The following is a 57,671-nucleotide window of genomic DNA, read 5'->3' as shown; positions in this document are numbered from 1 at the left end:
CTCCTTGGCGACCGTGTAGCTGCGCCACTTGGAGACCGAGAGGGCGTTGAAGAACGTCGTGAAGTCATGGGTCCCCGGGCCCTCCAGGGCCCATGCCTCGGGGCCCTCCCCCTCCGCACGCCGCACGAGCGCGGTGGAACGGTGGAGGAGGGTGGGCTCCTGCAGGAACTGGACGCTCTCGTCCAGGAGTACGTTCGCTAGCTTCACGTTGGCCACTTCAGCCATGGGCGGCTCCTCGGATGGTGGGTCTCATGCACCTACTCTAGCCCCTCTCGTCACGTCCCTGCCACGCGCATGGCCCCGCCCATACAGTCATCAGACGTCGGTCCCCGGCCCATCCTTCGGCAGCTTCGCGGCGAGGTAGCCCGAGAGCCCCTCCTCGAACTGCTTCGCTCGGTCCTCGTCCAGCTCCGAGACGACCCCTCCCCTCGTGCTCAGGGTGGCGTCCACGTCATAGAAGGTCGTGTCGTAGAGGTTCCCATCCTTCTCGAACAGGCTCGTCCCGAGGAAGAAGTTGGGAGCGGAAAGCCCAAGGTAATCCATCAACGTGGGCGCGAGGTCGAGCGAGTTCCTGCCGCCGGCGTCTATGGCCCTCCTTACCACCCCCTTGTGATAGATGAAGAAGGGGATGTCAGAGATGGCCTCCGCCCGGTACGACGACTCGGGGAAGGCGGTGACGAACCCCCGCTCGGCGAACGATGCGTGGTCTGCGGTGAACACCACGATCGTGTCGTCTGCCATCCCGCTGGCGAGGAAGCGCTCCATGAAGCGCCCGAAGTGGTGGTCCGCGTCATGGAACTTGTTGAGCACGGCGTCGCCGCCGTCGCCGAAGCGCCTGTCGACCGAGTCGAGGGACGCATGGGTGCCAAAGGTGTATATGGCCGCGAAGAAGGGCTCGTCCCCGCCCTCGAGCTCCTCGGCAAGGTCAAAGAGGCGCTCGTACGCCTCGCCGTCCGACATGCTTGCCGCCATGCCCGAATACGTCCCAGGCTCGCCGACCACCTCGTCGAAGCCCAGAGTGCCGAGGTAGTCAGTGAACTGCTCGTTATTGGGCTCCGTGTTGATGAAGCGCGTGACGTAGTCCAGGCCCGAGAGCGCCTGAGGAAGCGACACCAGCGCGTTCGCGTCGTAGTTATCGTACTGGTATCCCGAGAAGAGCTGGCCGGAGAGGCCGCGATAGGTCGCGAAGCTGTGGTTGTAGTAGTTCTCGAACGAGACGGACTGGCCCTGGAAGCTCCGGACGTTGGACATCACGTCACGCTCGTCGTCGATGACCTCCTGAGAGAGACCCTCAGTGAAGATGAGGATGACGTTGGGCCTCTTGGGGAGGTCGTCTTCCCTGCTCACATGGCTGTCCAGCCCGGGGCGAAAGTACCTTGACGAGGTGTCGGACATCCTCGAGAGGCGCTCGACGTACGCCGCCCTCTCCCTTGCCTGCGAGACGAGGCTCGCGCAGCCGAGCAGCGGCGAGCCACCTGGCCCCATGGCCGTGACGGCAGCGGCCTCTGCGAGCAGGAGGGCGAGGAGGGAGAGTCCCAGGGGCCTGCGTGGGACGCGCGGGGCGATGGGAAGCAGGCAGATGGCTATCGCCGCGACGGCAGCCGCAAGGTATGGCCCCGCGTTGCCCGCGAGGTCCTCGATCGAGTCGACGTTGGCGAGCATGACCATCGTCACGTACGAGCCAGCGAAGTGCAGCGCCGCGAGCTGGACGACGACGAGCAGGATCATGGCGTCGTTGAGCAGCTGGGCGACCATCCGGAGGCGCCCCCGTCCCATGAGCGCGAGCGTGAGCGCAAATATGACGAGGACCTCCAGCATGCCGACCAGCCCCTGAGCCATGTGCCCGTCCACGAGGGCCAGGAGGCAGAGGGACGCGCAGCACGCGAGCTTGAGGAGCGTCGAGACAAGGAGGAGCCTCCCCTTTTCGGGGGAGGCTCCGTGTCCGCCCTCGCGCGCGAGGTGCCTACTCTCCGCCCGGGACGATCCTTCCCTCCGCCACGTCACGCAGGTGGCGGCCGTAGTCGCTCTTCCCGTAGCGCTCGGCGCACTCGAGCAGGCGCTCGCGGCTCACCCAGCCATTCTCAAAGGCGATCTCCTCGGGGACGGAGACGGGCAGGTCCTGGGCGGTCTCGACCGTACGCACGAACTGCGAGGCCTCGAAGAGCGAACCCATGGTTCCGGTGTCGAGCCAGGCGAAGCCACGACCCAGGGTGATGACGTCGAGCGACCCGTCCTCGAGGTACATGCGGTTGAGGTCCGTGATCTCGTACTCGCCGCGAGCGGAGGGCTTCACCTGGGCGGCCAGGTCGCTGACGCGCTCGTCGTAGAAGTAGAGGCCCGTGACGGCGTAGTTGCTCTTGGGCTCGGAGGGCTTCTCCTCGATGGAGACGGCGTTGTAGCCCTCGTCGAACTCGACGACGCCGAAGCGCTCGGGATCGTCCACGCGATAGCCGAACACGGTGGCGCGCCCCTCGGCCGCCGAGCGGGCCGCCTTGCGGAGGCGCTGGGTGAGGCCGTTGCCGTAGAAGATGTTGTCTCCCAGGACCAAGGCGCAGGGACCCCCGTCCACGAACTCCCGCCCGATGACGAAGGCCTGGGCGAGCCCGTTGGGCACCTCCTGCTCCGCATACGAGAGCGAGATGCCGAAGTCGGAGCCGTCCCCCAGGAGGTTCTTGAAGTTCGGCAGGTCGCGCGGGGTCGAGATGACGAGGATGTCCCTGATTCCCGCAAGCATCAGCGTGGACAGCGGGTAGTAGATCATGGGCTTGTCGTACACGGGCAGAAGTTGCTTGGACGTGACCGTCGTGAGCGGGTACAGGCGCGTCCCGCTCCCTCCCGCAAGGATGATGCCCTTCATGGCGGCTCCTCTCGAAACTTTGGCCAGTTGTTTGGAGACTATATTAGAAAGTTTAGCTTTCGGTACTTTCCGTCCTTGGCGATGTAGGGACTCAGCATGGGATCGCCCTCGACGAAGTAGCTCGGCCACCGCCTGAGGAGGTTCGCCCTCTCCGCGCAATGCCGAACCGCCTTCTCGCCGCCCAGGTCCGACCCCCTGGAGACCGACTCGTAGTGCGTCAGGACGGACTCCGCACAATAGACGACATGGTAGCCAAGCTCCCCGAGCCGCAGGCAGTAGTCGACGTCGTTGTACGCGACCGTGAAGTCGGTCTCGTCGAAGCCGCCCAGCCTGTCGAACAGCTCCCGCCTGGTGAGGAGGCACGCCCCCGTCACCGCAGTGACGTCCTGGGTGAAGTTCAGCAGGTTGAAGTAGTTTGGCGACATGTCCGGCATGAGCTGTCCGAGGTGATCCGGGAAGGTGAGGTGGAACGAGACCCCGGCATGCTGGATTGTGCCGTCAGGGTACAGGAGCTTGGCCCCGACGGCGCCGACGTCGTCACGGAGGCACCTCCCGACCATCTGCGTCAGCCATCCAAGGGAGACGACCTCGGTGTCGTTGTTCAGCAGGAGGATGAGGTCCCCCTTTGACCTCCTCGCGCCGAAGTTGACCAGCTTGGAGAAGTTGAACTCGTCGCCCTGCAGGGGGTAGGTGACCACGGAGACGCGCTCGTGCTCGCGCACCAGGGAGTCATACAGAGCAAACGTCTCGGGCTCGCGAGAGCCGTTCTCCACGATGACGACCTCGAAGTTTTTGTAGGACGAGCGGTAGAGGGAGTCGACGCAACGTCCCAGCATTCCGGACTCGTCGCGGCTGGGGATGACGATCGAGACCAGCGGCTCCTCCTCGAGCTCGAAGTCGAGCTGGAAGATGTTGTCGAACTTGGGCCGGATGACGGCCTTGGCGGGAATGTGGCAGCGGTCGAGATGCCCTTGGACGGACAGCTGGCCGGCATTGGAGGTGAAGCTCTTCGCGTCGGGGGAACCGGCGGTGGAGCCAGGGTGGATCCTCCAGTGATAGAGCACCTTCCGCACATGGTGGACGTGCCGCGCGAGCTCGCTTATGCGGAAGGTCATGTTGTGGTCCTGGGCGCCGTCGAACTCCCTGCCCGGCAGCTCGAGCTCGTCCAGGACGGACTTCCTCACCGCCAGGAGGTGGGTGACGTAGTTGCAGGAGCAGAGGAGGTCGGGGTTCCAGTCCGGCTTGAAGAAGGGACTGACAAGGGTCCCCTCCTGCAACTTGTCCTCGTCACAGTACAGCAGGTCGGTGTCCGGGCGCTGGTTCACCGCCTCGGCGTACGAGAAGAGCAGGTCCGGCTCGATGACGTCGTCATGGTCCAGGAAGCAGACGAAGTCCCCGCTGGCAGCGAGGATCCCCTGGTTCGTGTTGAGCGTGATTCCCAGATTCTCGTCGAGGGTCAGCTCCCTGACGCGCCGGTCCGCATTGACATAGCGGGCTATGCGGTCGGCGAGCTCCCGGTTGTCCGGACTGGCATTGACGAGCAGGAGCTCGAAGTCCTCATAGGACTGGCCGAGCACCGAGCCCACCATGTCGTCCAAGAAGGGGATCGGCGTGTTGAAGACGGGGACGACGATCGAGAAGCGCGGCTGGATGGCCAGCCTCGTGCGCCTCTGGATCTCGAGGAGGCTCCGGGATGCCTTGTGAGAGCGGAACCACTCGGGGTATGCCTCGTCGAAGTCTGCGCTCAGGGTGTCGAAATGCCACCTGTCACGCCAGGCCTGGAGCTCGAAGTCCTGGATTGTGACGAAGGAGTCCTCCCCATCCCACGGCCTGACCCAGACCACGAACGACCATAGGTCGCGGGCGATGCGTACGGAGTAGGTGACGTGACGCCTCGAGTAGTAGCCCCTCTCTTCGATGCGGTCGCTCAGGACGATGGGCTCGACGATGCCATCTTGGACCTCCCTGCCGTTGGAGTCGAGCAGGACGAACCCCGGGACCTCCCCCCAGTCATGGCGGGGCGGGGCGAGGCTGACGACGCTGATGTGCACGATGTCGTTGTTGTCCCAGGCGTTGAAGCAGACCCTGTCGATGGTGATCTCTGACTTGTTCAGCCGATTCTTGCTGTCGATGTTCCTGATCGACTCCGCCTCCTCGTTCTTGAGGGCGGTGTTGATCCTCGACCTGTTCTTCGCCCAGCCGGGGCTGACGTTATGCGAATCGAGGAGGCTGCGGCCACCGTCGGCGGAGACGGAGAACAGCTCGACGCATTGGGGCAGGTCGAGCACCGGAACGACGATGACGAACTCTTCCTCTCCCAGCCTGTGGATGGAGGAGGGGACGACGTTTCCCTCGCTCGTGGTCGAGCGGACCTCGAGAGACCCGAGGGCCGAGCCCTTCCCCTCCACGGTCAGCCTCTGGAAGATCTTCCCCTGGCCCCTGGTCACCTGGCGGTATCTCAGTCTCACTGACGTTCCCTTCCGTCACTCTCCCCTTGCCTTAAGGCGAGGCGCCTGGCAGATTGAGAGGGTTTGGCCACAGCGTTTTATCCCATCATATTATGGCCGCTCGTCTCCCTTGCGCCGGGCGACGCGACGGCATGCGGGCGAGAGGAACAAGCCATGGAGGCATGGGCTAGTAGACCACATCGCCCAGTCGGTCACGAAAGCTCCGCATCGAGGCTCGCGAACTCCTCGGGGACGGCGCCGGGCTCGCAGCCAAAGCTCTCCTCGACGGCGCGCGCCTGGGCGAGGCGCAGCTCGGCGAGCGCGGCCCTGCCCATGCCCGCATAGGCTCCCGAGAGCCTCCTCAGGGTGTAGGCGACGTAGCCGGCGAGCGAGTCCGCCACGCCGGAGAGCAGCATCATGGTCACCAGCGAGTCTGGCGAGAGCTGCAGGGCGACCTCGGGGTCGAGGTCGAGGAGTCCCGCAATGGCGTCTTCCGCCTGCCCCGCGGACTCCACGTCCCCGTCCATGACGGCGCCCCTCAGGGCCGCCGTCGCGACGTCGACGAACTGGCTGATTATCTCGAGCAGGTAGTCGTGCTGGAGCATGTCGGTCTCCCAACGTCGGGCTGCGGTCAACAGAGGACAGTCTATTACCTAGGCAGCCCGACTTGCAGACGGGACGTGGCGGGCACCGGCCCACCGAACGCGAGGGTGGGACGCAGGTGTCAGCGGGGACCTGCGGGCGGGACGACGCCGAGGTGCTCGAAGGCGAGCTCCGTCGCCTGCCTCCCCTGGGGCGTCCTAATGATGAGGCCACGTTGGAGCAGGTAGGGCTCGTAGACGTCCTCGAGGGTGGAGGGGTCCTCCCCCACGGCGGATGCGATGGTGGTCAGGCCCACGGGGCGACCCCTGAACGTGCGCGTGAGCGCGTCGAGGATCTTGATGTCCATCCAGTCGAGGCCCATCTCGTCTATCTCGAAGAAGGTGAGCGCCTCGGCGGCGACGTCCCAGCTTATGCTCCCCTCGGCCTTAACCTGCGCGTAGTCGCGCACGCGCTTGAGGAGGCGGTTCGCCAGGCGTGGGGTGCCGCGCGAGCGAGAGGCTATCTCGGCCGCGCCCTGCGCGTCTATCCGCACGCCCAGGATCTGCGCCGAGCGGACGACTATGCCCGCAAGCTCCTCGATGCTGTAGTAGTCGAGGCGGTAGCTGATGCCAAAGCGGTCGCGCAGGGGGCCGGTGAGGAGGCCCGTGCGCGTCGTCGCCCCGACCAGGGTGAAGTGCGGGACGTCCAGGCGGATGGAACGGGCTGCGGGGCCCTTCCCGATCACGATGTCAAGGAAGAAGTCCTCCATGGCGGGATAGAGGACCTCCTCGACCTGGTGGTTCAGGCGGTGAATCTCGTCCACGAAGAGGACGTCGCCCTCCTCGAGGTTGGTGAGGATGGCGGCGAGGTCGCCGGTGCGCGCGATGGCGGGACCGGAAGTGGTCTTGATCTTGGCGCCCATCTCATGGGCCACCACGTTTGCGAGCGTGGTCTTGCCAAGGCCCGGGGGGCCCGAGAAGAGCACGTGGTCGAGGGTCTCGTGACGGTCCTTCGCCGCCGCGATGAGCACACGCAGGTTCTGGCGCACGCGCTCCTGGCCGCAGTACTCGTCGAGCGTCACGGGGCGCAGGCTGCGCTCGACGTCCAGGTCGTCCTCGGTGAGCTCGCCGCTCACCGACCGGGGGCCGCCCGCCCTTCGCTCGAGGTCCGCCACGTCGTCGAAGAGGTCGTCTCGCCCGTTCTCCCACATCAGGCAGCACCCCCCAGCCTCTTGAGGGCGTAGGCGACGGCCTTCTCGATCGTGGTGACGCCAGCCTCGCCAAGCCCCTGGAGGGCGAGCTCCGCCTCCTGGGGGGTGAAGCCCATGGCCAGCAGGGCAGAGCCGGCCTCGTCCCTGACGGACTCGCTCGTCTGGGGCAGCGGGACGTCGGAGGCAGGCGCTTCGGACATACCCACGAGCCCTCTGAGCTCCGCATCCTTCGCGAATACGTCCTGCAGCTCCATGAGCAGGCGCTGTGCCTTCTTCTTGCCCACGCCGGGCACCTGCGCCATGCGCGTGGCGTCCTGGGTGGCGACGATGGTGGCGAGCGATGCGGCGGAATAGGTGGAGAGGACCGCCAGCGCGAGCTTGGGGCCGACGCCGGACACGGCGACGAGGCGGTCGAACACCGAGCGCTCCTCCCTCGTGGCGAAGCCGTAGAGCTCGAGGGCGCTCTCCTTCACCAGGAGGCGCGTGAGGAGCGTCACCCCCGCCTCGCCCACGGCGGGCAGAGACGCCGCCGTCGTGGCGGAGACGCCAAGCTCGTAGCCCACCCCGCCCACGTCCAGCACGACGCGCGTGGGAAGGGCCTCCAAGAGGCTGCCCGTAAGCTGAGAGATCACTGGGAGTTCCTCCTACTCTGACGGGAGCGGCCCATCCCCGACGCACCCCGAGCGCCCGCCACGTGGGCGGCCGTCGCGGCGGCGGTGACCTGGCGCGCCTCCTCGCGGTCGGCCTCGGCCTGCGCCTCGAGCTGCTCCAGCACCTGGACGCTCGCCCCGTCCTGCACGATGTGGCGCGTACGGGTCAGGTTGGCGTGGCAGACCGCCGCAGCGAGGGCGTCCGCGCAGTGGTCGGGCCTGGGGTCGTGGTCGAGCGCGAGGAGGGTGCGGACCATGTAGATGACCTGGTACTTGTCTGCCGAGCCGGTGCCCACCACGGCCTGCTTGATCTGCATGGGGGTGTACTCCCCCACCTCGAGCCCCGCCCGGGCGCAGGCGACAATCGCCGCCCCGCGTGCGTGGGCCGTGGCGATGGCGGAGCGGCTGTTCTCTCCGAAGAAGATCTTCTCTATGGCGAGCTGGGACGGCTGGTAGGCCTGTATGGCGTCGGATATCTCCGCATAGATCCTGCCCAGGCGACGGTCGAGCTGTTCCGATGCGGGGGTGCTTATGCAGCCGTACGCGCGGGCGCGGCACACCGGGCCCCGCGTCTCGACGATGCCCCAGCCGGTGTTCGCGAGCCCGGGGTCGATGCCCATTATCACCATCCGCACTCCAATCTAGAACGTGCGTTCTATGATAGCAGAGCGGGCGCGGCCTCCCGGCCCAGAGCTCAGTTGTCCGAGAAGGGGCCGGACCACTCGCGTCTCCCGTCGGCACGTCCCCCGCCCTGGCGCCCGCCGGAGAAGGGCGTCGCGTCGTCGACGATCCCGAAGCCGGCGTCCACGCCAAAGTCCCTCAGATACGAGATCGCCTCGTCGAAGGCGCGGGGGGCCTCCTGCGCGTGCGCCTCGTCGTCCCCCTCGGCCGCCGGCCCAGCCGGCTCGCCGTCGGCCGCGCGTGGTGACGCGGCGGCCGTCCGCCCGCCCCTCGGGTCGTCCCGCGGGGAGAAGAGCCTTTGCGCCAGCTCCAGGGGCGACTCGACGGGACCCGCCGCGTCGTGCCAGGCAAACGGAAGCGGGGCCGCGGCGTCCTCCACGGGGCAGGTGCTGGCGCCCAGGCAGGGGGCGAGGACGGCTCGTGACGCGGCGGTGGACTCGTATGCGGCGAGGACGGCGCGTGCGAACGAATCGTCCACCCCCGCCGCCTCGGCCAGCTCGAAGGGGCGCCGCATCCACTCGATGCGCTCGCAGAGCACCGCGTCGACGCGCGCCACCCAGTCCTCGCGCGCACGGGAGCCCCGGGGAGGCTCGACGCCCTCGACGCGGGGCAGCTCCCCCTCCGTGAGGGCAAGCTCGCCGAAGACGGGACTGATGGCGTTCCTCAGCCGCGCGAGCGCGACGACGTCAGAGAGGTAGACGTCTCCCAGGGGGTGCAGGAGGACACCGGGCTGGGACGTGCCCCCGCCCAGCGAGAGGCCCGTCTTGTCAAGGAAGCCCACGGGCAACAGCCCCCCTTCCTGGGCATATGCGGCAAGCTGCGCGAAGGGCAGCAGGCGAGGGAGGGCTCCTTCCCGGCCGCGGCCGGCCATGCCGGGCAGCTCGACGAGGTCGACCCCGAGCTCACGGGCGAGCCTCCTGCACGAGCGCTCGCGCGCCTCTCCCCCAAGGGAGGGCAGGAGGGCGTGGACGTTCTGGGGGCCGAGCGCGTCGCTCGAGAGGGTGGCGAGCAGCCTCGAGCCCAGGCTGCCGTCCAGGACGAGGGCGACCCCCGGAAGCCCCAGCTTGCGCACGTAGTCACGGAGTCCGAGGCAGAGGGCCTGCCACATGAAGAGGGTCTCGTCGAAGAGCTCGGGCTCGACCGGGCTCCGCAGGACCACCTCGTCCCCCCGCGCGGGCAGCTCCGCCACGAGGAGCTGCTCCTCGAAGGAGGGGGCGAGGGCGGCGAGCTCGCCCTCGGGGGTCATGACGAAGCTCCCGCCCGTGTAGACCTGCTCGCCGTAGCCCCCGAGCCCACCCACGGCGACGACCCAGGCGCCCGTGGCGGCGGCGTCGGCGGCGAAGCGCCCTCCCAGGACGTTTGCGCCAAGGGGGGAGCTGGGGTCGTCGGCCGCAAAGGGATAGGGCGAGAGGAACACCACCGCGTCCAGGTCGCGGTCATGGTCGTCGTAGTCGTCCAGGTCCTCGTAGCTCAGGGCGAGCCCCAGACGGAGGCCGGAGAGCTCGAGCGCCGGAGGCGCCGCCGACGTCGACGCCTCCTCCGACGCGCCACCTGGCACCCCAAGCGAGGCGTCGCCCGACCAGGCGGGCACCCCGAGCGGCACCACGCGGCCCCGCTCGAGGAGGAAGGCCTCGGCCTGGGAGACGTCGCCGAGGCTCATGACGGCGGGCACCACGCAGGGACAGGCGACCTCGCGGGAGAGGTCGGAGAGCGCCAGCAGAAGGCTTGAGGCGAAGGGCTCCTGGTCGGCGGGGGCGGTCGTGCCCTCCGGACCCGAGAGCAGGGGCAGGGGGAAGAGCAGGAGGTCGACGCCCCTTGCCGCGGCACGCTCGGAAAGGGCAGCCACCCTGCCCGGAGTGCCCAGCAGGTCGCCCGGCCTGCTTCCCATCTGGGCGATTCCCATCCTCATCCGACCTACCTCCGATCACGTTCCCGGCCGCCTGGGGCCGGGCGGCGAAAAGGAGGCGCGGCGACCCCGATGCGAGGCCGCCGCGCCGACGTTGCAGCTGCCAGAGCCTGGCCTACGCCTCGGCCTTCCAGAGGCCGTGGAGGTTGCAGTACTCGTAGGCGGTGAGGGCGCCGGCGGGCTTCGCGAAGGTCGCCTGGGGCTTCATGCCGGGCTTCAGGTACTTGACGGTGACGCCGTCCTCGGTGGCCAGCGCGATGAACTGGATGTAGTGCTCCTCGAGCATGGGGTGCTCGACGGAGCCGACGGTGACGACGACCTGGTCGCCCTCGACGCTGACCTGGGGGACGTGCTTCTCGGTGGCGGCGTCGGTGGAGCCGGCGACGAGCTCCTCCATGGGGGAGCCGCAGCAGCTGAGGGTGCCACCGCCCCTCCTGATGAGGGCGACGATGTTCCCACAGGTGTTGCAGCGATAGAACTTGGCCTCAGGCATGGCTCATCCTCTCTTCTCTGCCCACGCTCGTCGAGCAGGTGGCCCCTACCACCTCGGGCATCGCTTCCATTATGCCCCCGCGCGCACGCAGCTATGCGCAAGAAATGTCAGTAATCTCATAACATTATTGGCATGACCCCCTAGGCGACGCGCACTCCCCCGCCCGAGCCCACCAGGTCCTCGACCTCGGCCATGAGCACCATGTTGCGCGCGTCGACGCGGGCGGGAAGCTCCATGCGCATCAGGTCACCTCCCACCGCCTCGACCAGGAGCTCCACCCTATCCATCCCGGAATAGCGGGCGAGGATGGCCTGGAGCTGCTCCATGCGCGCCATCGAGAGCATCCGCGAGCTCATGCTGACCTCGATCACCTTGGGCCGGTTGGTCTTCTCGCTGAGCTCCATCGACACGATGGAGCTCGCGATGATCTGGTTGCCGCGGTCCCCACGCTCGAGCTTGCCCGTGACCTTGATGAAGACGTCGCCCATACGCTCGCCGGTCTCGGGGTCCACGTCCCCCTCCAGCGCCGCGGCGCACTCCTTGTAGGTCTTGGGGAAGACGACGAGGGATATCTCGCCCTCCATGTCCTCGAGCGTGACGATGGCCATCTGGTCGCCGTTCTTGGTGACCTTCTTGGCTACGCCGCCCGTGGGCACCATCCCCGCGAGCCGGATGGGCTTGCCCTCGGGGACTCGGAAGCGGGTGGAGCTGCCGCCCGTGAAGGGGTCGACCACCTCCTCCGACTCCTCTATCTCGGCGATGGTGTAGTCGCGCGCCTTCGAGAGCGCGTACTCGAAGGGCCTGAGCGGGTGGTCCGAGACGTAGATGCCCAGCACCTCGTGCTCCTGGGCGAGCTTGGTGTGGCGGTCCCACTCGTCACCGTTCGCGGGGGGCACCTCGTCCTCGAAGCCCGAGCCCTCGACGTCGGCGAACATGTCGAAGAGGGAGCTCTGTCCGCAGGCGCGGTCCTTCTGGCGCTTGGCGGCGGCGTCGATGATGTTGCTGGGGTCGTTCTTGTCCACGAAGCTCATCATCTGCTTGCGGGGATAGCCGGTCGAGTCGAAGGCGCCGCTCTTTATGAGCGCCTCGACCACGCGACGGTTGGCCTGGCTCGAGTCGACGCGGTCCACGAAGTCGTGGAGGCTCTTGAAGGGTCCCCCCTGGCTGCGCTCGGCCATGATCGCGTCGCCCACGCCCTCGCCCACGCCGCGGATGCCCGCGAACCCGAAGCGGATGCCCTCGGGCGTCGCCGTGAAGTCCTTGCCCGACTCGTTGATGTCGGGCGGCAGGACCTGGATGCCCTCGTGCCTGCAGGAGCTGACGTAGTGGACGATCTTCTCCGTCTTGCCCATGTAGCTGGTGAGGACCGACGCCATGTACTCGCGGGGGAAGTACGCCTTGAGCCAGGCGGTCTGCATGACCAGGATGGCATAGCCCGCCGAGTGCGACTTGTTGAAGGCGTAGGAGGCGAACTCGAGGACGTCGTCCCAGATGCGCTGGGCGGTCTCCCTCTCGTAGCCATTCTCCACGGCGCCGTTCATCCAGTGGTCGTAGGTCGTCTCGTCTTTGCCGTTGTCCCAGTGGAACACGGTGCTGGTGAGGAGCTTGATCTTCTTCTTCGCCACGGGCTTGCGGATGCGCGAGTCGGACTCGCCGGCGGAGAAGTTGGACATCTTCACCGAAATCTGCATGACCTGTTCCTGGTAGACGATGGTGCCATAGGTCTCGTCCAGGATGTCGGAGAGACGGTCGTCGTAGAAGACGACGGGCTCCTTGCCGTTCATGCGGTTGATGTAGCTCGTGACCATGCCAGCGCCGAGGGGGCCGGGACGGTAGAGGGCGATGAGTGCGACGATCTGCTTGTACTCCTTGGGCTGCATGTTCTTGATCGTCGCCGTCATGCCCGCGGACTCGACCTGGAAGACCCCGGCCGTGTGCCCCGAGCCCAGGAGCTCGTAGATCTTGGGGTCGGAGAAGTCGATCTTGTCCACGTCGATGTCCACGTGGGTCGCCCCGTCCCTCAGGCAGGCGCGGACGGCGTCGGGGATGTCCTCCTCGCTGGCGAGGCCGGGATGGCTGCGCCTGATGTTGGCCAGGGCCTTGTTGATGACGGTGAGGGTCCTCAGGCCGAGGAAGTCCATCTTGAGGAGGCCCATGTCCGCGACCGAGTGTCCCTCGTACTGCGTGATGGTGACGTTGCCCTTGGTGTCGAGCTTCGTGGGCACGTGGTCGGTGACGGGAGTCGGCGCGATGAGCGTCGCGCAGGCGTGCACGCCCTCGCCGCGGGTCATGCCCTCGATTGAGAGGGCTGCGTCGATGATGCGGTGGGCGTCCGCGTCCTTCTGGTAGGCCTCCTCGAAGTCCGGCGAGTACTGGTCGGGATGCTTCTCGGTCTTGTGGAGGGCGCAGGGCAGCGACAGCTTTGGGTCGTTGGAGAGCATCTTGGAGAGGCGCTGGCCCACGTAGACGGGAAACCCCAGCACACGCGCCGCGTCGTTGATGGCCTGCTTCGCCTTGATCGTGGAGTAGGTGATGACCTTGCAGACGCGGTCCTCGCCGTACACCTCGCGCACGTGGGCGAGGACGTCCTGGAGGTGCTCGTCGTCGAAGTCCATGTCGATGTCGGGCATCTCGGAGCGCTGGGGAGAGAGGAAGCGCTCGAACATGAGGCCGTTCTCGAGCGGGTCGAAGGAGGTGATGTTCATGGCGTAGGCGACGATGGCCCCGGCGGCGGAGCCGCGGCCCGGGCCCACGCCGATGCCGTTGTCCTTGGCCCACTGCACGTAGTCCTGGACGATGAGGAAGTAGTTGGCGAAGCCCTTGTCGCAGATGATCTTGTACTCGTACTCGAAGCGCTCACGCACGTTGATGCCGCCGATGACCACGTTCTCCCAGTCGTCGCCGTAGCGCTTAGCGAGGCCGCGCTCGCACTCCTCCCTGAAGCGCGCCTCGGCCGTCTCGCCCTCGCGAAGTCCGGGGTACTGGGGCAGGTACATGTTGGCCCAGTCGATCTCGAAGTCGCACTTGGCGGCGACCTCGAGGGTGTTGTCGCAGGCCTCGGGGATCCATGAGAAGAGCTCGCGCATCTCCTCCTCGCTCTTCATGTAGAACTCCGTGCCGTCCATGCGCATGCGGCCGACGTCGTCGAGCGTGGTGGCCTTGCCGATGCACGAGAGGATGTCCTGGGTGGGGGCGTCCTCGCGAGAGAGGTAGTGGAAGTCGTTGGTGGCGATGACCTTGACGTCCAGCTCGCGCGCCATCTTCACCAGGTACTCGTCGAGCCTGCGGTCGTCCCAGCCGTTGCGGAAGCTCAGGCCGTGGTCCTGGATCTCCATGTAGAAGTCGTCGCCGAAGATGTCCTTGAAGGTGCGCGCCCACTCGCGCGCGCCGTCGAAGTCGCCGTCCAGCACGCACTGCTGGATGATCCCCTGGACGCAGGCGCTCTGGCAGATGAGGCCCTCGTGGAACTCCCTCAGCATGGCCAGGGTGGTGCGCGGCTTGTAGTACATCATCTCGTGCCCCGCGGCCTTCGACATGCAGCGGATGAGGTTGACGTAGCCGGTCTCGTTCTTGGCCAGGAGTATGAGGTGGTAACGACGCTGCTTGGTGCCGCGCTCGATGCAGTCGTCCGTGATGAAGTACGCCTCGCAGCCGAAGATCGGCTTGACCTTCAGCTCGGGGCGGTTCGCCCTCACCGCCGCGATGTCATGGCCCGACTCCTCCCAGACCCTGCAGTCGGACTCCCACTGCGCATGGGGCAGGTCGCAGGCGGCGGCACCGAGCTCGTCCGCCTCGGGCTCCTCGAGCTCCCAACCCTTCTGGAAGCACTCGATGTCGTGCTTCCACTGCCTCATGCCCAGGGCGCCGTCGTTGTACTTGCGGCACTCGAGGTCGAGGTTGGGGATCCCGAAGAGGTAGCCGTGGTCCGTGAGGGCGACGGCGGGCATCCCGAAGTCGACGGCGCGCTTCACCATGTCTGGTATGCGGGTGGCGCCGTCGAGGATGGAGAAGTCGGAGTGATTGTGCAGGTGGACGAACGCCATGGTTGCTGCTCTCCAGACTGCCTCGTGACCAAGGGCGAACGGTGACGGACGCGCGAGGGTCGCGAGGCCTCGGGTAAGGTGCGCCTCTGCTCTGCTTGCCGCCGGAGGCGTCGGCGTGGCTTTTGGCCACCCATGATAGCCGATGGGCCAGGCCGGCCGGGCCTAGTTCAGGGGAGAGGGGCCTCCCCCGAACTCGTAGCGCAGGACGAGCGGCTGGCCGCCGCCAGCCTCGAGCTCCACGCAGACGAAGGCGCATTCCACCTCGTCGAAGCCCTCCCCCAGGAGCACGTTGGCATAGAGGCCCGCCTGCATCCTGTGGCGCTCGAGGAGCTCCTGGGAAGGGAGGCCCGCGTCTCCGGTCTTGTAGTCGACCACCAGCGCCCGGGGGCTGCCGGGGTCGAAGCAGAGGAGGTCGATGGCGCCCTCCACGTAGCTCCCGAACCTGGACTCGACCTTCCTGAAGAAGGGCTGCTCCGCCCTGAGGCAGGCGTGCGAGAGCGCCTCCCTCCGGATGTCCGAGCCCTCCCAGCGCGCCAGCGCACGCTCGAGCCGGTCGCACTGCCGGGGCGAGAGCCGCCAGTAACGCTCCGTCTGGGCGACGCGTTCGGGCGAGGGAGACGAGGCCGACTCTACCATGGCCTGAGCAAGCTGGTGGAAGGCGGAGCCCAGGCTCGTCGCCCGGTCGGCATCGGCCTCCGCGCCATCGGACGGGCCAGGCTCCTCGCAGTTCCCCTCGACGTCGCAGGAGAGGAGCACGGTGGCCTCGTCCCGCCCCCCTCCCCCCAGCGCGTCAAGCTGCCGCCGGGCGGAGGAATAGCTGAAGACGCCCTCCCGGGGACTCCAGCCACGCGCCGACTCGCCCCGCACGGCGAGACCGTCCTCGACGGCGACGTCGTAGCTGACGAAGGGGGACGGCTCCTCCCCTGCCTTCGGGCCGTCCCCCAGGGCACCCAGCTCGCGGGGGGACCCGGCCCCCCCGTCGTCGAGCAGGCAGCCCCCCTCGGGTCCCGGCACGAGGGAGGTCACCCTCAGCGCGGCGGGCTCGCTGCCGCCGTATTCGACGAGCCCGTCGTGCTCCCCGGGCTCCGGCAGCCCCTCCCCGAAGAGGGCGCGGCACACCCCGGAGGCGAGGAGCGGCCTCAGGCTCCCGTCCTTCGACATCTGGGCCGAGACCCCCAGGACCACCGCCTCCCTCGCGCGCGTGAGGGCGACGTAGAGCAGCCGGGCGCGCTCCGCCGCCTCGCCCTCCTCCGAGCTCGTGAAGAGCCTCCTCGCCCAGTCCACGCAGTCGGTGCAGGAGGCGTCGTCCTCGGGGGCGTCCCGGCGGAGCCACGACGAGTCCGCCTCGGGCGGGATCAGGGCGGCCAGCACGGAGCCGGAGCGGTTCTCGCAGCAGACGCCCTTGGAGGGGGGCGCGTCGTTGCCCCAGCACTCGCACGCCGCGACGACGGGGAACTCCAGGCCCTTGGAGGCATGCACGGTCATGACCTGCACCGGGCCGCCACCCCCGCCCACGAGCGAGGCGGGACCGAGCTTGCAGACCTCGAGCCAGCGGTCGAACTCGACGGACGCCTCGCAGACGCCGAGGCCGCCCTCGTCCACGAGCTCGCCCACGTGCCGCACGGCCGCGAGGGCGTTTGCCAGGCGGGCCTGGCCGTCGGGACCGCCGTCCTCGAGGCGGGCGACGAGGCCGGACTCGCGGAGCATCGCCGCGAGCACGTCGCGCACGGGCCAGCTCCCCAGCCTCCGGAAGGCGCGCACGACCAGCTCGCGGGCTGAGCGCAGCGCGGGAGAGGGCTCGAGGCCCGCGGGGAGGTCGAACGACACGAGGCCGGCGTCTATCCCCCGCTTCGTAAGGGCGTCCACCTCCTCCTGGTCGCGGGTCGCGAGGAGGAGGAGGTCGTCTGCCGAGAGGCAGAACATCTGGCTCGTGAGCACGGGGTAGAGCCCGTCCTGGGTGTCCCTGGGGTTGGCGAGGAGGTGCAGCAGCGCCGAGACGAGGCGCACCTCCTCGCTCTGCGAGAAGGTCGACCCGCCGCTCACCACGCACTCGATGCCGCGGGAGCGCAGGGCCTCGAGGTAGCTGCCGAGCCTGCTCATGCGCCCCAGGAGGAGGGCCACGTCGGAGGGCCTCTGGCCGGCGTCGATGTAGCTCGCCAGGCGCTCGGCCACCCTGTCCGCCATCACGCGGGCGCGGTCCTGGGACGAGACCTGCGCCCTCCCCTGCCGCCTCGAGCACACGAGCTCCACGCTGACGCGGGGAAGCCCCCGCGCCGCGAAGCCGCTCGCGCGCCCCTCCCAGGCGACGAGGTCCATGAAGCGCGGGAGGAGTCCCCCTCCTCCCTCCTGGCCGCGTCCGAGGACGTGTGCCACGAAGCGCAGGACGTCGTCGTGGCTGCGGAAGTTGTTCTTGAGCTCCACCACCGAGGAGGGGGGCAGCGACGCCTGACGGTCGCGGAACACCTGCACGTCGGCGGCACGGAAGCGGTAGATCGACTGCTGGGCGTCCCCCACCGTGCAGAGGTGGCAGGCACCGGGCCCGCTCAGGAGCTCGATCATGCGCACCTGCTGGGCGTTGGTGTCCTGGAACTCGTCCACCATGACCAGGCGGAAGCGCCGACCGTACTCTGCCGCGACCTCCGGATGCTCGCGGAAGGCGCGCAGGGTGAGCGAGAGCAGGTCGTCGTTGTCGAGGACCCCGAGCCCCGCCTTGAGTCCGGCGTAGCGACGGTCCACCTCGCGCGCGAGCTGGACGAGCTGGGTGCGGAAGCGCATCGCGCCAGCCATCTGCACGGCGAGCGCACAGTCGGCATAGGCGGCCTTGATCTGGGCGCCCAGCTCCCTCATCTTCTTCGACCTGTAGGCGTCGCCGGGCTTCCTTATGCGCCCGAAGGCCTCCGCGGCGTGCGCCGCGTCGCGCTGCGAGGGCGGGAGCGAGAGGAGCCTTCCCACCACCTCGAGGGAGTTCTGGAGGTTCGTGCGCTCCGCCTCGCCGGCCTTGGACGAGAAGGCCTTTGCCTCCTGCCCCAAGGCGAGCGCCCTCTGCACGCAGTCGAGGTAGAGCGAGAGCTCTCCGAAGACGTCGGGGGCGGTCCCCGGGAACTCGACCGAGTCGAAGCCCTCCAGGGCCGATCCCGCCGCGTCGCGAAGGGTCCTGAGCATGCCGAACACCGTAGCGGCGCCGTCGATTCCGGCCCGCCCCCTGAGCTCGAAGCTACGCCTGAGCTCCGCGTAGGCGGGGTCGTCCTGGACGATGCCGCACACCTCGTCGACCGCCCGTTCGACCAGGTCCGCCGAGACGCCCTCCCCCGCGACCTTGAAGCCGGGGTCCAGGCCGAGGGCGAGGGCGTGCCTCCTCAGGATGCGCGAGCACATGCCATGGATGGTGCTGATCCAGGCAGAGTCCACCTCGAGGGCGTGGCCTGCCATGCCCCCCTCGCGCAGCCGGGCGCGGATCTTCTCCTTTATCTCGTCCGCGGCCGCATGCGTGAAGGTGATCACCAGGACCTCGTCGAGGCTGTCGAGGTAGGGCGCCCCTCCCTCGCCCGAGCCGGGGGTGAGGGCCCACGCGACCCTCTCGGCCAGGGTGGACGACTTGCCCGACCCGGCCCCCGCAGCCACGAAGAGCGGCCTGTCGAGGGTCCGCGTGATGCGCTCTTGCTCTGGTGTCAGACGGCGTGCCACTAGGACAGCCTCCTCTCGCAGTTGGTGACGGGACACCACTGGCAGGCCTTGGCGTCGACGGGGTCGGCGCGGACGTCACCCGCGAGCATGCGCCCTATCGCCGCGGCGACCTGCTCCTCGGTGGCGTCCAGCAGCTCCTCGAAGCCCAGCTGTCCAGGCCCCCCGCAGCAGCAGGAGTCGAGGCGGGCCTGCCTCGCGGGCCCCAGCACCTGGTCGGCGAAGTTGGCGTCGACCACCCCCGCGAGCTCGTGCTGGTCCGCGCGCGACCCCCTGGTCGAGAGGTACATCGCCCCCACCACCTTGAGGTCGGGCATCATGCGGCGGATGACCTGCGCGTAGATGAGGGCCTGCACCCTGCGCGGGAGCCTGAGCCCCCCCGGCCCGGGACAGCCCTCCCTCCCGAACACGTCGTACTCGGCGGCGAAGCCCGCAGCGCCCTTGTGCTTGTAGTCGATCACCACGGCGCAGCCGTGCTCGTTCACGTCCACCCGGTCGACGCTGCCCACGAAGTCGGCGCCGGCATAGCTCACGTGCACGCTCTGGGGACGCCTCCCCCCAAAGCGGAGCTCGAAGTGGCGGGGCTCGAAGCCCTCGAGCACCCCCAGCTCGAACTCGACGGTGCTCAGGAGGTCGCGACGCAGGAAGTCGAGCTGCAGGCGCTCCCCGCTGTCATGCGGGACGAGCGATTGCGCGGCGACGGTGGTGGCCCGACGAAGCTGGTGGGCGAGGTGGTGGTCCACCTCGGTCAAGACGAGCTCGCGCATGTGCTCGAGGTTCTGCGGCGTGACCCGCGTTCCCGGGACGTACGACTGCCCCAGCAGCTCGAAGTCGGCCTCCCCGCCATCCCCGAGGAGCCCGGCGGCGCGGGCGGCCTCCGTCGCGAGCCTGCGGTGCGACACCTCCAGGACGCGGTGGGCGAAGCTTCCCATCTGGAGCGGGCCGAAGCCGGCGTCCACGCGGTCCAGGCCGAGCCTCCTGAGGGTGAACCACTTGTGGGGGCACTCCAGGTAGGACTCCATCTGGGAGGCGGAGAGGGACGGACGGCCCCCCGGCAGCTCGGCCTCGCCCGGACGGGGGACGACGATCATCCCGCGCAACCCCGGCGAGAGCATCGAGCCGGCCGCGACCGCGCGCGAGCCCTGCGGGGCGGGACGCGAGCCCTCCCCCGAGAGGCAGAGGCTCGCCTCGCCCTCCCCCATGCCGCGGACGCGGAGGGGACAAGGACCCTCGCCCTCGAAGCCGTAGCAGGCCAGCGCCTCGGTGAGCATGACTGCCGGATAGCCGACCGAGGCGTCCGCGGCATGGGTCGCGCGTTCGAGCAGAAGCGAGCTGCGCGCCGCGGCCACGGCGGAGGCGAACTGCGAGCGCGCGAGCTCGAGCGGGTCGTCGGAGCCGCCGAGGCCAAGCTTGGAGAGGAGCGCCTCGTACGCGTCGTCCCTGGGCGCGAGCGGGTACTCCGCCGCCGTGAGCCCCGAGACCAGGACGAGGTCATGGGAGGCGGGCTCGAGCCGGGCCGCCTCGGGGCGGGAGAGGAGCCTCACTCCCACCTGGGCCGCCTCGTCCCCCAGGACGAGGCGGCGGCGCAGCGCCTGCCTCCCCGCGAGCTCGGCGAAGAGGTCGCAGAGCTCGGAGAGCGACATGCCGGCCGGCGCCAGCCCCTTGCCCTTCCCGCGGCCCAGGCCGAGCTCGCTGACGCTACCGGAGACTGCCTGGAGGGAGCGCAGGCCGTCGATGCCGCGGAGCCGGGACTCGCCAGGCGTCCCCGGCCCCTCCCCCCGCGAGCGTGCGAGGTCGGCCTGGGCCTGGTCCGCCTCCTCCATGGCATGGGCGAGCAGCCCCGCGGCGTGACCGATCTGGCCGCGGAGTATCGCCGCCGTCGCCTGCTGGACCTCCGGACTGGTGCTGCGCTTGCGGCCGAGGGACTCGAGCAGCTGGCGCGGGGTGAGGGAGCGGTTCCCCCGCCAGCGGCGGTCGAGCTCCCACGCCTGCTGCCGTCCCATCCCGCTCGCGTCGCTCAGCAGGAAGTCCACGATGGGCCGGGGGGGCCACCAGGACATGTCGCCCAGCTGGGGCAGTGGCCTGCCGTCGGGACCCTGGACGGGCCCGGGCCAGCCGAGGTCGAGCTCGGAAAGGCGCGCGACCTCCCTTGCGAAGCCCAGGAACGCACGAACCTGGGGGATGCGGTCCAGGCGCACGGGGATGCTGGCCCGGACGCAGGCGCCGCGGGCGGCGAGCTTGGGCGCGAGCTCGGACCAGGCGCGGCCTACGTCGGGCACCACCACGGCAAGGCTCGCCGTCCCAGCATCGGCCGCCAGGGCACGTCCCCGCTCGAGGAGCTCGGCACACATGAGCTCCCCCTCGCTGAGGGGGCCCGACGCCTCGAGGAGCGCGACCCTGCCCGATGGCTCGAGCGCGCCCATGGAGGGCTCTCCCATGCGAAAGAGCCGCGCACGCAGTCCCAGGAGCTCGCCTGCCGCCGGCGCGCGATGCCCCTCGACCGACTCCTCCTCGGCAACCTCGACGCCGAGCTCGCGACAGAGCGCCACGACGGCGCGCGCGGACGATTCCGCGAGGGCCGTCGCGGGACCCTCGTCCGAACGCACCACCAGTACGAGCTCCCCCGCGCCCGCGAGGCGCGCGAGGAGGCGCAGGACCGAGGGGGGCGCCTGGTCGAACCCCGCCGCGACGACGCGCGGGTGGCTGCCATGAGCCTCGGCGAGTGCGTCGGGCAGGAGCCACATGGCCTCGCAGAGCTCCACGAGGCCACGGCGGCGGAGCGCCTCCCCGTACTCGCACACAAGCCCGCAGAGCTTGCGCTCCGCGCTCCCCAGGGCCCTCCATCGCGGGTCGCCCTGGTCCGGCGGCAGCTCGGGAAGGTGCTCGGAGCAGAGGCGGGCGAGGAGGTCCAGCGTGCCGCTGGTGCCGGCAAGGCCCTCGAGGGCGCCCTGGGACCGGGCGCGGTTGAGCAGGACGCGCAGAAGCGCGAGCCGTGCCGTGGCGTCGACGACGCGGCGTCCGTCACCCCACAGCCCCCAGCGCTCCTCCGCCCAGGCGACGGGGGTCGCCACCTGCAGGAGGTGGGGCGCGCGCGGGTCGTCCGCAAGCGCCCTTCTGCAGGCGAGCGCCTGATCGACCGAGGGCACGAAAAGGGTCGCCTCGGCGACGGCGGAAGTGGCGCCGAGCTCGCGCATGACGGGGGCGCCCAGGAGCCGGGGGTCGTCCGTGCGTATGAGCTTGAGTGGCATGTGCCCTCCCCTTCCTCGAACCGAACGGCCGCGCCTCGTCGCCCGTGCCGACGGGCACATGGTAGCGCGGGGGTGGGACGCCAAGCCATGGGCCCGCGGCAGGGAGCCGCGGGCCCATGGCGGTGCCGGATGGCGGTGCGCCCTACTCCCCGTCCATCCGGGCGAGCACGCGGCGGTACCCGCCCGCCTCGCCGTTCAGGCACTTCGAGACGCGGCTCACGGTGGTGGAGGACGCCCCGGTCTGGCGGGACACCTCGAGGTAGGACGCCCCGTCCCTCAGCATGGTGGCGACCCGCAGGCGGCGGGCCAGCTCCTCCACCTCCTTCGGGCTCAGGAGGTCCTGGAGGAAGGCACGGGCCTCGGAGGGGTCGGACACCAGGCCGACCGCCTGGTACAGCCGCTCCGCGTCCGCGCTTCCGATCCTCTCGCCCGCACTCCGAGCCATGCGCCCCGCCCTTCGCCATGGGTAGGACATCCGTGGCCTCCCCTGGCCGCCTACTTTACTCCATTAAAGCGAGAGGGGGCCTTGGCACGAGGCATGGCAGGAACCGGACCTGGGTATAACCAAGCCATCAGAAGGAGGAAACCATGTCATTTCTCGGAACCTGGTTCGTTACCGCAATTGCCACCATGGCAGCGATCGCGCTGGTCCCCGGCATCGAGGCCGTGGGCGGCAGCTGGATGGGCCCGGCCATGTGCGCCCTCATGCTCGCCCTCGTCAACGCGACCGTGAAGCCCGTGGCGACGTTCTTCTCGCTTCCCCTCAACTTCCTGACGCTCGGCCTCTTCTCGCTGGTGATCAACGCCCTGATGCTCGAGCTCGCGAGCTACCTCTCGCGCAACGTCTTCCACGCGGGGATCCTCATCTCGAGCTTCGGCGCGGCGTTCTTCGGGGCCATCGTGATCAGCGTCGTCGCCAGCCTGGTGGGCGGCGTGACCGGGCTGCGCTAGGCGTCGTCGTCCGGGCGCGCCCCCCTCGTCCTGGGCAGGAGCGGCTGCCTCCGCGGAGCCTCGGCCTCCCCCTCCTCGCCCGCGAGCGCCAGGTGGTCGGCGACGTCTCGGACCAGCTCGCGGGCCTGGCGGGCGGCAGCCTCCCGCGCCTCGGCGACGCGCTCCCCCGCCGACGCCCGGTAGGCGTCCACGGTCGCCCCCACCAGCCTGCGCACGAGCTCGCGGCTCTGGTCGCTGACGGACACCGCGGCCGCGAGCACCGCCTGGATGCTCGGCGGCTGGAGCACCTCGTCGAAGGTGGTGGCACCCCCTGCGCCGAGCACGCCGAAGAGTTCGGAGACGAACTCCGCGCGGTGGTCCAGGTCGATCTGCGAGACCCAGGCCGCGATCGCCTCGTCCACCCTCCTCGCGTCGTCGTCCAGGCCCTCCGCCCTCGCCAGCCCGTCGGGCAGGCACTCCCAGGTCATGGGGTCGTGCTGCAGCATGCCGCTCCCGTCGCTTCGCACGAACGCGTGGGGGTCCTCGGGACGCGAGAGGAGCATGCCTATGACGCTGTGCTCGGGACAGACGTGATGGAAGCGGTCACCGAGGAGCGAGGACGGGCTCTGGGGCATGATTTCGGGCGCCATGCCAGGGCCGTCGAAGCTGTACGCCTCGCGGATCCGCGGGCGCAGCCCCTCGGGGCAGGAGAGCGCGGCGAAGGCGACCAGGTTCCCGCCCTTCGAGTGCCCACCGAGGTAGGCGTACCTCCCCCGAGCCGCAAGCCCGCGCAGGGCCTCCGCGCAGTAGGCTGCCGCGCGCCTCTGGGCCTCGGTCACCGTGAAGCTCAGCATGAAGTCCTCGCGCCAGCCCACGAGGGTCGAGTCGGTCCCCCGCAGGGACACGAACTCGTCCCCGTCCGGAAGCGTCGCGCGGAGGGCGGCGAACTGCAGCGAGCTCCCCTCGTCAATCTGGTCCACGTAGTCGTGGAGCACGAGGTCGCCGAAGCGCCTCGACGAGGCGAGGCGGCGGAGGTACTCCGCGTCCAACGTGGCAAGCGAGCGCACGCGGCCGGACATGTCCTCGCCCGCCTCGTCGGCCAGCGCGAGGCAGGCGGCAGAGAGGCTCACGCCGCCAGCTCCCGGCCCGGGGACGAACCCCGTGAAGTCGAGGTAGCTCAGGCACGAGAGCACGAGCGCGTCGACCTCGTTGAGGGGGCGCTCGTCGAAGCGGAGGTCGCCCCTCCAGGCAAGATAGTCGTTCATGTGGAACATGCGCTGCCCCCTCTTGTGTCGCCTTCGCCCGCGTGGCCCCCAAGACGGAGGCGGCCCGTCTTGGCTCTTGCCCCTGGGGCGCCGTCGTGGCCGCGCGCCGGCCCCAGACGGGAGACGGCCGCGCCCAGGGGCGATCGGCGCCCTGGCACGTCTAGAATGCAAGGATACGGGAGAGGGCCAGACCATGGGCGCGAGGGGAGAGGGGCTTCCATGAGGCGCGGACGAGGGGGACGCCACAACTTCCTGAGCTTCCTGCTCTGGATGCTCATGCTGCCCCTCCTGGGGCTCCTGGTCCTGCGCATGCTGCCCCTGAGCCACGCGCAGGGACGCGCCGTCCCCGAGCTGACCTCCTTCGTGATCTGGACCCTTCCCGCCTTCGCCTTCGCCCTCGCGCTCTCCCTCCTCTGGCGGCGCAGGAACCTCGCCGCGCTCTCCCTCGCGGCTGCGGCCCTGGTGGTCGTCTGGCACCTGGGCTACTTCCTCCCCACGCAGACCGTGTCGGAGGCGGCGGTCGAGGCCACGAGCCCCTCTGACGTCGACGCCCCCGTCGCGGACGACGACTACCTCAGGCTCATGACCTTCAACACGAGGAACGGCAGGGCGGATGCGGCCGCGCTGGTCCGGGCCGTCAGGGAGAGGCGCGTCGAGGTGCTCGCCTTACAGGAGGTGAGCTGGACCTTCCTGGACGAGTTGGGCGAGGCGGGCATCCACGAGCTTCTCCCCCACTACGTCCTGGGCGAGGCCTCCGCCACGGACAACGGCGGCATCAACGCAATCTTCTCGCTGCAGCCCCTCTCGCGCACGAGTTCGAACCTCATGCCCACCGAGTCCTCTGCCCTCGCCGCGGGCACCGTGACCCTGGGCGAGCGTCGGCTCCGCTTCGTGAGCACGCACCCCAACTCGCCCCATCTGGGAGGGCAGGGCCTCTGGAGCGAGGGACTGGCGAGCGTGTCGGAGCTGGCAGGCTACGACAACGCCTACGTGATCATGGGGGACTTCAACGCGACCTGGGACCACGTCGGCTTCAGAAAGCTTCTGGGGGACAGCTTCCTGGACGCGGGAGAGGCCGCGGGCGAGGGACTCCACCTGAGCTTTCCCGCCAACTCGGTCATCCCTCCCCTAATCGAGATAGACCACATCGTCTACAGCAAGGGGGCGGGCATCGCGGTCGGCCAGCTCGAGACCCTGCAGATCGCGGGCAGCGATCACCTCGCCCTGCTCGCGACCCTCGAGGCCTCGTAGGCACGCCGTGGGGAGGGGGGCGGCCCCATGGACCGCCCCCCCTCGCAGGTGACGATGGTGGCGAGGCCTACGCCATGATCTTGCGGAAGAGCCCCTTGACCGCCTCGTGGTCGGCCTCGCGGGGGTTGCCCGGGTAGCAGGCGTCGGCGAGCGCGTCGTCGGCGAGCCGGTCCAGGTCACCCTCGACCAGGCCGTCGCAGGTCTTGGGGATGTTGACGTCGGCCGAGAGCTGCCTGACCGCCGCGATGGCGGCGTCCGCGGCCTCGTCCTCGCCCATGCCTGTGGTGTCGACGCCCATGGCGACGGCCACCTCGGCCAGGCGCTTCGTGACGGCGGGCTTGTTGAACTCCATCGCGATCGGCAGCAGCATCGCGCAGGCCACGCCGTGGGGGGTGTCGTAGTGGGCCGAGAGGGTGTGGGCCATGGCGTGGTCGATGCCCAGGCCGACGTTGGAGAAGCCCATGCCCGCGACGTACTGGCCGAGCGCCATGCCCTCGCGGCCGCTCGCGGGCTGGCCGCTCTTCGCCTCCGCGTACGCGTCGCGCAGGTTCTGGGAGATGAGCTGGATCGCCTTGTAGTGGAACATGTCCGAGAGCTCCCAGGCACCGCGGGTGGTGTAGCCCTCGATGGCGTGAGTGAGGGCGTCCATGCCGGTGGCGGCGGTGAGGCCGGCGGGCATCGAGGCCATCATGTCAGGATCGACGACGGCGACCTCGGGGATGTCGTTGACGTCGACGCAGACGAACTTGCGCACCTTCTCGGGGTCGGTGATCACGTAGTTGATCGTGACCTCGGCGGCCGTCCCGGCGGTGGTGGGGACGGCGATGGTGAAGGTGGCATGGGCCTTGGTGTCGGCGACGCCCTCGAGGGAGCGCACGTCGGCGAACTCGGGGTTCTCGGCGACGGTGCCGATGGCCTTGCAGGTGTCCATGGAGGAGCCGCCGCCGATGGCGACCATCATGTCGGCGCCGGACCCCTTGAAGGCGGCGACGCCGTCCTGGACGTTCTTGATGGTGGGGTTGGGCTTGATCTCGCTGTAGAGGGACCAGGGGATGCCCGCCTCGTCGAGGAGGTCGGTGACCTTCGCGGTCACGCCGAACTTGACGAGGTCGGGGTCGGAGCAGACGAAGGCCTTCTTGAAGCCCCGGCGCCTGATCTCGCCGGGGATCTCCTTGATCGCACCGGAGCCGTGGTACGAGACGGTGTTGAGGACGAAGCGGTTTGCCATGATTCCTCCCAGGGACGAAGCTGACCTATGAACGCCTCCTGCATTATCTACCTAACAAGAACTAAACATATAGATAAACATCCGGCAGCCATGTCCCATTCCCGCATAGGCGGGTGGGGCGCACGTCGCGCCGCCGGGACGGGAGACGGAAGCCCCGCCGGCAACAGCTACCGACGGGGCTTCGCGGTCGTTGCGCGCGGAGGGGACTCGCCCCGCCCGGACCTGGCTACTCTCCCCTGACCGAGGCGGCGAGGGCGTGCGCCAGGGCGTCCAGCTCCCCCACGGTCTCCTCCTTCACGGACGAGGCGAGGTGAACGACGGGCTCCAGGACCTCGACGTCCTTCGCGGCCTCCAGCTGCGCGAGCATCAGCTTGCCTGCGGCGGGCGCCCAGGAGCCGTTGTAGATGACGCCCACGGTGCGCTTCGAGAAGCCGTGGTTGCCCAGGTCGAGCAAGAGGTCGCGCATGCCGTCGAAGATCTCCATGTTGTAGGTCGACGAGGCGAATACCAGGTGGGAGTACTGGAAGGCACGCGAGATGAGCTCGGAGACGTCGGTCTTGGAGCTGTCATACACGCGCACGTCGCGCACGCCCAGCTCGGCGAGCTGGCGGCTCAGGATGTCGGCGGCGTTTGCCGTGTGCCCGTACACGGAGCCGTAGAAGATCGCGACCGAGCGGAGCTCCGGCTCGTAGGAGGCCCACTTGGCGTAGCGGCCCAGGATCTGGTCGAAGTCGCGCCTCCAGAGATGGGCGTGCAGGGGACAGATGAGCCTGACGTCGAGCTTCGACGCCTTTTTGAGCAGCGCGGTGGTCTGCATGCCGTACTTGCCCACGATGTTGGCGTAGTAGCGGCGCGCCTCGTCGGCCCAGTCGCGCTCCCACTCGACCTCGTCGGCGAAGATGCAGCCGCTCATGGCACCGAAGGCGCCGAAGGCGTCAGCCGAGAAGAGCGTACCCGTGAGCTGGTCGTAGGCGACCATGACCTCGGGCCAGTGGACCATCGGGGCGCAGACGAACTGGAGGGTGTGGCGCCCGAGGTCGAGGGTGTCCCCCTCCTTGACCTTGATGGCGCGCGACTCGGCGTCGAAGTCGAAGAACTGCCCCATGAGCTTGAAGGCCTGGGCGGTCCCCACCAGCCTCAGCTGGGGGTAGCGCCTCACAAGGTCGGGGATGACGGCGCAGTGGTCGGGCTCCATGTGGTCGACGACCATGTAGTCGAGGTCGCGCCCGCCCAGGGCGAAGTCGAGGTTCTCCCAGAACTGCGTGGTCACCGCTTCGTCCACGCCGTCCAGGAGGCAGGTCTTCTCGTCGAGGACGAGGTAGTTGTTGTATGACATGCCTTCCGGCACCCTGTGGATGTTCTCGAAGAGCTCGATGCGGCGGTCGGAGGCACCGAGCCACCAGGTGTCCTCCGCTACCTTGCGTACGTTGTGCATGTGCGTTCTCCTCGCTGGACCACGGCTCCGCCGCCGCCCGTATTTCTGCCTTTCGCCATTCTACTATGCCTCCCGCCCTTGACAGGCCGGGGCGGGCATCTCGCCGCGTCCGCCGAACGTGCGGGTACGCGCCGCCCGCCGCCGCGCGCGGCCCCTCCTAGCTGGCGTGCGCGGCGTGGCGCCCGGAGGACCACTGGCCGCATCGGCGCAGGAGCTCCATGCGAGCCGTGACGTAGCGCTTCTCGACCGCCTGGGCGAGCCTTCGTGCGATGCCGTTGGCGACGCCGCTCCCAAAGCAGCTCAGGAGGGCGTCCAGGCCCAGGAGGGCAGCCAGGACGAGGATGGCCATGCGCTGGGCCGCGTCCTGCCGCGCCAGCGCCCAGTCGCAGACGACGAGCACCAGCGGCAGCATGAGGATGCCGTACCACTGCTTCTCTATGAGGTCGGCGAGACTCGACTGGTAGGCCCCCTGCCGACGCACCTCGACGTGGATGCGGGTGACGTGACTGACCAGGCCGTTGGCGGCCTCGCGCAGGGTCCCGCTCAGATGCCCCGCGAAGAGCTCGTAGAGCAGGAGGTAGCTGGGGTAGACGCAGGCCGCGACCGTGCGCGCCCAGTCACCGAGGCCCGCCGCAGGGCCCAGGTCGAAGCGGGCCTCGTTGCCCCCCACGAAGGGGAAGGTCCGGTACCAGAGGAGGGCGAAGGCGAGGACGAGCAGGCTTCGGATGAGCCAGGGCCCGAGGAGGAGGCGTCTGAGGCCGTGGCCGGGCGCGTCCGCGGCGGCGTTGGCGTCCCGCTCGGCGGCGGCGCTCCTGGGGTTGCCCTCCTCGTCCCAGAATAGGCTGTCGTCCACCTGCGTGCGGGTGGAGTTCCGTCCGGCGGGGTCGAAGTGGACGCCCACGCCGTGCCTGCCCACGCTCCCGCCCACGAGGTCGCGCTGCACGGTGGCGCGGTCGCCCTCGAAGAGGGGCTTCAGCACGGCATAGGCCTTGTTGACCTCGGTCATCTTGCGCTGTGCGAACCTCGGGCTGATCCCGTTCTTGGCGGCGTTGTCGGGATGGTACTCCTGGGCGAGCCTCTTGAAGGCGGCGCGCAGCTCCGCCTTGCCGTAGCGATCGGGAAGCTCGAGCGCCTCCTCGGCCTGTGCCTGCGTCATGTCCTGCCTCATGTGCGACTCCCTGCTCGCGCTCGCTGCGTGCCCGACCCCCAAAAGAATGCGACGGCCGCGAGGGGCCGCCGCATCCACGGGCTATGGGCGCCCCAAGGGGGACACTTCCGGGACTAGTCCTCGTCCAGCTGGGCGGCGACCTCGTCCGAGACGCTCATGGTGGTGTAGACGTTCTGGACGTCGTCGAGCTCCTCGAGGCGGTCGACGAGGCGCTGGACCTTCTTGGCGTCGTTCAGGTCGAGCTCGGTCGGGGTGGTGGGAACCATGGTGAGCTCGGAGCCCTTGACCTCGATGCCCTGCGCCTTGAGGGCGGCCTCGACGGACTGCATCTTGTCGTAGGCGGTGTAGACAATCCACTGGTCGCCGGCGTCCTCGTAGTCGTCGCCCTCGGCCTCGGCCACGGCCATCATGAACTCGTCCTCGTCGACGGCGTTCTCCTTGTCGGCGACCTTCTTGTCGTCGCTGACGATGACCTTCTCGATGGCGATGGAGCCCTTGCGCTCGAACTGGAAGGCGACGGAACCCGTGGTGCCCAGGTTGCCGCCGGCGTGGGTGAAAGAGGAGCGCACGTCGGCCGCGGTGCGGTTGAGGTTGTCGGTCAGGCACTCGACGTAGACGGCCACGCCCGCGGGGCCGTAGCCCTCGTAGGTGACCTCCTTGTAGACCACGGCGTCGGCGCCGGTGCCGAAGGCCTTGTCGATGGCCGCCTGGATCTTGGCGTTGGGCATCGAGACCATGCGGGCGCGGGCGACGGCGGCGGCGAGGGAGGCGTTGTTGTCCGGGTTGGGGTCCCCCCCGTTGCGGGCGGCAACGGTGATGTTGCGCGAGTGCTTGGAGAAGAGGGCCGAGCGCTTGGCGTCGATGGCGGCCTTCTTGTGCTTGGTGGTGGCCCACTTAGAGTGTCCGGACATGGATTCTCCTTCTGACATTGGAACAAACATACGAATGGTACACAAACCCAGGGCGGACGCACAAGGGAGGCACCCGCATCTACAGAAGCACGACACGCGGGCGAGACGGTCAGCTGGCGTCGACCCGGTCAATCCCCAACTGCCCCGAGAGCGCGGACCAGAGCTTGTGGGAACCCGAGCTGGTGGGGTGGACCTGGTCGGGATTGAAGTCGCCCGTCCCCAGCTCGAGCGCGTCAAGGAGCGAGACGTGCAGGTAGCCCTCCTCCCGGCAGAGCTCAGCCAGGACGGAGTCCACCTGGTCCATGCCATAGAGGTTGTGCGCGTCGGTGCGCTCGTTCGCGGGCGGCGAGACCACCACGAGCAGGCGGCAACGTGCCGCGGCGGCCGCCAGGGCGTCGCGGGCACACGAGCGGAAGTCCCCCAGGGGCTCCTTGGCGGCGTCGTTGGTGCCCAGCATGACCACGACCACGTCGGCGCCGTCCCCCAGCCACGCGTCGGGGTCCTCCGCCAGGTACTGCATCCTGAACCCGCTGACCCCCGCGTTCACGAACGAGACGCCCCTCTCGCCCGCCCAGGCCCTGAAGTCGTTGGCCCAGCAGCCGACGGTGGTCGCCACCTCCTCGTAGCTCCCCTGCCGTCCCTGGTAGACGATGACGCCGGTGTCCGAGGGCGCATCCCATCCGTCGCAGAGGTAGCCGGCGGTGATGGAGTCCCCTATGAGGCGGATGGAGCCCAGCTCCCCCGAGGCAAGCATGTCGGCGAGGGGCGAGGGCTGCGGCTGGCCGGCACTGGGGTCATTGACCGTGGCCGTCGCGGCCGAGTCACCCGGGAAGCCCGCGCGCGCGTCGGGACCGGCGCCGCCCGTCTCTGGGGCGTCGCCCGCCGCGAGGGTCCCGACCTGCGAGACGAGGCGAGGGGCGAGCATCGCGAGCAACAGAACGAAGGCGACGGCCAAGGCGGCCAGGGGGCGACGACCCTCTCCCCCGCCTCCCCGAGCCCCTAGGTGCTTCGGCATGGCAGCCCTCCCTTCCGGTCCCGGCATGCCGGCACGGACGCGCGCGACGTCCCGCTAGAGGCCATACTTCGCCACCACCCTGCGGATGGACCTTCCCCAGGGAAGCCAGATGGCAAGCAGGAAGGCCACGGTCGACGTGCCATGGACCAAGTCGAGGGGCAGCCCGGCGGCGAAGGCGGCGAGCACTCCCGGCCAGGTCAGGGGCCGGACGAAGCCCAGCACGTACCATCCGTTGAGCAGGAGCCCGTAGAGCAGCGCCGACGCGAAGCCGAAGGCGTAGAGCGCCCCGCGCCGACCGAGCATGCCGCGCTCGAAGAGCGCCCCGGCAAGGTAGCCGACGAGGCCCCACGCGTACATCTGCCAGGGAGTCCACGCCCCCTGGCCGAAGAAGGCGTTGGAGGCGAGGGCGGCAAGGGCCCCCACCATGAAACCCTCCCTCCTGCCCAGGGCCGCGCCTGCAACGATGGCGATGGCGCTGACGGGCTTCACGTCCGGGAAGGGGGCGAAGAGCACCCGCCCCGCCGCTGCGGTCGCCGCGAGCACCGCCGTCGGCACGAGCTGGCGGAGCGTCGGGCGCGAGGCCTCGTAGCCCGCGAGGAAGAGCGTCAGGCAGAGCACGAGGACGAGCATGGTGAGCCCCGCGCTCGCCTCGACCCCCAGGATCGCGCAGGCCGCCATGGCAAGGGACACCGCCGCGAGCGAGAGGGGCTCCAACGCGGAAAGCGCCCTGGCCCGGACGGACCGGGCCACTATCCCTTCCGTGCCGGCCATGCGCGCCTCCCCTCCTCGATTCGTCCAGAATAGCACCCGTCGCCTTCGCGGGACCGTCCGGCCGACAGGGCGGGCTGCCGCGGGCAAGTGGTCTAGAGTGGAGCAAAGGAGTCCTCGACGAGGGGAGAAGACCATGCTCTACCTTGGCAACTTCAGCTACAGCGACCAGGCGGACCCCGCCGAGAACTACTGCCTCATGCCCGCGCTGGTGGAGGCGACGGACCCCGAGGAGGCCCTCACCAAGATCGCCCACGCCCTGCAGGAGCTGCACGAGGGCTCGGACCTCCTCGAGGGCGCGGCGCGCATCAACCTCGACTCGCTCGTCGAGCTTGAGGCCGCCCCCTCCGAGGCGCTCATCGCCCAATGGACCAAGGTGGTCCCCTCCGTGGAAGGGCTCTCGCTCATCAGCTCGGTCCTGCCCGCCGGAAGCGACGACGCCGAGGCCTATAGCTGGGTCTCGAACGACGCCGACGAGGCGCACGACCACGACCACGACGACCCCTACGACGAGGACGAGGTGGACGAGGAGGTCTTCCTCAGCTTCGAGTAGCGGACCTCTCCCCCGGGAGGCGCACGCCTCGCCAGCCGCCAAGTGCCGCCGACGACGCTGCCGCGGGTAACGTTGCCGCAAGAGGGCCGATGTGGGTGGTTCATCCGACGCCGCACGCGAGAAGTGGGTGGTTTCGCCCGTTTTTGGGGAGAAAAACCACCCACTTCGCACCTCCCGCGGCATGCATGCCCTCTGACACCAACATTCGGTACGCGGCGCGCTCTCACCGCCCAAGGCAGGGCCGAGCCAAAGCCAAGCCCCGCGTCGTAGCCGAACCGTACAAGGCCTAGCGCCAAAGCCGGGAGTTCTCGAAGAACTCCCGGCTGGGCTCGGTGACCGCGACCTGCCCGTCAAAGAGCAGGCTAACCGTGTCTGCGAGCTCGCGCACGAGCCCGAGGTCATGGGTAGCAAGCAGCACCGTCGTCCCGCGCTCGCACGCGACAGCGATCGCCCCGCCCAGGCTCCGGCGCGCCGCGAGGTCCAACCCCTTGCTCGGCTCGTCCAGAAGCAGGAGGTCTGGCCGGGTCAGCAGCAGCTTTGCCAGCGCGACGAGCTGTTGCTGGCCACCCGAGAGGTCGTAGGGGTGCCGTTCCAGGAGCGACGTGCCCAGGCCAAGCTCGGACAGTACGAGCTCGACGTCCCCACCCGCGTAGCCGCATCGGGAGGACCACTCCATGAGCTCCTCTCGCACGCTAGGAAGCGAGAGGAGGGCCTTGGGGCTCTGGGACAGCAGGGCCTGCGTGACGCCACGCGCCTTACGCACCCTGCCCCTCTGGGGACGCAGGGTGCCGGCGGCGAGCGAGAGAAGCGTCGACTTGCCGCAGCCGTTGGCGCCCACCAGGGCGCGGCACTCCCCCCGCGCGAGCGAGAGGTCGAGCCCGCGCAGGACCCAGTCCGCGTCGCGCGCATGGCGGAACCACAGGTCGCGCAGGGAGAGGCGGCTCTCCGCAGGGTTGGGCCCACGTCGGCGCGACCGGTCGAGCAGCCCCAGCTCCCGTCGCTTGCCCAGCTCCTCGAGCGGAAGCTCCCTCACGCGTCCCCCCTCCAGCGAGAGCGCCCTGGTGGCAGAGTCCGCGAAGGTCCTCGGGGCGTGCGTCGCCACCAGGACCGTGATGCCCAGCTCGCGGTTCGCCTTCCTGAGCAGCGAGACGAACTCCCCCCCGCTCACGGGGTCGAGCATCGCCGTCGGCTCGTCCAGCAGAAGGAGCCGGGGCCGCATCGCCAGGACGGACGCGAGGGCGAGCACCTGGAGCTGCCCCCCCGAGAGCTCCGCGCACCGCGCGTGGAGCCAGGGGCCCATGCCCAGGAAGTAGCTCGTCTCGGCTATGCGGCGTCGCAGCTCCTCCTGGGGAACGGCCAGGTTCTCGAGCCCGAAGGACAGCTCCTGCATGACGCCGTCGCAGACGAGCTGCGCCTGGGGGTCCTGGAACACGTATCCCACGAGGGCCGCACTGAGGGCGGGGTCCTCGGCGAGCAGGCCGACGGGCCTTCCCGCGACCTCGAGCTCGCCCGCGAGCCGTCCCGTGGGCGAGATCTGGGGCTTGGCGAGCCTCAGCAGGGTGGTCTTGCCACTTCCCGTGGCGCCCACGAGCACGGCGAAGTCCCCTTCCTCGAGCTCGAGGGAGACGTCCTCGAGGACGGGGGCCGACCCATCGCGCGCGTCAGGCGGGTCGGGGTAGGCGAAGCGGACGTGACTCATGCGAAGGGCCGTAGGCATCAGCGCCCCCTCCAGGAAAGTCGCTCAGCAAGCAGCGCGAGGCTGGGGACCAGGACCTGCAGCGCAAAGGGCAGGTAGCCCCACCATGCCACGAGGGTGGGCATCTGGGGATAGAACCTCCACTGCGCGAGGGCGACGGAGGCAAGAGGGGCGTTGAGCAGCCCCAGCAGCACGAGTGCCGTGATCGCAGCCACGTCCGAGGGACGCAGGATGATGCGCCGGTAGTGGCTGCGGCGGGGCGACGCGGCCCAGCCCCGCGCACGCATCGAATCGGCACGCTCGAGGGAGTCCTCGAGCGCCCAGCTCAGGACGATTCCCAGGGAGCGGATTCTACGCCGGACGGGCAGGTTCCATCGAGTCGTGCCGAAGCGCTCCCCACCCCCGTGGCCAGTCGCGTCGCCCGCGCTGGCCCCCTCCCCTTCCGCGGCGGTGCAGGAGGCGAGCACCCCCTCAGTCAGCTCCGCACGGCGCAGCAGTCGGGGGAGCAGCTGGAACACCATCGAGACGACGAGCGCCAGGCTGGGAAGCCGGCCTCCCCAGACCTCGCGGAGGCGGTCCCCGTCCACGATGCGCGCGCAGCACTCGAACCACAGGAGGGTCGAGAGGAGCATCCCGCCCATGCAGAGGCCATACGAGAGGGACTCGAGCGTGGGCGAGAGAGGCCCCAGCTCGAGCAGGACGGTCGACCCCGTCCGGACGAAGATCGGGTTGAGGAGCACGATGAGGGCGAGGAACGGCAGCTGCCAGCGCAAGCGGGCCAGGATGGCCGAGGGGCCAAGGACGAGGGATGCCAGAAGCAGGCCCCCGCCCAAGGAGATGCCCACGTAGACCGGCTGGAGCACGAGCATGGCCATGAGCAGCGTCGGCACGAGGCAGACAAGGGGGACCAGTGGGTGGCGGTCAGAGAAGAGCTCGTATGTGCCATGGACGTGCATGGTCTAGACGTAGCTCCAGCTCACGACGGAGCCGTCTGACACGCCATACTCGTCACTCATGACGCTGAGGCTCACGCCATCGACCGAGTAGACCCAGCCGTGTCCACCGGACATGTCCGTGCTCCCCACGCCGTTGATAACGTAGACCCAGCTGCCCGAGCCATAGGGATTCGGCCCGGACTGGACCGACGCCACGGAGCAGAGAGCGTCATAGGCTGTGGAGCCCTCGCTCACGTGCGCCGTCGAGGAGCTCCCGTTGACCAAGACCGTGACGGAGATGAGCCCGTCGTCGGAATCGGCTGAGCCGTCAGACGATTCCGAGACGCCTGCACTCGAGGCGAGGTCTCCTCCCCCCGATACATAGCCCTGGCCTCCGGACCCACCCGACGCCTCGTTCCTCGCATCGGAGGGCCTGGTGTCCTCGGAATCGCCGGCCTTCTCGTCTGCGGAACCGGAGGAGGACTGCTCCTTCGACGGGGTGGTGGAACCCTCCTTCGAATCGCCCCCAGAGCTTGTCTCTGACCCCTTGCCATCGGAAGCGGCGTCAGACGCCTCCCGCGTGGTAGAGAGCGAGAGGGAAGGGGCGCCCGGCAGCGATGCGAGCGGATCCTCTCCCCTGGCGTACTGGGACATCGACCATGCACAGAAGGCGATGACGAGGACTGCCAGGACCGACAGGACCGCACGCGCGATCCTCTGGTTACGGGCGCCCATGCCTATTCCTCCCCTACCTCACGCCTGCGCCAAGCGAGGCAGAGGAGCAGGACTACCGCACCGCCTACCATGCCCACGACGGGCCAGGCGGGCGGGCGACGCATGGCTGCCTGTCCGACCTCTGCCTCCGCATCGGCGTGATCTGACGGTGAGCCTTCCCCGGTGTTCGAGGCGGATGTGGACCCTGTGCCTGGAGCCGATGACTTCGTGGCTTGGCTGCCAGGCGCACTGGCGTTGGAGCTCTGCCTGGAGCCGACGCCCGGCGTCGGGGTCCCCTTGCCGCCAGCACTTCGTCCGCCGCCTGGCGTGCCCGCGCCCTTGGACTGGCCGACGCCCTGGGACTGTCCGTCCTTCGGGTCCGATTGCGCGCCCTTGGGGTCCGGCTGCTCGGGCTGGGAACCGGGCACGAGCTTGAAGAGGGCTCCCGAGTCGTTGCCGTAGTAGAGGCTGCCGTCAGCTCCGGCAACCACCGAGGTAATGCCGAACTGCTGCCGGCCAGCCTCGGGCTGGTACAGGAGCGTCGCCCCGGAATCACCGGCCCTGAACAGGTAGACGCCACCTGGGAGTGCGTTGCAGGTGAAGTAGACGTAGGTCCCGTCCTCGCCCGTGCGGACCAGGGGGCTAGACTTGACCTCTCCGGGAAGCGCCGCACCGGACTTCAGGACCTCGGCCTTGGAGACGACCCTCATCGACGAGGCGTCTATCTCGTAGATGCCCCCCGCATACCTTCCGTTCAGGAGCCTCCTGCCACCCACGTAGAGCCTCCCGCCCACGAGCGTGGGCGTCGAGGTGCTGTAGTCGCTGAACCTGACCCGGTCCTCCTCGCGAAGTTCGCCGCTTGCACCCAGGGCGAGGCGGTGAAGCACTCCGTCCCTGGTGACCACGAAGATGACCTTGCCGTCGGGGGAAGCAACGACGCCGGCGCGAGATGACTCCCCCAGGTCGAGGGTCCCCAGCTCCCTGCCGTCCGATGCGTCGAGGACGCGAACGGCACCGGAGTCATCCGCGACTATGGCACGACCTCCGACGAGCGTGACGCCCGACCAGTAGAAGCCCGTCTGGGAGTTCTCCCTCCTCCAGCGAATGCTACCGTCCCGCAGGCTCACGCAGAGGAAGTAGCCGCCCTGCGAACCGCCACCGGCGTCCGCTGCGGCAGTGCCGTAGTACAGGTAGCCGCCCTGCACCGTCAGGGTGCTCAGCGACTGCTGGGGCAGGCCGTTGGACTCGGGGAGGGCGTCCTTTATCGCCCACTTGGTCTTCAGGCTGTCTGCCGCGACGGCCTGAAGGCGCCCACCGTGCAGAGGAACGACTACGAGACCGCCGTCGTACACCAGGCGTGCCGTGGAGTCGACCGAGGTGAGGAGTTGGGCACTGCCAAGCTCCTTCCCCGTGGTGGCATCAAGCGCATAGAGGACGTCTCCCCTCGCGACGAAGACCCTACCGCCCGCAAGGACGGGATCGCTTGGCGCCCCCTCGCCCGCACTCGGAGCAAAGGTCCACTGCGCCTCGCCGCCTTCGACGGGGGTTGCCGCGGAAGTGGACCCCTTTTCGCCCTCGCCCCTGAAGCCCGGCCATTCGGATGGCCAGTCCGGGAGTCTGAGGCCAGGATCGACGGTGACGTCGTTCTTTGGGTACTCCCTCTTCTCCGTTCCGTACGCCCAGACGATCTCGTCTCCTGGGCCCAGGACGTAGTTGGACGCGTATTCCTTCGACATCTCGCCGTTGACAAAGAACTGCCACCAGCTCCAGCCGCCGTCCTGTCCCTGGACTGCTCCAAGCTGCGATGTCCCGTTGGGAAGCGTCTGCCCCGAGCGGGCGGAGATGGTGTAGATGCCATCGTCCACGTCGAAGCCGGCGTCGTTCAGCACCTGCTTGGAGAGCTGAGCCGCCGTGGTTCCCTCGGGCACAGCCAGCTCGCGGGAAGAGACCCAACTGACGTCTGCGCCCCCCGCGCCAGGCCCCACGACCCGGACCTTGGCCGTGACCATCCTCTTGTCGTCCTCGGGCAGCTTGTCACCGTAGGCCGAGTAGCACCAGACGATGGAATCACCCTTCTTCAACGTGATTCCGCCCGCCCCCTCGTCGGCGGCGACGCCGTTCACGAAGAGCTGCCAATACCTGCCGGAGGCCTGGTCGTAGCTGAGCCTGCGGCTCCCGTCAGGCGAGCTGATGGTCGAGAGGTAGTAGCCGTACTGGCCGTTCTGGGACTCGTGGGCGAGCCCCGTCCCCTGGAGCATCCTCTCGGTGAGCACATCTGCAGTCGAGCCCTCGTCCAGCGCGTAGCTGGCCTCACGCGCCCAGACCTCGGGGCTTCCGAAGGCATCCCTTCCTATGACGGATGCCTTGACCTCGACCTGTGGCCTGGGTGCGTCGACGCCGGTCGTGCCCAGCACCCTCAGCTGCGCGGAGACCGGCTGCGAGACGAGGGAGCGGAGCCTCTCTCCCCAGACGGGGTCGTCCCCACGGAGCCTCGCAAGCTCGGAGTAGCGCTCGTCCGTCAGCACGGAGCTGACGGTGACCTCCTGGTTGTAGGTGGGCTGGGGGCTGAATAGGCTGAGCATGGTGCTGTTGTCGGCGTTCCAGGCGAGCTGCAGCGTCTCGTTGAGCACGAGCTTGGTGTTGCTCGAGCGGAAGGTGCGCGCCTGGTCGTAGCTGCCCATGCTGTCGTACTCGGGGAACTGCTCGGGAACGACGCCCGCGTGCGCCGACGACTCGGAGACGTTGCGCGCCCAGCGCAGCTCGCCCGAGTCGTCCAGGTACGCCTTCTGGAAGGTGGAGAGGTTCTTGGATATGCCGAGCGGCGACTGCCCGGCCGCGAGGGCGGCCGCGTAACCCGCCTTGACCCTTGCCATCAGGTCGAGGGCGGCGCCGACCTCTTGGGAGTCCAGCGGCTTGACGGAAAGTCGCAGGGTCTTGCTGGCCCTCACCTCGGGATTCTCCCTGCTCTGGATGGTGCAGGTGAGCTCGGCCTCGCCCTCCTGCTCCCCGGGAAGCGGGCGCACGACCCGGGCGGCATAGCCGTTCACCTTGATCGCGTCAGTGGAGCTGGAGTAGCTCACGCGATCCAGCTTGCCGTCCACGCCCAGGGTGCGCGTCGTGGGAAGCTGCAGGTCGGCGTCTATGCCCTCCCCATTCGCCGGGATGGGGCCACCGCTCGAGTAGCTCAGGTTCGGGTAGACGAACCTGTCGTCAAGTGCCGACTGCAGGCGCGCGGACTCAGAGGCGACCTTCTCGGGATCGGCCTTGACCGTGACCTCAAAGACCTTGGTCACGCTGCCGAAGTCCGCCGCCCTCTCGACGTTGGCGTTGAGGTTTGAGTCGTTGGGGACGAGCGTCGCCGTGAGCGTGACCCTCTTGTCCACGGCACCGCGGGTCACCTTGCCCGCCGTGTCGACCGTCGCCTCGTCGGAGCTCGACCAACGAACGCTGGAGTACGCCTTGCGCTGGTCTGCCTGCAGGCTCGATGGCAGCGCGAGGTCGGAGGCCACTGAATCCAGAGAGGAATTGCCCCCGAGGATGGACTCCGTGTCGAGCGCCTGTCCCTCGACCTCCATCTGGCTGTGGAAGTAATCCTGGTCCCAGCCTATGGTGACGCTCTTGGGCTTCGAGACCGCCGTGCAGTCGTCCGCCGCGAAGGCGAAGCTGCAGCTTACGTTGGGGTTGTGGAAGCTGCCGTCGAGGGACGACCTCCGGTAGCCGATGCTTCCGTCGGCCGCGACGCGCTGGGGGTCTGCCGTCGAGGCGACGGAGACCGTGACTCCCTCGAGGGCGGGCTTGCCCAGCTTCTCCGCGAGCAGGCTGCGCACGAGCTCGTTGGCGTTCTTGTCCTTGCGGTAGCACGGCCTGAGTGCGCCAAGCGCGTCATCCAGGGCCCTCGCCAGGGCGTCCACCCTGGCCTGGTTGGGGTCGTCATAGAGCTTGAGGCGGACGAGGTCCTCGGCCTTGCTGCCGTCCGGCTCGTAGGTCGTGCGCGCCTTGTAGCCGTCGGAGCCCGTGATGGTGACGGCGTAGGGGCCGTCCGAGAGCGCAAGCGCGTAGCGGCCGTCGGCTCCCGGCCGGTCGGTCACCGTCTCGTCCTCGTCCTCTCCGTAGGGGTCCTCCTCGACATGGGTCACGGTGACCTTCGCGCCGGCGTCAACGCTGCCGTCGGCGTCGATGCCGACGAAGCTCACGACCACCTCGCTGAGCTTCAGCTGGACGTCCTGCGACGCGGCCATACCCTCCGTGACGGAAAGGGTCCTCGTTGCCTGACCGTAGTGGTCGGCAGATGCGCTGACCTGCAGCTTCTGCCCGACGACGACGCGATAGCTGCCGTCGGGCTGGGGAGAGAGGACCTGACCGGAGTAGCCGCCCTTCCTCACGACGACCTTCGCACCCTTGATCTGGGCGCCCGTTGCGTCGACCGCCCTGAAGGAGAGGTCCACGAAGGCGAGGGGATTCAGCTTGATGCCCGCGGAGCCGTTGCCGGCAGGCCTGAAGCTGCCGTCCTCGTAGTCCTCGTAGCCGTCGGCCGTCACCTTCACGTAGTAGGTCTTGGTGGAGTCGAGCTCGTAGAGCCCCTGGTCGTTGGGACGGACCGAGCTACCCCAAGAGTTGCCCTCGTTGACCTTGACCGCGGTCGCGTCGACCCTCTTGCCCGTCTTAGCGTCTACGGGGGAAAGGTCGACCTGGTAGGTCGTGGGACCGGGCTCGAGCACGAGGGTGACCGTGGCGTGCGCCAGCTCCCTGGCGTTCCCGTCCTCCATGGCGGAAGCGCTCGTGCCGGGCGCGTAGGCCCGTATGGTGAGCGCTACGGTTGCGTCGCCGCCGACGGGACGCCCGACGATGTTGAACCTGCCGCTCGTGATGCCCCTGCTCGCGCTGACGTAGGCGTTCTGCTCGACGGTCAGCGCGTAGGAATACGTCTTGTCGTTGACCAGGGGACGGAAGTTGAGGGAGGTGTTCGGGCTACCGTTCTTCGTCTTGTAGCCGATGTCGTAGCTCAGTCCGTCGGCAGACTTCTGGACGGCGTCGCCCCCGCCGGAGATAATTCGGGTGTCCCTCAGGAACTGGTCCAGATGCTCCTGGGCCTGGGCGCCGCCCTTGTCCGACGGCCCTGACGTTGGGGCGCCATCCGACTCGAGGCCTGGCTGGGCCACGGCCTCGGCGGCAGCCGCCCCTCCCCCATCGGATGCCACCTCGGCCCAGGCCTGGGCGGGGACGCCGCCCAGCGCCAGGCCGAGAGAGAGCACGACCGCAAGGCCGCCTTGGGCCAGCTTGACCGGTGTGGGAAAGCGCATTCCCGCTCCTCTCGCCCCAAAGGGCACGAAGAGGGCAGGCAGGATGGAGGCGCCGCACGCGCCCGCCAGACGGCGCGCACGCATGGCGCGCCTCTCCCTGGAACACAGTTCCCGCTGGTCCGGAGTCGAACCGGAATCCTTTTTCCTAGGCTTTGCAGCTGTAGGACCGTGCCCTCGGTGTCTTTTCAGTTGGGCATCATTCTAGCAGCTGGGATGCCGTCCCGAGGCCGGGCAAGGGGCCTCGGCAGACCCTACGACCTGCCCCGCTGCGGGCGTGCCGCCCTGCGCGACCAGACGAGGACCCCCACCCCCAGCACGACCAGGGGAAGCGAGAGGCACTGACCCATGGTGAGCCAACCCGTCCCCAGGAGGTAGCCCAGCTGGGCGTCGGGAAGGCGCACGAACTCCACGAGGAAGCGGAAGCAGCCATAGAGCGCGAGGAAGGTTCCCAGGAAGGTCCCCTGGGGACGTACCGGGCTGCGACGCGAGAGCACATAGAGGACGCAGAACATCACGACGCCCTCGAGCAGGGCCTCGTAGAGCTGGGAGGGGTGGCGGTACACGTGGCCACCGCCGTTGTTCCAGAACATGACGCCCCAGGGCAGGCTCGTCTCCTTGCCCCAGAGCTCCCCGTTCACGAAGTTGGCGCAGCGGCCGAAGAAGAGCCCCAGGGGTGCGCCGATGACCGCGAGGTCCGCGACCGTGGGGATGGAGAGGTGCAGCCTGCGACAGGCGAGCGAGCCTCCCAGCACCGCGCCGACGAGCCCCCCGTGGAAGCTCATCCCGCCCTCGGAGAGGGCAAGGATCTTGAGCGGGTTGGCCAGGTAGAAGCCGTCCCCGTAGAAGAGCACGTAGCCGAGGCGACCGCCCAGGATGACCCCGAGGGCGATGCCCACCATGACCTCCGTCAGGTCGTCCAGGCTGAACTCTATGCCCCAGCGCCTGGACACCTTCCAGATGGCGACGCCAGCGCAGACGAAGCCCGCGAAGTAGGCCAGCCCGTACCAGCGGACCGAGAGCGGGCCCAGCGTGAACGCGATGGGGTTCAGTCCCTGGTAGATGGCATCAAGCCACATGAAGGCTCCTCTCGCCTGCCCACGGGGCAAAAAACTGCTGCGGCCCCTCCCGGGACCGCAGCGTCGAAAGTTCCTGCAGGTGCTACCACGCCATGGCGGGCTCGACCTTGGTGACGCCGGGCACGTGCTCCTTGAGGATGCGCTCGATGCCCTCGCTCATGTCGTAGCTCGAGAGCGGGCAGCCCGCGCAGGCGCCCTGCATCTCGAGGGTCACGACGCCCTCGTCGTTGACGTTGACCAGCACCACGTCGCCCCCATCGGCCTGGAGGCTCTGGCGGATGACGCCCAGGGTCGCGTCCAGGAGCTCGCGGTTGACCGGGGTCCTCTGCTCGTCTGCCATGCTCTTCCTCTCCTCGTGCGGCAATTCCCACCACATCGATTCCATTTACGTTGCTGAGTCTACCCAAACCTCGCCGCAAGACTCCGAGGACGCCCCACAAAACCCAGAAGTGACCATCGCCGTCAGTCGATCGCCTCGAAGAGGTGGCCTGAGTCGTGGTTTGCGAGGCGACGGAGGGGAGGTCGGCCCGCCTGGACGGCCTTGAGCGCGGCGGCGACGCGGCCGACGGCGGAGGCGGCCTCGTCGGGCGAGAGGAGCGTGCAGTCGGCCATGAAGCGCGTCATCCCCGCCGCGAGGAGCTCCGGCAGCTCAGGCGTGGCGTCCAGGGGCGTGGCGGCATAGATGCGACTACGGCCGTGCACGTCGGTCCGGACGGGCATGAGGCTTCCGTCGGTCGCCCTCAGGCTGTGCGGGCGCCTCCTCAGGGCGCAGCGCGGACAGTCGTGTATGCAGCGGTCCGCGACCTGGAGGACGCAATGCTCGCTGGTCATGGCGCGCGTGCGCCCAAGGACCATGCGACCCGTGGGCACCGAGGCAGCCCGCGCGAGCGCGCAGCCCTCCTCCAGCGTGAGCTCGGGCGAGAGCCAGATGCCCGCGGCGCCGGCGCGCTCGAGGGCGACCGCGGCGCTGGTGTTGTGCACGGGGATGCAATCGCGGACCTCGGCCATGGCACCCCTCCGGGCGGCGAGGGCGAGCTCGCTCACGTTGCCCACCGCGCAGGGCGCCCCGGGCCTCACGAGGGCATCGAGGCGCTCGTGGTCGCACTCGCGGCAGACCTCGTCGAGCCAGGGAACCAGGACGCAGCCCCCGGGCAGCACGAGTCCATCCATGTCCCGCAGCGCCTCGGGCGTGGCATAGAGACGCGTGGCGCCTGCCTTGACCGCCGCCTCCGCCGAGTCGAGGTCGTCCACCAGGGCGCAGACCTCGGCCGCTCCCGCACCCTGCGTGGCTGGTGCGCCTCTCAGGTTTCCCAGCTCGAGCTCGATGTCACGAAGGTCGGGCACCGTGGCGAGGCCCTCCGCGCGCGCCCTGACGGGTGCCTCGACCTGGCGCGTCAGCTCCTCCACCGCCCGGGCGCGCAGCGCATGGACGGCGCTGAACCCCATGCCGCAGCCCTCGTCCAGCTCGACCTCGAACGAGCGGGGCTCGAAGGGGGACGAGCCCATGCGACCCACGTGCTCGACGAGGTCCTCGCGCGTCACGGGACGGGTGCGCGCGGGCTCGACGACGAAGCCCTCCGCCCGCGCCGATGCGCTCCCGTCGCAGCAGACGAGCTCGACGGCGAAGGGCTGGCCCAGGTGAGAGACGACGCGCACGTCTACGCCGCGTCGCGGCCTGAGCTCGCCCGTGGCGGCGCGCGCGGCGTCGTCCATGGCACGCTTCGAGCGAATCACGCGCACGGCGCTGCCCCGAGGCAGCACGCGGGTGGCGCGGCAGCTGATGGTGTCGCCCGGCAGCGCGTCCGAAGGGGCGTGCGCGGTAAGAAACTGGCTGGAATCGTCCTGGGGACGGAGCTCCAGAAGGTCGCCCGCACCGACCGGGCGGTCGAGCAGGACGTCGATCTCGGCGAAGGTCTTGCTGCGGAGGCGCTCGCGACCGCCGTTGGACCCCCCGCGCCTCACCTTTCCGCCGCCCAGGTCACGGCTGCCCACGACGCTTCCCACGAGCTCGCCCCGGTTGTTCGAGCGCTCGTAGCTCATCATGTCGTCGTCCGAGCGGTGGTCCAGGTAGCTGTTGGTGAAGTCGCGGTTGAAGGCGCGGCGGAGCCGGTCGTGGATCAGGTCGCTCTCGGACGGGGTCGACGTGCGCCCGGCCGCGAGCTCGTCGAGGGCGAGGCGATAGGACGAGACGACCGAGTGCACATAGTCGGGGGCCTTCATGCGGCCCTCGACCTTGAGAGAGCCCAGCCCGGCGTCGTTAAGGCGCGCGAGGTCGTCGACCGTGCAGTAGTCCTTGGGACAGAGCGGGCGACCACGGCCCTCGGCGGAGACGACCCTCCCCCGCCCGTCCAGGAGCTCGTAGGGGAGGCGGCAGGGCTGGGCGCAGAGGCCACGGTTGGCCGAGCGGTTCCCCTTGAGCGAGCTCATCATGCAGACGCCCGAGTAGCAGAAGCAGAGCGCACCGTGGCCGAAGCCCTCGAGCTCCACGCCCTCGCGGGCGATCGTGGCTATCTCGTCAACCGAGAGCTCCCTCGAGAGGGTGACGCGGCCCACCCCAAGGTCGCGGCACCAGGCGACGCCGCGGGCGTCATGGACGTTGGCCTGAGTCGAGACGTGGCACTCCATCTGCGGGAAGCGGCGGCGAACCTCCATGAGCAGGCCCCAGTCCTGGATGATGAAGGCGTCGGCGCCCAGGAGCCAGGCCTTTCTCACCAGGGCAAGCGCGCGGGGCATCTCGTCGGTGCGGATGACGACGTTGACCGTCACGTACACGCGGCAGCCGACCAGATGCGCGTCGCGGCAGGCGCGCCCGAAGGTCTCGTAGTTGAAGTTATGGGCGCCACGGCGGGCGTTGAAGTCGCTGCCCAGGGCGCAGTAGATGGCGTCGGCACCGGCTGCCAGCGCGGCGTTGAACTGCTCGGGACCGCCTGCGGGCGCAAGAAGCTCGGGCACGCCGTGCCTCTCGCGAAAGCTGTGCGGCGCAGCGGAAATGTGGGGGCGACCCGCCGCCACACCCTCGATCGACTCACAGGCTCTGCTGGCCTGCGCCTCCGCCGGCGCAGCCTTCCCCGATCCGAACGTCCCCATGCCCATCCTCGTCGACGTCCCCTCCAAAGACGGGAGAGACTCTACCCCAGGAGGGCGCTGGACGGCGCCAGAAAGAAGCGAACACAGGCAGAGGCCACGCACGCGACGCTGCTTACGCGTACGTGCGGGACGAGGCGGGGGACGTGCCCCGATGGCGTGATGGTGGGCCGGGGGGCACGATCCAGGCCCATGCGTCCAGGTCGCCTGGCCCGCCATGCCACCATGCATCGCCAGTCGATATATTTTGTACATAATTAAATATAAGAATTTATTATATTTATGGAATGCGATTAGCTCGCAATATCGATATCCACGATAAGTTATAACGGGTGGAGAGGACCGGCGGCAGGTCGGGCGCGGCGGGAGCCTTGGGGGACCGCGGGCAGTCACCACCCTATGGCCGGGCGCAGCCACCAAAGGATTGGAGAGACCCATGTTCAGGCACGCGCTTACCCACCCAGCAATCACCCGACGCGGACTGCTACGGCTCGGGGCGGCCGCATCGCTGCTCTCCGTCTGGGCACTCCCCGGCTGCTCCGGGAACGGGGCGGACGACGGTGGGACGAATGGGGGCAAGGACGTCGCCTCATCCGCTCCCCTCTCCGGCAAGTCCCTGAACGTGTACTGCGGCGCCGGCATGGCCGAACCGTTCAAGGAGATAGCCCAGAGGTTCCAGGACGAGACCGGCTGCACCATGAACGTCACCTACGCCAATGCGGCACAGATCGCCACGCAGATACGCGAGTCCGGCACGGGCGACCTGTGGATAGCCGGCTCCGTCGAGGAGACGGAGAGGCTGGGGGACGCCCTGGCCGCCAGCACGGACCTCGTGCGGCACATCCCCGTCCTCGCCGTTCCGAGCTCGAACCCCAGGAACATCCAGTCCATTGTCGACCTCGCGAACGCCGACGCCATACTCATAGGCGACCCCGAGTCGACCCCCATCGGAAAGGTCGCTCGGGCGGCGATGACGAAGGCCGGCATCTGGGACGAGGTGCAAGGAAGGGTCTCGACCACGACCACCGCCCCGCAGATCTCCGCCGCGCTCGCGAACGGGCAGGGGGACGCCGGCATCGTATGGAAGGAGAACGTCGGGGAGGGGGTCTCCATCGTGGCGGAGTCCGACATGGAGCCCTTCGCCAAGACCGTCCCCGCGGCGGAGCTGTCAGGCGCGTCCGACAGCGAGGCACTCTCGGAGTTCGTCGGGTTCCTGACCAGCGACGAAGCTCGGAAGATCTGGGAGTCCCACGGCTACGAGACGGTCTAGGGATGCATCGTTCTCACCTGGCGACCACTCGGAGGAGAGAGCTGTTCCCGGTCCTGTGCGTCGCGACGAGCGCGGTGCTCGTCCTCTTCATGGGCACCACCATCCTCGCGATCGCGGCGAACGGAATCGCCCATCTGGGCCTTGCCCTCTCGTCCGAAGAGGTCATGTTTTCTCTCCGCATGAGCGTGATGACGTCTTCCCTCTCGACCGCCCTGTGCATGGCGCTCGCCCTCCCGTGCGCCTGGGCAATGACGAGGGGAGGCCTCCCCTGCCGACGCGCGCTCGAGACCCTCGTGGAGCTCACGCTGTCGCTGCCCTACATCGTCCTGGGCTTCGCCCTCCTGGTAATCTTCTCCTCCCCCTTCGGGGTGGCCCTGCGAGACCATGGCGTCTCGGTGGTCTTCCAGCCCGCGGGCATCGTCCTCGCCCAGACGGCCGTCAACGTGCCCTTCGCCCTCCGCATGTCGAGAACCGCCCTGTGCGGGGTCGACCGACGCATGGAGTTCGTGGCGAGGACGCTGGGCGCGGGCTCGTGGGACGTGTTCAGGACCATCACGCTGCCCCTGTGCCGAAACCAGCTCGTCTCGGCACTCGTCCTCACCTGGGCGAGGGGAATGGGTGAGTTCGGCGCCACGCTCATGCTGGTCGGCGTGACGCGCATGCGGACCGAGACGCTGCCCGGGAGCATCTTCCTGAGCATCTCCACGGGAGACACGGACACGGCGATGGCGACCGCGATGATCATGCTCCTCGTCTCTGCGGCCGCCCTGACGGCGGCGAACGTCCTGGGCGGGCACCCCGTCTCGCGCGCAGAAGGAGCTCGTGAGGTCTGATGGGCATCGGAATCGAGATCAGGGGGCTCGTCGTGCGTAGGGGGCAGTTCGTCCTGAGGGTGCCGCGGCTGAGCATCTCCCCCGGCGAGTCCTTCGCCGTGCTCGGACGGACGGGGTCAGGCAAGACGGTCCTCATGGAGAGCATAGCCGGCGCGTGCGAGGTCAGCGAGGGAAGCATCGAGCTCGACGGGACGAACGTCCGCGAGCTCGATCCCAGGGACCGTCGCATCGGGCTGCTGTACCAGGACTGCCTGCTGTTCCCCCACCTCAGCGTGGTGGACAACGTCGCCTATGGCCCGCAGAGGATGGGTGCCGGGACACACGAGGCGCGGTGGCACGCCCAGGAGCTCCTCGAACTCCTGGGGGTCGGCCAACTTGCCGACGCGCATCCCAACCTGCTCAGCGGAGGCGAGGCGCAGCGCGTCGCCCTCGCCCGGGCTCTGGCGACGCGTCCGGGGATGCTCGTCCTGGACGAGCCGTTCAGCGCGCTGGACCCGACCACACGAGGCGACATACGCGACGCCGTGAGGCGCGTCGTCCGCGACTTCGGCTGCACCCTGCTGTTCGTCACGCACGACTTCAGCGAGGCGCAGGAGATGTCGGAGCGCGTGGGCATCGTCCTCGACGGCAGGCTCAGGACCGTGGTCGACTCCACGCTGCTGCTCCGCACCACCCACGAGGACGACGTGGCACGTTTTCTTGGAATCCAACCCTAAGAAGGATCCGCATGACATTCATTCCTGACCAGCGCATCGACCAGCTTATATCCGAGGACATCCCCTACCTCGACCTCACCTGCGAGCTCCTGGGCATCGGAGGGCGGAGGGGGCGCATGGAGTACCTCACCCGCGAGGACTGCGTGCTGGCGGGCGGGGACGTGGCGGCGCGCGTCATGGAACGCCTGGGCGCCACCGTCGTCTCGCTCGAGCCGGACGGGAGCAGAATCGCGGCCGGCGGCACCCTCATGGTCGTCGAGGGCGCGGCGGGCCAGCTGCACATGGGCTGGAAGGTCGCGCTCAACCTCTTCGACCACCTCTCGGGAGTGGCGACGAAGACCCGGCGGATGGTCGACGCGGCACACCGCGCCAACCCCTCCTGCGAGGTCCTCACGACGAGGAAGAGCCTGCCGGGCGCCAAGGACCTCCTCACCCTCGCAGTCCACGCGGGTGGCGCCTGGCCGCATCGCCTGGGCCTCTCCGAGACGGTCCTCGTGTTCTCTCAGCACGTGGCATTCTTGGACGGGATGGACGGCCTGGCACGAAGGCTCGCGGAGGTCAGGGGCTCCTGCGTCGAGAAGAAGCTGTTCGTCGAGGCAGGGCCCGACGAGGCCCTGGAGCTCGCGCGCGGCTTGGATGGCAGGAGGCTCGTCGACGGCATCCAGCTCGACAAGATCCCGGTCGACCAGCTGGCGGACCTGGTGCTGCGACTCCGCGAGGCGGACCCGCAGCTGACCCTGATAGCCGCAGGGGGCGTGAACGAGGGGAACGCCGAGTCCTACGCCGCGACGGGCGTCGACGGCATCGTGACCACGGCACCGTTCAACGCGCCCCCCATCGACATGACCGCACGGATGGAGGCAATCTGACGCAACGGGCACCTACCATGCATGGTAGGTGCCCGCATCATGTGCTCGAAGGGACGAGTCCCGAGCCTCCTAGACCAGGCGCGCCCAGCGCTTCTTGCCCGCCTGTACGTAGCAGCCCGCCTCGAAGAGCTCGGGGGCCACGTTGTAGTCCTTGGGGGCAATGGGCTGCCCGGCGACCTTGACGCCACCGCCGTCGATGAGGCGACGCGCCTCTCCCGCAGACTTGGCGATCCCGAGGTCGACGAGCAACTTGGCCAGGTAGACCCTGCCCTCGTCGTTGGGCTGGACCAGCGAGAGGGGGAACTCGGGGGTATCCTCGGGCGCCTCGTTCTTCTTGAACTGCGCGTCGAAGGCGGCCTCGGCGGACGCTCCCGCGCCCTCGCCGTGGTAGAGGTCAACGATGTTGCGACCCAGGGCGCGCTTGAGCTGGTAGGGATCGGCGCTGCCATCCGCGAAGGAGGCGTCGATGGCGTCGATCTCGTCCACCGTGAGCGTGGAGCACAGGCGGTAGTAGCGCGGGACCATCTCGTCGGTGATGCTCATGACCTTGCCGAACATGTCTGCGGGCTCGTCGGTGAGGCCGACGTAGTTGTGATAGCTCTTGGACATCTTCTTGACGCCGTCCGTGCCCTCGAGCAGGGGCATGGTGAGGGCTACCTGGGGCTCCATACCCATGGCGCGCATGAGGTCGCGGCCGGCGAGGAGGTTGAAGATCTGGTCGTTGCCGCCCATCTCGAGGTCGGCCTTGATGACCACGGAGTCGTACGCCTGGAGCACGGGGTAGATGAACTCGTGCAGGGCGATGGGCTGACCGCCCGCGTAGCGCTTGTGGAAGTCCTCGCGCTCGAGGATGCGCGCCACGTTGAACTGGCTCATGAGCTTGAGCATCTGGGCAAGGTCGAGGGGCTTGAGCCAGTCGCCGTTATGGACGATGGTCGTCCTCTCGGGATCCAGGATCTTCATTGCCTGCTCGACGTAGGTCCTGGCGTTCGCCTCGACCTGCTCCTCGGTGAGGGGCGGCCTGGTGCTGTCGCGGCCCGAGGGGTCGCCGATGAGCGCCGTGCCGTTGCCGATGATGAGGGTGACCTTGTGGCCGAGGTCCTGGAACTGGCGCATCTTGCGCAGGGGGACGGCATGCCCCAGGTGAAGGTCGGGGCTGGTGGGGTCGACGCCCAGCTTGATGTTGAGGGGCGTGCCCTTCTCGAGCTTCACCTTGAGCTCGTCCAGGGGGACGATCTGCATGGTTCCGGACGTGATGACCTTGAGCTGCTCTTCGACAGAAAGCAACGAACTTACCTCCATGGGTGGTCGGATGGACGTGCGCGCGATGGCACGCGGCCTTGGATTCTACTCCTGGGCCAGGGGGGTGGTGCGCACGGCAAGCGGCGCGGTCGCCTTCGGGGAGACGGTGACCTTGTAGCTCAGCTGGACCGTCTGCTGGGCACCGACGTGCAGGGTGCCCGTCCAGGCGTCGAGGCCGTAGAGGGTGTGCTCGTCGAGGCTGCTGCCGTCAGAGACGATGAGGCCGTCGACGTGGCCGCCAGCTGGCCCCAGGACCAGCGGGATGGTGATCATGTCACCCACGCTCCGCTTGTCAGGGTTCTTTCCCGAGATGTACTCGGGCATGCCTGCGAACTCGTCCTCGCTGCCGTTGTTCGTCAGGGAGGTCACCACCTCGTAGGTCGTGCTGCCGTCGGGGTTTCGCACGCCCTCGCCCACGGTCGTCTCGCAGGAGAGGTACCAGTCGATCTTCGACCAGGTGTTGTCGTTGAGGTAGACCCCGAGGACGGGGGTGGCCTCGTCCTGTCCGATCCCCCCGGACATGCCCAGGCCGTCCATCGCCCGTTCCTCGTCCGCATCGGCCATCCAGACCTGAAGGCGATGGTCGTCGGCGGACTTCTCGATGACGTCGGAGAGCCTCTTCACGTCGACGTCGCCCAACCCCCCCAGGACCTTCTGGAAGGACAGGCCGGCGACCTCGGCGAAGAACGCGTCCTGGTAGTCGGGGTTGTCCGGGTAGCGCCAGTAGACGCCGTTCATGAGCTCTGCGGCGGCGTTGTCGCCGTTCACCTCGGTCCCGTCCGAGGCGACGACGCCACCCGTGAGCGAGAGCAGCCTCTGGAGGAAGACCGGGTCGATTCCCACCACGCCGTCGACGCGGCTTCCCGTGTTGTCTTGGTACGCCTCGGCGAAGCGTGCGCCGGCGCGGGTGAAGTCGGGCGTGAAGTTGACGCCGCTGGGGTCGTCCACGCTGACCATGGGAAAGACCGCGCGCTCCTCGTCGCTCCAGTCGAAGGGGAAGTTCGCGGCGTGCTGGAGGGTGAGGGAGTCCCCCATCTGGATGACGCCGTCGGTGACGCTGAGCGTCGTCCATGAGCCGGCGAAGCCACCTGTGGCCCTCAGCTCGACGTTGTTCTGGGCGACGACGAGGTAGTTCCTCGTCTGGCCGTCGGCGCCGAGCATGGCGGGAAGCTGGGGCACGATGGCGTCCGCCTTGGCGAGGGCCTCGTCCGCCTTGCCCACCTTGGCCTGGACCTTGTCGAGGGCGGAGGCGAGCTGGGACAGGTGGGCCTTGGGCAGCCCAACGATGGTCTGGACGCTGCGGCGGACGACGGGAGAGAGCTGCTGCTCGAGGGCGGCCAGCTCCTTGACCCTCTCGACGTTCACGGCACCATCGCTCACGAGCCCCTTGAGCTGGAGGGCATCGGGATTCGCGGCAAGCGGGGTGAGCGCGTTGTCAGAGAGGTCGACGAGCACGTTGGCGAGACTCCGGACGCTCGAGACGTCACTGCCCACGACGGGGAGGAGCGAGCCGGCGGCCCAGAGGAGGCCGGACGTCTCGTTCTGCATGCCGTGCGCCGCCCCGTTGACGTCGGCGGCGATGGACGAGAGCCTCTCCGCGTCGCCGTCCTTGAGCGCGGCCTTGAGCCCGTCCACGCTGCCCACGACCTGCTGGGCCTCGGCCTCCACCCTCTGGGCCGAGACGTAGAGGCGCCATCCTCCCACGGCCATGAGCGCCAGGAGGCAGACGACGGCGCAGACGACCACGACGGCCACGACATGGCTGGAGCCTGGCTCCCCTCCTTCCGGGCCCCCTTTGGGGCCATCTTCGCCCACACGGGCGAAGCCCCGTCCCATCGTCTGCTGGAGGTCGGAGAAATGCCTGGCCATGAGAGTCCAATCGCTCGCTCGGGATTCCTGGCGCCGCCGGCGGAGCTTCCGCGGACGCACGCACAGCTCTCTAGAGTCTCTCACACGCCAGGGCGTGCGGCAGGCCTGCCGGCGACATTCCAGCATCTGAGCATAAGGGGAGCCCGGGGCGTCGGCCCCCGGGCTCCCTGGTCGTCCGATCGTGCCGAGGGGCTAGGCGCCTGGGCCAAGCTCCGCCACGCGGTCCTTGGCGAGGGCCTCCACCTCCGCCCAGCTGGGCATGGTGTCCTGCCCGCCCACCTTCGTGGCGCAGAGCGCGCCGGCGGCGGAGCCATAGACCATGCCGCCCTTGAGCGTGCCGCCGAAGGCGAGGTGGGCGACGACCTCCCCGAGGTAGGCGTCCCCGGAGCCCGTGGAGTCGACCGCGTCCACCGGGAAGGGGTCGATGCGCACGAACTTGCCGTGGCTGAGCGCCACGGAGCCCTCGGAGCCCAGCGTGACGATGACGTCACGGGCGCCCTTGCCGGCGAAGAAGCGCAGCGCCTCCTTGGCCGACTCGTCGTCTTCGGGGCAGATCCCGCTGATGGCGGCGCACTCGGTGCGGTTGACGCAGAGGAGGTCGAGCTGGGGGTATATCTCGTCGGGCAGCTCGCGGGCGGGCGATGCGTTGAGCACGGTGTAGAGCCCGTTGCGCTTCGCGCAGGATATCGCCTTCATGGTCACGTCGAAGTCGCACTCGAGCTGGGTCAGGAAGATGTTTCCGAGGCCGCGCAGGCCGTGGATGGCGGCCCGCACCTCCTCGTAGGTCATCTTCTCGTTGGCGCCGGCGTCCAGGATGACGTGGTTGTTGCCCTTGGTGCGAAGCACGACCGCGGTCGCCGTCGCCGCGCGCGTGGTGGCGCTCACGTTCATGCATACCACCCCGTGCATGGCCAGGGACGAGACGAGCTCGCGCCCGTTGGGGTCGTTGCCGACCTTGCCCACCATGAAGGTGTCCGCCCCCATGCGCGCGGAGGCGACGGCCTGGTTGCCCCCCTTGCCGCCGGGCACTGTCACGAAGCCGGACCCGCGCACGGTCTCCCCGAGCTCGGGAAGCCGGTCGCACTCGATGGACATGTCGGTGTTGAGGCTACCGAATACGACGACCTTCCTCATGCCGCACTTCCTCCCTGACGCCTGTTGGGTCTCGATGTCCCCAGAGAGCATGCGATCGAGCGTCGCGGCGTTGGCCCCAAGCTCCTCGCCATCATCCAGGGGCTCCAGCATACCATCCCCCGGGCCAGGCCTCCGTCACCCGTGGGCGAGGGGTCGGCCTCCGGAAGGCCAAGGGAAGGGGGCGCAGCCAGCGATCCAGAGACCGACGAGCGACGACAGGTGCGCTATGCCCGGTCGATCTCGGTTCGGCTGATGATCTCGTCCTGAACCTCCTTGCAGAGCTCGTTGAAGAAGGCGGAGTACCCCGCGACGCGGACCACGAGGTCGCGGTGCTTCTCGGGATGCTGCTGGGCGTCGATGAGCGTCTTGTTGTCCAGGTAGTTGAACTGCATCTCTCCGTTTCCGAACATGGAGGCGGTGCGCAGCAGCGTGATGAGACCGTTCTCGCCCTCGGGAGTGTCGAGTAATCCGCTCATGAGTTTGAAGTTGTGCACCATGCCGATGTTCATGGAGTCGTTGGAGAGCTTGGAGACGGACTTGATGATGGCGGTGGGGCCCTTGTGGTCGGCGCCCTGGGTGGGGCTGATGCCGTCGGACAGCGGGGTCCATGCGTTGCGGCCGTTCGCGGTGGCGCCGGTCATCTCGCCGAAGGGCGTGTTGTTGGAGATGGAGAGGGTGCCCGTGGACATGTGCGAGTACAGCGTCTTGAAGTCGAGGTGGATGCGCTCGGTGTAGTCGATGATGTCGGCCGCGATGCTGTCGGCGTAGTCGTCGTCGTTGCCGTACTTGGGGGCGTCCAGGCAGTCCTGCCTCATCTGCTCGAAGCCCGCGAAGTCTGCCTTGAGCCCCTCGAAGAGCTCGCCGAGGGTGTACTTGTGGTCGTCGAACACGAGCTTCTTGATTGCCGCCATGGAGTCGGCATAGGTCGCAAGGCCCGTCCACACGACGCCGGGGCCATAGTTGTACATGGCGCCACCGGACGAGACGTCCTTGCCGCTCTCCATGCAGCCCTCGTACATGATGGACATGAGGGGCTTGGGAGCCACGTCGCGCGCGACGCGCTGCGAGATGACCGTGGCGACGTCGGTCCACTTGGTCACGTAGTAGATGGTCTTCTTGACCGCCTCGTCGAACTCCTCGAAGGTCTTGTACTGCGAGGGGTCGCCGAGGTCCGGCGTGACCTGCTTGCCGTACCACAGGGGGACGCCGTGGTTGAGCGTGAGCTCGATGCAGATGGGCCACTGGGTGTAGGAGGTGGATGTCCACTGGTAGAGGCGGCCGGACTTCTGAGGTTCGACGCAGCCCATCATGCAGTAGTCGCGCGCGTCCTCGACCGAGACGCCCTTGGCGAGCATCATCTTGATGTGGGTGTCGTCGAAGTGACAGGCGGGGAAGCCCATGCCGGAGCGCACGATGTCGACGATCTTGCGCATGTACTTCTCGGGCGACTTGTTGTGGATGCGGCAGGCGATGGAGGGCTGGTAGACCTTCACGTGGCGCACGGCGTCCATGAGGACGTAGGTGAGCTCGTTGGTGGCGTCGTGCCCCTGGCGGGTGACTCCGCCCAGCGTCATGTTGACGAAGGGCTGGTAGCCGGCGAAGAACTCGGACTGCCCGCGGGAGGTGACCCACATCATCTCGCTCATCTTGATGAGCATGCAGCCGGCGATGTCGAAGGCCTGGTACGGGGTGAGGCGTCCCGCCTCGATGTCAGCCTTGTAGAAGGGATACATGTACTGGTCGACGCGGCCGAGTGACATGCCGGTCTGGTTCTCCTCGACCGGAAGCAGGCTCTCGATGACGAAGACGGACTGCACCGCCTCCCAGAAGGTGCTGGGCTTGTGGGCGGGAACGTGCGAGAGGATCGTCGAGATCTGCTCGAGCTCGGCCTTGCGCTTGGCGTCGTGGCAGGCGGAGGCAAGCTCGTGGGCGTAGTCGCTCATGCGCTTGGCGTAAGTCATGACGCCCTCGGTGGTGTCGATGACCGACTTGTAGAAGTAGATCTTGTCGAGGTCGTCGGGGTTGGCGTAGTCCAGATGGGCGAGATGCTCCTTCGCCTCGTTCTGGATGTCGATCATGCCCTTCTTCATGAGGATGACGTCATAGCCGGGGTTGGAGTCGCCGCCGCCGCTCATGGCGTGGTAGGAGCAGTCAGAGACGAAGGACTCGCCGGAGAGCTCCCACACCCCCGCCTCGCGGTACTGGTCCTCGCAGACCTCGTCCTGGGACTTGCCCTCCCAGAAGGGGAAGAGGACCTCGCGGCAATACTGCTTGTCCTCCTCCGAGATGTAGAAGGGGTCCTGGGGGCGGTCACCGATGGTGTCGAGCTCGTCGCGCAGCCAGCGCCAGGCGAGGTCGGGCGAGAACGCGCCCGCTCGCGGCGCGCCACAGGGAGCTCCCACCACGAGCTCGTCGTCCTGGATGACCAGAGGGGCGGTCTCGCAGCAGCGGCGGAAGGCCTTGGCGCGCAGCTCGATCTTGGGCATGCCCGGGTTGGCCTTCATGGTCTCGGTGACCGCGCGGGCGCGGTGCATGGTGATGGTGGGGACCTGCTTGAGGAAGTTGTCCTTCAGGCGAAGCTGGCGGTCGGTGGGGCCGTCGGGCACGTCGTAGGGATCGTGCGAGCCGGCAGTGGCCGCGTGCCCCTCGGACAGCGGCACCTCGAGCTGGTCGGCCACCTTCTCGAACATGCGGCGAACGGTGGCGCGCTGCTCGTCAGACATGTCCTTGGTCGCCTCGGAAAGCTCCTTCGCGAACTCCTTGATGTCCATTCTCACTCCTCCACGAAATCGTTCTTCATTGCTTGCACCACGCCAGAGAACCAGTCCTGCGGCTCCTTGCCTGACCCTGCGGCGACCTCCCGCCGCGTTCCGCCCGGCCCGTCGGGGTCGGGAAGGCGAACCTTGATGACGACGGGCGTGTGGTCGCATGACCCCGCCTTGTCGAGAAGGGCCCGCTCGGCCTCCCCGCCCGATATGCCCACCTGGCGCCTTCGTACGAAGTCCTCGTAGGTGACGCCGAGCCTGGACGTGGTGGCACTGTTCCAGCCCGTCACCGTGAGCGTCTTGGGAAGGTCGCTGTGGCAGCCGATGCATCCCAGCGCGGTGCTCACGTTCACGAGGACCCTGCCGACGGGCTTCTTGAGGATGAACTGGCGAATGACCTCTGGGTCCTTCGAGAAGATGGCGAGGGCGTTCCCGCTCCCGCTGCCCAGGATCAGCTCTATGCACTTCTCGCAGGCGTGGCGCCAGTCGTCCTCGACGAAGTACGAGAGCACGGGCCCGAACTTCGCCCTCGAGAAGAGGCTCCCCTCGCTCACGTAGGGCCTCTCCACGACCAGGACCTTGGTGGACTCGGGGACCTCGACGTCAGCCCGACGGGCGAGGTCGAAGGCGCTCTTGCCGATGAGCTCGCGGTAGGGGCGGCCGTCGGGCATGAAGAGGGACGAGACGAGCCGCTCCGCCTCCTCGTCGCTCAGGAAGTGGCAGCCGCGACGGCGCAGCTCTTCCTGGAAGCGTGTGTCGACGGCGCGCTCCACCACGACGCTCTGCTCGGCTCCAGGGAGCATGCCGTAGCAGTACGACTTGCCCAGCACCACCTCGTCCGCGCAGGCGCTCAGGTCTGCCGTGGACTCCACGAACACGGGGTTGTTGCCCAGCGTCGCGAAGTAGACGTCCTTGCCTGCGGCGTCGAAGCGCCGGGGGTCCGAGCCGTCCTCGCGCGAGTCGATGACCACGCGCACGCAGGGCTGGGAGCAGACCCACTCCTCGCCCTCGGGGCAGAAGATGCTCAGGTACCCGAGCGCCTCGGCGGGATAGTGGCAGAACTCGGCGATCTTGAGCACGTCTCCCATGACCATCGCGCAGGTCTCGTGCACGCGCGCGCTCGCCGAGAACACGACGGGGCTCTTGGAGCGCACCGCCATGACGAGCTGGCTCAGCATGGTGGGTACCGAGAGCCAGTCGGGGAGCAGCGAGACGACGACGCCCTTGGGAAGGCAGACCTCCGCCGAGCCGTTGCTGGAGCGGACGATCCTCTGCACGGGCGTCTGGGCGCTGACCTCCCCCAGAAGGTCGGTGAGGACCCACTTCGTGAGGCCCGCCTCGTCCTCGGGAGAGCAGTAGTCGCTCTCTGCGAAGGCTTCCTCCGCGTACTCCCCCGCCTTGGGGAGCAGTCCCTCCCGCAGGTGCTGGAGGAAGTCGTCGACCAGCGTGCCCGGGAGCCCCTCGAGGACCTCCGCGGAGTCCGCGGCACGCTCCAGGAGGATGCGCGCCTCCTGGATGGAGAGAAGGTCGTTGTCGATGAGAGACATGGGCACCCCATTAGTAGGGCAGGAGCTTCTCGACGGTGTACTTGTCGGTGATCTTCTTGGGGCTGGGGTGGGGGCGGGCGATCACGACGGAGCTGTAGACCTCCGCCCCCAGGGCCTCGACGGCCTTGACGCCGGCGGTGACCGCGGCCTCGCAGGCGGCGACGTCGCCCTCGACGAGGATCGAGATGTAGCCGGAGGCGGTGTTCTCGTAACCGATGAGCCTGACGTCTCCCGCCTTG

The 57,671-nt window shown here is 68.6% G+C and carries 41 protein-coding genes (1 of these 41 running past the window's edge); 7 read left to right on the top strand and 34 right to left on the bottom strand.

Going from position 1 to position 57,671, the window contains the following annotated elements; genetic code table 11:
• From Q5923_RS07690 to Q5923_RS07625, 14 genes are all read right to left on the bottom strand, one after another.
• A protein-coding gene (locus Q5923_RS07690; RefSeq protein WP_303133246.1) for a glycosyltransferase crosses the window boundary here: on the bottom strand, nt 1–225 show its 5' portion. It extends 1,692 nt beyond the left edge of the window; the window shows 225 of its 1,917 coding nt (coding positions 1–225); the start codon lies at nt 223–225; its stop codon lies beyond the left edge, outside the window.
• Between the two features lie 90 nt (nt 226–315).
• The gene (locus Q5923_RS07685) at nt 316–1,839 is read right to left on the bottom strand and encodes an LTA synthase family protein (protein ID WP_303133244.1); all 1,524 of its coding nucleotides are present in this window, start codon (nt 1,837–1,839) and stop codon (nt 316–318) included.
• A 124-nt stretch (nt 1,840–1,963) separates the two neighbouring features.
• Entirely contained in the window at nt 1,964–2,857 is an 894-nt protein-coding gene (gene rfbA, locus Q5923_RS07680) for a glucose-1-phosphate thymidylyltransferase RfbA (RefSeq protein ID WP_062531380.1), read from the bottom strand.
• A gap of 38 nt (nt 2,858–2,895) precedes the next feature.
• Nucleotides 2,896–5,325 (bottom strand): glycosyltransferase family 2 protein, encoded by a 2,430-nt coding sequence (locus Q5923_RS07675; protein WP_303133240.1) that lies wholly within the window; start codon nt 5,323–5,325, stop codon nt 2,896–2,898.
• A gap of 191 nt (nt 5,326–5,516) precedes the next feature.
• Nucleotides 5,517–5,909, bottom strand: a complete 393-nt coding sequence (locus Q5923_RS07670; protein WP_303133239.1) for a hypothetical protein — start codon at nt 5,907–5,909, stop codon at nt 5,517–5,519.
• A gap of 119 nt (nt 5,910–6,028) precedes the next feature.
• Nucleotides 6,029–7,096: a Holliday junction branch migration DNA helicase RuvB gene (gene ruvB, locus Q5923_RS07665; RefSeq protein WP_009278994.1), complete on the bottom strand. Its 1,068-nt coding sequence runs from the start codon at nt 7,094–7,096 to the stop codon at nt 6,029–6,031.
• On the bottom strand, nt 7,096–7,728 hold the full coding sequence (ruvA, locus tag Q5923_RS07660) for a Holliday junction branch migration protein RuvA (protein WP_009278993.1): 633 nt from the start codon (nt 7,726–7,728) through the stop codon (nt 7,096–7,098). Before ruvA ends, ruvB begins: the two co-directional genes overlap by 1 nt.
• Complete coding sequence (ruvC, locus tag Q5923_RS07655; RefSeq protein ID WP_009278992.1) at nt 7,725–8,375, bottom strand: crossover junction endodeoxyribonuclease RuvC; 651 nt, start codon at nt 8,373–8,375, stop codon at nt 7,725–7,727. Before ruvC ends, ruvA begins: the two co-directional genes overlap by 4 nt.
• A gap of 65 nt (nt 8,376–8,440) precedes the next feature.
• On the bottom strand, nt 8,441–10,336 hold the full coding sequence (locus Q5923_RS07650) for a hypothetical protein (protein ID WP_009278991.1): 1,896 nt from the start codon (nt 10,334–10,336) through the stop codon (nt 8,441–8,443).
• 112 nt (nt 10,337–10,448) lie between these two features.
• On the bottom strand, nt 10,449–10,826 hold the full coding sequence (locus Q5923_RS07645; protein WP_009278990.1) for a desulfoferrodoxin family protein: 378 nt from the start codon (nt 10,824–10,826) through the stop codon (nt 10,449–10,451).
• A 140-nt stretch (nt 10,827–10,966) separates the two neighbouring features.
• Nucleotides 10,967–14,869, bottom strand: a complete 3,903-nt coding sequence (gene dnaE, locus Q5923_RS07640; protein ID WP_009278989.1) for a DNA polymerase III subunit alpha — start codon at nt 14,867–14,869, stop codon at nt 10,967–10,969.
• A gap of 162 nt (nt 14,870–15,031) precedes the next feature.
• The gene (locus Q5923_RS07635) at nt 15,032–18,553 is read right to left on the bottom strand and encodes an exodeoxyribonuclease V subunit beta (RefSeq protein ID WP_303133236.1); all 3,522 of its coding nucleotides are present in this window, start codon (nt 18,551–18,553) and stop codon (nt 15,032–15,034) included.
• Nucleotides 18,553–21,798, bottom strand: a complete 3,246-nt coding sequence (locus Q5923_RS07630) for a PD-(D/E)XK nuclease family protein (RefSeq protein WP_303133235.1) — start codon at nt 21,796–21,798, stop codon at nt 18,553–18,555. Before Q5923_RS07630 ends, Q5923_RS07635 begins: the two co-directional genes overlap by 1 nt.
• Before the next feature lie 142 nt (nt 21,799–21,940).
• Nucleotides 21,941–22,243 (bottom strand): YerC/YecD family TrpR-related protein, encoded by a 303-nt coding sequence (locus Q5923_RS07625; RefSeq protein ID WP_303133233.1) that lies wholly within the window; start codon nt 22,241–22,243, stop codon nt 21,941–21,943.
• A 143-nt stretch (nt 22,244–22,386) separates the two neighbouring features.
• Here Q5923_RS07625 and Q5923_RS07620 point away from each other — a divergent pair, with 143 nt between their 5' ends.
• Nucleotides 22,387–22,749: a phage holin family protein gene (locus Q5923_RS07620; RefSeq protein WP_009278985.1), complete on the top strand. Its 363-nt coding sequence runs from the start codon at nt 22,387–22,389 to the stop codon at nt 22,747–22,749.
• Here the strand turns inward: Q5923_RS07620 and Q5923_RS07615 are convergent.
• Nucleotides 22,746–24,002: an Mbeg1-like protein gene (locus Q5923_RS07615; RefSeq protein ID WP_303133231.1), complete on the bottom strand. Its 1,257-nt coding sequence runs from the start codon at nt 24,000–24,002 to the stop codon at nt 22,746–22,748. The two genes, Q5923_RS07620 and Q5923_RS07615, sit on opposite strands and share 4 nt — an antisense overlap.
• Nucleotides 24,003–24,212: 210 nt before the next feature.
• On the opposite strand from Q5923_RS07615, the gene Q5923_RS07610 reads away from it, so the two are divergent.
• On the top strand, nt 24,213–25,244 hold the full coding sequence (locus Q5923_RS07610; RefSeq protein ID WP_303133229.1) for an endonuclease/exonuclease/phosphatase family protein: 1,032 nt from the start codon (nt 24,213–24,215) through the stop codon (nt 25,242–25,244).
• Between the two features lie 67 nt (nt 25,245–25,311).
• Here Q5923_RS07610 and fucO read toward each other — a convergent pair whose 3' ends face one another.
• The 6 genes from fucO to Q5923_RS07580 all read right to left on the bottom strand — a co-directional run bounded on the left by fucO (nt 25,312) and on the right by Q5923_RS07580 (nt 31,772).
• Nucleotides 25,312–26,472: a lactaldehyde reductase gene (fucO, locus tag Q5923_RS07605; RefSeq protein WP_072499466.1), complete on the bottom strand. Its 1,161-nt coding sequence runs from the start codon at nt 26,470–26,472 to the stop codon at nt 25,312–25,314.
• A 226-nt stretch (nt 26,473–26,698) separates the two neighbouring features.
• Nucleotides 26,699–27,907, bottom strand: a complete 1,209-nt coding sequence (locus Q5923_RS07600) for an FprA family A-type flavoprotein (protein ID WP_062531391.1) — start codon at nt 27,905–27,907, stop codon at nt 26,699–26,701.
• 157 nt (nt 27,908–28,064) lie between these two features.
• Nucleotides 28,065–29,075, bottom strand: coding sequence for a J domain-containing protein (locus Q5923_RS07595; RefSeq protein ID WP_062531392.1), 1,011 nt, complete (start codon nt 29,073–29,075; stop codon nt 28,065–28,067).
• 113 nt (nt 29,076–29,188) lie between these two features.
• Nucleotides 29,189–29,986: a YebC/PmpR family DNA-binding transcriptional regulator gene (locus tag Q5923_RS07590; RefSeq protein ID WP_009278979.1), complete on the bottom strand. Its 798-nt coding sequence runs from the start codon at nt 29,984–29,986 to the stop codon at nt 29,189–29,191.
• Nucleotides 29,987–30,095: 109 nt separating this feature from the next.
• Nucleotides 30,096–31,001 carry an SGNH/GDSL hydrolase family protein gene (locus Q5923_RS07585; RefSeq protein WP_062531393.1) on the bottom strand — a complete coding sequence of 302 codons (906 nt, stop codon included), beginning with the start codon at nt 30,999–31,001 and terminating at the stop codon, nt 30,096–30,098.
• Nucleotides 31,002–31,055: 54 nt separating this feature from the next.
• Nucleotides 31,056–31,772 (bottom strand): ECF transporter S component, encoded by a 717-nt coding sequence (locus tag Q5923_RS07580; RefSeq protein ID WP_303133225.1) that lies wholly within the window; start codon nt 31,770–31,772, stop codon nt 31,056–31,058.
• Between the two features lie 133 nt (nt 31,773–31,905).
• Here Q5923_RS07580 and Q5923_RS07575 point away from each other — a divergent pair, with 133 nt between their 5' ends.
• Nucleotides 31,906–32,322: a hypothetical protein gene (locus Q5923_RS07575; RefSeq protein WP_303133223.1), complete on the top strand. Its 417-nt coding sequence runs from the start codon at nt 31,906–31,908 to the stop codon at nt 32,320–32,322.
• 286 nt (nt 32,323–32,608) lie between these two features.
• On the opposite strand, the gene Q5923_RS07570 is transcribed toward Q5923_RS07575, so the two are convergent.
• The 7 genes from Q5923_RS07570 to Q5923_RS07540 form a co-directional block, all read right to left on the bottom strand.
• Nucleotides 32,609–34,039 (bottom strand): ABC transporter ATP-binding protein, encoded by a 1,431-nt coding sequence (locus Q5923_RS07570; RefSeq protein WP_072500008.1) that lies wholly within the window; start codon nt 34,037–34,039, stop codon nt 32,609–32,611.
• Nucleotides 34,039–34,974: an energy-coupling factor transporter transmembrane component T gene (locus Q5923_RS07565; RefSeq protein ID WP_072500009.1), complete on the bottom strand. Its 936-nt coding sequence runs from the start codon at nt 34,972–34,974 to the stop codon at nt 34,039–34,041. The genes Q5923_RS07570 and Q5923_RS07565 overlap by 1 nt, the downstream gene beginning before the upstream one ends.
• Before the next feature lie 3 nt (nt 34,975–34,977).
• On the bottom strand, nt 34,978–35,688 hold the full coding sequence (locus Q5923_RS07560; protein ID WP_303133220.1) for a DUF4430 domain-containing protein: 711 nt from the start codon (nt 35,686–35,688) through the stop codon (nt 34,978–34,980).
• A 2-nt stretch (nt 35,689–35,690) separates the two neighbouring features.
• Nucleotides 35,691–40,967: a DUF4430 domain-containing protein gene (locus Q5923_RS07555; protein ID WP_303133218.1), complete on the bottom strand. Its 5,277-nt coding sequence runs from the start codon at nt 40,965–40,967 to the stop codon at nt 35,691–35,693.
• 251 nt (nt 40,968–41,218) lie between these two features.
• Nucleotides 41,219–42,043, bottom strand: a complete 825-nt coding sequence (lgt, locus tag Q5923_RS07550) for a prolipoprotein diacylglyceryl transferase (RefSeq protein ID WP_303133216.1) — start codon at nt 42,041–42,043, stop codon at nt 41,219–41,221.
• Nucleotides 42,044–42,125: 82 nt separating this feature from the next.
• Nucleotides 42,126–42,383 (bottom strand): NifU family protein, encoded by a 258-nt coding sequence (locus Q5923_RS07545; RefSeq protein WP_062531400.1) that lies wholly within the window; start codon nt 42,381–42,383, stop codon nt 42,126–42,128.
• Nucleotides 42,384–42,505: 122 nt separating this feature from the next.
• Nucleotides 42,506–44,995: a U32 family peptidase gene (locus tag Q5923_RS07540; protein WP_303133214.1), complete on the bottom strand. Its 2,490-nt coding sequence runs from the start codon at nt 44,993–44,995 to the stop codon at nt 42,506–42,508.
• 568 nt (nt 44,996–45,563) lie between these two features.
• On the opposite strand from Q5923_RS07540, the gene modA reads away from it, so the two are divergent.
• Genes modA through modD form a run of 4 tightly spaced genes read left to right on the top strand, consistent with a single transcriptional unit; the run spans nt 45,564 to nt 48,815 of the window.
• Complete coding sequence (gene modA / locus Q5923_RS07535) at nt 45,564–46,397, top strand: molybdate ABC transporter substrate-binding protein (protein ID WP_303133212.1); 834 nt, start codon at nt 45,564–45,566, stop codon at nt 46,395–46,397.
• 2 nt (nt 46,398–46,399) lie between these two features.
• Nucleotides 46,400–47,230, top strand: a complete 831-nt coding sequence (locus tag Q5923_RS07530) for an ABC transporter permease (protein ID WP_303133210.1) — start codon at nt 46,400–46,402, stop codon at nt 47,228–47,230.
• Nucleotides 47,230–47,946, top strand: a complete 717-nt coding sequence (locus tag Q5923_RS07525) for an ABC transporter ATP-binding protein (protein WP_303133209.1) — start codon at nt 47,230–47,232, stop codon at nt 47,944–47,946. The genes Q5923_RS07530 and Q5923_RS07525 overlap by 1 nt, the downstream gene beginning before the upstream one ends.
• A gap of 11 nt (nt 47,947–47,957) precedes the next feature.
• The gene (gene modD / locus Q5923_RS07520; RefSeq protein ID WP_062531405.1) at nt 47,958–48,815 is read left to right on the top strand and encodes a ModD protein; all 858 of its coding nucleotides are present in this window, start codon (nt 47,958–47,960) and stop codon (nt 48,813–48,815) included.
• 69 nt (nt 48,816–48,884) lie between these two features.
• Here the strand turns inward: modD and tyrS are convergent, their stop codons facing one another.
• The 6 genes from tyrS to Q5923_RS07490 form a co-directional block, all read right to left on the bottom strand.
• Nucleotides 48,885–50,102, bottom strand: coding sequence for a tyrosine--tRNA ligase (gene tyrS / locus Q5923_RS07515; protein WP_062531406.1), 1,218 nt, complete (start codon nt 50,100–50,102; stop codon nt 48,885–48,887).
• Nucleotides 50,103–50,162: 60 nt separating this feature from the next.
• Nucleotides 50,163–51,986 carry a DUF4012 domain-containing protein gene (locus Q5923_RS07510; RefSeq protein WP_303133208.1) on the bottom strand — a complete coding sequence of 608 codons (1,824 nt, stop codon included), beginning with the start codon at nt 51,984–51,986 and terminating at the stop codon, nt 50,163–50,165.
• Nucleotides 51,987–52,178: 192 nt separating this feature from the next.
• Nucleotides 52,179–53,231: a ribokinase gene (locus Q5923_RS07505; RefSeq protein ID WP_303133207.1), complete on the bottom strand. Its 1,053-nt coding sequence runs from the start codon at nt 53,229–53,231 to the stop codon at nt 52,179–52,181.
• 113 nt (nt 53,232–53,344) lie between these two features.
• Nucleotides 53,345–55,891: a choline trimethylamine-lyase gene (gene cutC / locus Q5923_RS07500; protein ID WP_303133206.1), complete on the bottom strand. Its 2,547-nt coding sequence runs from the start codon at nt 55,889–55,891 to the stop codon at nt 53,345–53,347.
• Between the two features lie 2 nt (nt 55,892–55,893).
• A complete protein-coding gene (locus Q5923_RS07495) occupies nt 55,894–57,432 on the bottom strand; it encodes a hypothetical protein (RefSeq protein WP_062530910.1) in 1,539 nt (512 codons plus the stop codon).
• Between the two features lie 10 nt (nt 57,433–57,442).
• Nucleotides 57,443–57,671, bottom strand: a 229-nt coding sequence (locus tag Q5923_RS07490; protein ID WP_303133204.1) for a BMC domain-containing protein, incomplete at its 5' end; no start/stop codon positions are given.

The sequence above is a fragment of the uncultured Olsenella sp. genome (genome assembly GCF_959602185.1).
GTDB classification, from domain to species: Bacteria; Actinomycetota; Coriobacteriia; order Coriobacteriales; family Atopobiaceae; genus Olsenella_I; species Olsenella_I phocaeensis.
Note: the sequence above shows the minus strand (reverse complement) of the source record. Positions and strands in the feature narration are given on the sequence as shown.

Excerpts from the sequence above, each read along its gene's own strand:
- Q5923_RS07685 (WP_303133244.1), bottom strand. The coding sequence starts at position 1,839 with ATGGCTCAGGGGCTGGTCGGCATGCTGGAGGTCCTCGTCATATTTGCG.
- rfbA (WP_062531380.1), bottom strand. The coding sequence starts at position 2,857 with ATGAAGGGCATCATCCTTGCGGGAGGGAGCGGGACGCGCCTGTACCCG.
- Q5923_RS07670 (WP_303133239.1), bottom strand. The coding sequence starts at position 5,909 with ATGCTCCAGCACGACTACCTGCTCGAGATAATCAGCCAGTTCGTCGAC.
- ruvB (WP_009278994.1), bottom strand. The coding sequence starts at position 7,096 with ATGTGGGAGAACGGGCGAGACGACCTCTTCGACGACGTGGCGGACCTC.
- ruvC (WP_009278992.1), bottom strand. The coding sequence starts at position 8,375 with ATGGTGATAATGGGCATCGACCCCGGGCTCGCGAACACCGGCTGGGGC.
- Q5923_RS07650 (WP_009278991.1), bottom strand. The coding sequence starts at position 10,336 with ATGAGGATGGGAATCGCCCAGATGGGAAGCAGGCCGGGCGACCTGCTG.
- Q5923_RS07645 (WP_009278990.1), bottom strand. The coding sequence starts at position 10,826 with ATGCCTGAGGCCAAGTTCTATCGCTGCAACACCTGTGGGAACATCGTC.
- dnaE (WP_009278989.1), bottom strand. The coding sequence starts at position 14,869 with ATGGCGTTCGTCCACCTGCACAATCACTCCGACTTCTCCATCCTCGAC.
- Q5923_RS07630 (WP_303133235.1), bottom strand. The coding sequence starts at position 21,798 with ATGCCACTCAAGCTCATACGCACGGACGACCCCCGGCTCCTGGGCGCC.
- Q5923_RS07625 (WP_303133233.1), bottom strand. The coding sequence starts at position 22,243 with ATGGCTCGGAGTGCGGGCGAGAGGATCGGAAGCGCGGACGCGGAGCGG.
- Q5923_RS07620 (WP_009278985.1), top strand. The coding sequence starts at position 22,387 with ATGTCATTTCTCGGAACCTGGTTCGTTACCGCAATTGCCACCATGGCA.
- Q5923_RS07615 (WP_303133231.1), bottom strand. The coding sequence starts at position 24,002 with ATGTTCCACATGAACGACTATCTTGCCTGGAGGGGCGACCTCCGCTTC.
- Q5923_RS07610 (WP_303133229.1), top strand. The coding sequence starts at position 24,213 with ATGAGGCGCGGACGAGGGGGACGCCACAACTTCCTGAGCTTCCTGCTC.
- fucO (WP_072499466.1), bottom strand. The coding sequence starts at position 26,472 with ATGGCAAACCGCTTCGTCCTCAACACCGTCTCGTACCACGGCTCCGGT.
- Q5923_RS07600 (WP_062531391.1), bottom strand. The coding sequence starts at position 27,907 with ATGCACAACGTACGCAAGGTAGCGGAGGACACCTGGTGGCTCGGTGCC.
- Q5923_RS07595 (WP_062531392.1), bottom strand. The coding sequence starts at position 29,075 with ATGAGGCAGGACATGACGCAGGCACAGGCCGAGGAGGCGCTCGAGCTT.
- Q5923_RS07590 (WP_009278979.1), bottom strand. The coding sequence starts at position 29,986 with ATGTCCGGACACTCTAAGTGGGCCACCACCAAGCACAAGAAGGCCGCC.
- Q5923_RS07585 (WP_062531393.1), bottom strand. The coding sequence starts at position 31,001 with ATGCCGAAGCACCTAGGGGCTCGGGGAGGCGGGGGAGAGGGTCGTCGC.
- Q5923_RS07580 (WP_303133225.1), bottom strand. The coding sequence starts at position 31,772 with ATGGCCGGCACGGAAGGGATAGTGGCCCGGTCCGTCCGGGCCAGGGCG.
- Q5923_RS07575 (WP_303133223.1), top strand. The coding sequence starts at position 31,906 with ATGCTCTACCTTGGCAACTTCAGCTACAGCGACCAGGCGGACCCCGCC.
- Q5923_RS07570 (WP_072500008.1), bottom strand. The coding sequence starts at position 34,039 with ATGCCTACGGCCCTTCGCATGAGTCACGTCCGCTTCGCCTACCCCGAC.
- Q5923_RS07565 (WP_072500009.1), bottom strand. The coding sequence starts at position 34,974 with ATGCACGTCCATGGCACATACGAGCTCTTCTCTGACCGCCACCCACTG.
- Q5923_RS07560 (WP_303133220.1), bottom strand. The coding sequence starts at position 35,688 with ATGGGCGCCCGTAACCAGAGGATCGCGCGTGCGGTCCTGTCGGTCCTG.
- Q5923_RS07555 (WP_303133218.1), bottom strand. The coding sequence starts at position 40,967 with ATGCGCTTTCCCACACCGGTCAAGCTGGCCCAAGGCGGCCTTGCGGTC.
- lgt (WP_303133216.1), bottom strand. The coding sequence starts at position 42,043 with ATGTGGCTTGATGCCATCTACCAGGGACTGAACCCCATCGCGTTCACG.
- Q5923_RS07545 (WP_062531400.1), bottom strand. The coding sequence starts at position 42,383 with ATGGCAGACGAGCAGAGGACCCCGGTCAACCGCGAGCTCCTGGACGCG.
- modA (WP_303133212.1), top strand. The coding sequence starts at position 45,564 with ATGTTCAGGCACGCGCTTACCCACCCAGCAATCACCCGACGCGGACTG.
- Q5923_RS07530 (WP_303133210.1), top strand. The coding sequence starts at position 46,400 with ATGCATCGTTCTCACCTGGCGACCACTCGGAGGAGAGAGCTGTTCCCG.
- Q5923_RS07525 (WP_303133209.1), top strand. The coding sequence starts at position 47,230 with ATGGGCATCGGAATCGAGATCAGGGGGCTCGTCGTGCGTAGGGGGCAG.
- modD (WP_062531405.1), top strand. The coding sequence starts at position 47,958 with ATGACATTCATTCCTGACCAGCGCATCGACCAGCTTATATCCGAGGAC.
- Q5923_RS07510 (WP_303133208.1), bottom strand. The coding sequence starts at position 51,986 with ATGGCCAGGCATTTCTCCGACCTCCAGCAGACGATGGGACGGGGCTTC.
- Q5923_RS07505 (WP_303133207.1), bottom strand. The coding sequence starts at position 53,231 with ATGCTGGAGCCCCTGGATGATGGCGAGGAGCTTGGGGCCAACGCCGCG.
- cutC (WP_303133206.1), bottom strand. The coding sequence starts at position 55,891 with ATGGACATCAAGGAGTTCGCGAAGGAGCTTTCCGAGGCGACCAAGGAC.
- Q5923_RS07495 (WP_062530910.1), bottom strand. The coding sequence starts at position 57,432 with ATGTCTCTCATCGACAACGACCTTCTCTCCATCCAGGAGGCGCGCATC.